Source organism: Staphylococcus sp. GDY8P94P (assembly GCF_017892255.1).
Classification (GTDB): Bacteria; Bacillota; Bacilli; order Staphylococcales; family Staphylococcaceae; genus Staphylococcus; species Staphylococcus cohnii.
On sequence record NZ_JAESKU010000007.1, the window covers coordinates 173,015 to 227,806 of the forward strand.

General features: G+C 32.6%; 50 protein-coding genes and 1 tRNA gene (1 of these 51 running past the window's edge). 2 read left to right on the plus strand and 49 right to left on the minus strand.

From position 1 onward, the window contains the following. The 12 genes from pknB to gmk all read right to left on the minus strand — a co-directional run. Window positions 1-1,634, minus strand: the 5' portion of a protein-coding gene (pknB, locus tag KA926_RS04210) for a Stk1 family PASTA domain-containing Ser/Thr kinase (protein ID WP_210143644.1). It extends 412 nt beyond the left edge of the window; only the first 1,634 of its 2,046 coding nucleotides appear in the window; it begins with the start codon at window positions 1,632-1,634; its stop codon lies beyond the left edge, outside the window. Beyond that, window positions 1,631-2,374 carry a Stp1/IreP family PP2C-type Ser/Thr phosphatase gene (locus KA926_RS04215; protein ID WP_192946749.1) on the minus strand — a complete coding sequence of 248 codons (744 nt, stop codon included), beginning with the start codon at window positions 2,372-2,374 and terminating at the stop codon, window positions 1,631-1,633. Before KA926_RS04215 ends, pknB begins: the two co-directional genes overlap by 4 nt. A gap of 4 nt (window positions 2,375-2,378) precedes the next feature. After that, a complete protein-coding gene (gene rlmN, locus KA926_RS04220; RefSeq protein WP_019467762.1) occupies window positions 2,379-3,473 on the minus strand; it encodes a dual-specificity RNA methyltransferase RlmN in 1,095 nt (364 codons plus the stop codon). Window positions 3,474-3,476: 3 nt separating this feature from the next. Beyond that, window positions 3,477-4,784: a 16S rRNA (cytosine(967)-C(5))-methyltransferase RsmB gene (rsmB, locus tag KA926_RS04225; protein WP_233422660.1), complete on the minus strand. Its 1,308-nt coding sequence runs from the start codon at window positions 4,782-4,784 to the stop codon at window positions 3,477-3,479. Window positions 4,785-4,786: 2 nt separating this feature from the next. Beyond that, on the minus strand, window positions 4,787-5,719 hold the full coding sequence (fmt, locus tag KA926_RS04230) for a methionyl-tRNA formyltransferase (RefSeq protein WP_192946750.1): 933 nt from the start codon (window positions 5,717-5,719) through the stop codon (window positions 4,787-4,789). Beyond that, entirely contained in the window at window positions 5,712-6,200 is a 489-nt protein-coding gene (locus KA926_RS04235; RefSeq protein WP_107384638.1) for a peptide deformylase, read from the minus strand. Before KA926_RS04235 ends, fmt begins: the two co-directional genes overlap by 8 nt. Before the next feature lie 203 nt (window positions 6,201-6,403). Continuing rightward, window positions 6,404-7,093 (minus strand): GNAT family N-acetyltransferase, encoded by a 690-nt coding sequence (locus KA926_RS04240; RefSeq protein WP_192946751.1) that lies wholly within the window; start codon window positions 7,091-7,093, stop codon window positions 6,404-6,406. Window positions 7,094-7,455: 362 nt separating this feature from the next. After that, window positions 7,456-7,902 (minus strand): GNAT family N-acetyltransferase, encoded by a 447-nt coding sequence (locus tag KA926_RS04245; protein WP_107384640.1) that lies wholly within the window; start codon window positions 7,900-7,902, stop codon window positions 7,456-7,458. A gap of 451 nt (window positions 7,903-8,353) precedes the next feature. Continuing rightward, a complete protein-coding gene (gene priA, locus KA926_RS04250; RefSeq protein ID WP_192946752.1) occupies window positions 8,354-10,762 on the minus strand; it encodes a primosomal protein N' in 2,409 nt (802 codons plus the stop codon). Window position 10,763: 1 nt separating this feature from the next. Further along, complete coding sequence (coaBC, locus tag KA926_RS04255) at window positions 10,764-11,966, minus strand: bifunctional phosphopantothenoylcysteine decarboxylase/phosphopantothenate--cysteine ligase CoaBC (RefSeq protein ID WP_192946753.1); 1,203 nt, start codon at window positions 11,964-11,966, stop codon at window positions 10,764-10,766. Window positions 11,967-12,335: 369 nt separating this feature from the next. Continuing rightward, window positions 12,336-12,536, minus strand: coding sequence for a DNA-directed RNA polymerase subunit omega (rpoZ, locus tag KA926_RS04260; protein WP_192946754.1), 201 nt, complete (start codon window positions 12,534-12,536; stop codon window positions 12,336-12,338). After that, window positions 12,536-13,159 (minus strand): guanylate kinase, encoded by a 624-nt coding sequence (gmk, locus tag KA926_RS04265; protein ID WP_019467771.1) that lies wholly within the window; start codon window positions 13,157-13,159, stop codon window positions 12,536-12,538. Before gmk ends, rpoZ begins: the two co-directional genes overlap by 1 nt. A gap of 159 nt (window positions 13,160-13,318) precedes the next feature. Between gmk and KA926_RS04270 the strand changes: the two genes are divergently transcribed. After that, window positions 13,319-15,019: an Rqc2 family fibronectin-binding protein gene (locus tag KA926_RS04270; RefSeq protein WP_192946755.1), complete on the plus strand. Its 1,701-nt coding sequence runs from the start codon at window positions 13,319-13,321 to the stop codon at window positions 15,017-15,019. A 119-nt stretch (window positions 15,020-15,138) separates the two neighbouring features. Here the strand turns inward: KA926_RS04270 and KA926_RS04275 are convergent, their stop codons facing one another. The 32 genes from KA926_RS04275 to bshC all read right to left on the minus strand — a co-directional run bounded on the left by KA926_RS04275 (window position 15,139) and on the right by bshC (window position 51,511). Next, complete coding sequence (locus KA926_RS04275) at window positions 15,139-15,546, minus strand: VOC family protein (protein WP_019467773.1); 408 nt, start codon at window positions 15,544-15,546, stop codon at window positions 15,139-15,141. A 118-nt stretch (window positions 15,547-15,664) separates the two neighbouring features. Further along, window positions 15,665-16,519 carry a YitT family protein gene (locus KA926_RS04280; protein ID WP_019467774.1) on the minus strand — a complete coding sequence of 285 codons (855 nt, stop codon included), beginning with the start codon at window positions 16,517-16,519 and terminating at the stop codon, window positions 15,665-15,667. A gap of 615 nt (window positions 16,520-17,134) precedes the next feature. After that, window positions 17,135-18,688: an MFS transporter gene (locus KA926_RS04285; RefSeq protein WP_192946757.1), complete on the minus strand. Its 1,554-nt coding sequence runs from the start codon at window positions 18,686-18,688 to the stop codon at window positions 17,135-17,137. A gap of 218 nt (window positions 18,689-18,906) precedes the next feature. Further along, a complete protein-coding gene (locus KA926_RS04290; RefSeq protein ID WP_192946758.1) occupies window positions 18,907-19,092 on the minus strand; it encodes a hypothetical protein in 186 nt (61 codons plus the stop codon). 22 nt (window positions 19,093-19,114) lie between these two features. Beyond that, on the minus strand, window positions 19,115-19,726 hold the full coding sequence (gene pyrE / locus KA926_RS04295; protein WP_192946759.1) for an orotate phosphoribosyltransferase: 612 nt from the start codon (window positions 19,724-19,726) through the stop codon (window positions 19,115-19,117). Then, complete coding sequence (gene pyrF / locus KA926_RS04300; RefSeq protein WP_192946760.1) at window positions 19,719-20,423, minus strand: orotidine-5'-phosphate decarboxylase; 705 nt, start codon at window positions 20,421-20,423, stop codon at window positions 19,719-19,721. Before pyrF ends, pyrE begins: the two co-directional genes overlap by 8 nt. A gap of 214 nt (window positions 20,424-20,637) precedes the next feature. Then, entirely contained in the window at window positions 20,638-23,811 is a 3,174-nt protein-coding gene (gene carB, locus KA926_RS04305; RefSeq protein WP_107383732.1) for a carbamoyl-phosphate synthase large subunit, read from the minus strand. Next, window positions 23,804-24,904, minus strand: coding sequence for a carbamoyl phosphate synthase small subunit (locus tag KA926_RS04310; protein ID WP_210143645.1), 1,101 nt, complete (start codon window positions 24,902-24,904; stop codon window positions 23,804-23,806). Before KA926_RS04310 ends, carB begins: the two co-directional genes overlap by 8 nt. Further along, window positions 24,904-26,178 carry a dihydroorotase gene (locus tag KA926_RS04315; protein WP_192946762.1) on the minus strand — a complete coding sequence of 425 codons (1,275 nt, stop codon included), beginning with the start codon at window positions 26,176-26,178 and terminating at the stop codon, window positions 24,904-24,906. Before KA926_RS04315 ends, KA926_RS04310 begins: the two co-directional genes overlap by 1 nt. Then, window positions 26,162-27,076 carry an aspartate carbamoyltransferase catalytic subunit gene (locus KA926_RS04320; protein ID WP_192946763.1) on the minus strand — a complete coding sequence of 305 codons (915 nt, stop codon included), beginning with the start codon at window positions 27,074-27,076 and terminating at the stop codon, window positions 26,162-26,164. The genes KA926_RS04315 and KA926_RS04320 overlap by 17 nt, the downstream gene beginning before the upstream one ends. Before the next feature lie 31 nt (window positions 27,077-27,107). Further along, complete coding sequence (locus KA926_RS04325; protein ID WP_192946764.1) at window positions 27,108-28,415, minus strand: uracil-xanthine permease family protein; 1,308 nt, start codon at window positions 28,413-28,415, stop codon at window positions 27,108-27,110. 303 nt (window positions 28,416-28,718) lie between these two features. Then, a complete protein-coding gene (pyrR, locus tag KA926_RS04330) occupies window positions 28,719-29,246 on the minus strand; it encodes a bifunctional pyr operon transcriptional regulator/uracil phosphoribosyltransferase PyrR (RefSeq protein WP_107383727.1) in 528 nt (175 codons plus the stop codon). Between the two features lie 426 nt (window positions 29,247-29,672). Continuing rightward, entirely contained in the window at window positions 29,673-30,590 is a 918-nt protein-coding gene (locus tag KA926_RS04335) for an RluA family pseudouridine synthase (RefSeq protein ID WP_192946765.1), read from the minus strand. A 12-nt stretch (window positions 30,591-30,602) separates the two neighbouring features. Beyond that, entirely contained in the window at window positions 30,603-31,079 is a 477-nt protein-coding gene (gene lspA, locus KA926_RS04340) for a signal peptidase II (RefSeq protein ID WP_019469324.1), read from the minus strand. A gap of 136 nt (window positions 31,080-31,215) precedes the next feature. Next, window positions 31,216-32,010, minus strand: a complete 795-nt coding sequence (locus tag KA926_RS04345) for a VOC family protein (protein WP_210143646.1) — start codon at window positions 32,008-32,010, stop codon at window positions 31,216-31,218. A 309-nt stretch (window positions 32,011-32,319) separates the two neighbouring features. Further along, entirely contained in the window at window positions 32,320-35,070 is a 2,751-nt protein-coding gene (ileS, locus tag KA926_RS04350; RefSeq protein ID WP_192946766.1) for an isoleucine--tRNA ligase, read from the minus strand. 239 nt (window positions 35,071-35,309) lie between these two features. Beyond that, window positions 35,310-35,924 carry a DivIVA domain-containing protein gene (locus tag KA926_RS04355; RefSeq protein ID WP_192946767.1) on the minus strand — a complete coding sequence of 205 codons (615 nt, stop codon included), beginning with the start codon at window positions 35,922-35,924 and terminating at the stop codon, window positions 35,310-35,312. Between the two features lie 133 nt (window positions 35,925-36,057). After that, window positions 36,058-36,828: a YlmH family RNA-binding protein gene (locus tag KA926_RS04360; RefSeq protein ID WP_210143652.1), complete on the minus strand. Its 771-nt coding sequence runs from the start codon at window positions 36,826-36,828 to the stop codon at window positions 36,058-36,060. Between the two features lie 106 nt (window positions 36,829-36,934). Continuing rightward, window positions 36,935-37,225, minus strand: coding sequence for a YggT family protein (locus KA926_RS04365; protein WP_107385915.1), 291 nt, complete (start codon window positions 37,223-37,225; stop codon window positions 36,935-36,937). 12 nt (window positions 37,226-37,237) lie between these two features. Next, window positions 37,238-37,819, minus strand: a complete 582-nt coding sequence (locus tag KA926_RS04370) for a cell division protein SepF (RefSeq protein WP_192946768.1) — start codon at window positions 37,817-37,819, stop codon at window positions 37,238-37,240. Window positions 37,820-37,824: 5 nt separating this feature from the next. Then, window positions 37,825-38,499, minus strand: a complete 675-nt coding sequence (locus tag KA926_RS04375; protein WP_107383719.1) for a YggS family pyridoxal phosphate-dependent enzyme — start codon at window positions 38,497-38,499, stop codon at window positions 37,825-37,827. A gap of 18 nt (window positions 38,500-38,517) precedes the next feature. Next, a complete protein-coding gene (gene pgeF / locus KA926_RS04380) occupies window positions 38,518-39,306 on the minus strand; it encodes a peptidoglycan editing factor PgeF (RefSeq protein ID WP_192946769.1) in 789 nt (262 codons plus the stop codon). A 237-nt stretch (window positions 39,307-39,543) separates the two neighbouring features. Next, window positions 39,544-40,710: a cell division protein FtsZ gene (gene ftsZ, locus KA926_RS04385; RefSeq protein WP_019469315.1), complete on the minus strand. Its 1,167-nt coding sequence runs from the start codon at window positions 40,708-40,710 to the stop codon at window positions 39,544-39,546. Between the two features lie 29 nt (window positions 40,711-40,739). Further along, window positions 40,740-42,155: a cell division protein FtsA gene (gene ftsA / locus KA926_RS04390; protein ID WP_210143647.1), complete on the minus strand. Its 1,416-nt coding sequence runs from the start codon at window positions 42,153-42,155 to the stop codon at window positions 40,740-40,742. Between the two features lie 105 nt (window positions 42,156-42,260). Beyond that, window positions 42,261-43,151 carry a cell division protein FtsQ/DivIB gene (locus KA926_RS04395; protein ID WP_192946771.1) on the minus strand — a complete coding sequence of 297 codons (891 nt, stop codon included), beginning with the start codon at window positions 43,149-43,151 and terminating at the stop codon, window positions 42,261-42,263. A 14-nt stretch (window positions 43,152-43,165) separates the two neighbouring features. Further along, window positions 43,166-44,515: a UDP-N-acetylmuramoyl-L-alanine--D-glutamate ligase gene (gene murD, locus KA926_RS04400; RefSeq protein ID WP_192946772.1), complete on the minus strand. Its 1,350-nt coding sequence runs from the start codon at window positions 44,513-44,515 to the stop codon at window positions 43,166-43,168. Between the two features lies 1 nt (window position 44,516). Continuing rightward, the gene (mraY, locus tag KA926_RS04405; RefSeq protein ID WP_107383714.1) at window positions 44,517-45,482 is read right to left on the minus strand and encodes a phospho-N-acetylmuramoyl-pentapeptide-transferase; all 966 of its coding nucleotides are present in this window, start codon (window positions 45,480-45,482) and stop codon (window positions 44,517-44,519) included. A 202-nt stretch (window positions 45,483-45,684) separates the two neighbouring features. Further along, a complete protein-coding gene (locus KA926_RS04410; protein WP_192946773.1) occupies window positions 45,685-47,967 on the minus strand; it encodes a penicillin-binding protein in 2,283 nt (760 codons plus the stop codon). Continuing rightward, entirely contained in the window at window positions 47,948-48,352 is a 405-nt protein-coding gene (gene ftsL / locus KA926_RS04415; protein ID WP_019469309.1) for a cell division protein FtsL, read from the minus strand. The genes KA926_RS04410 and ftsL overlap by 20 nt, the downstream gene beginning before the upstream one ends. A 14-nt stretch (window positions 48,353-48,366) precedes the next feature. Then, window positions 48,367-49,302, minus strand: coding sequence for a 16S rRNA (cytosine(1402)-N(4))-methyltransferase RsmH (rsmH, locus tag KA926_RS04420; protein ID WP_192946774.1), 936 nt, complete (start codon window positions 49,300-49,302; stop codon window positions 48,367-48,369). Window positions 49,303-49,316: 14 nt separating this feature from the next. Further along, window positions 49,317-49,748 (minus strand): division/cell wall cluster transcriptional repressor MraZ, encoded by a 432-nt coding sequence (mraZ, locus tag KA926_RS04425; protein ID WP_046208714.1) that lies wholly within the window; start codon window positions 49,746-49,748, stop codon window positions 49,317-49,319. A gap of 149 nt (window positions 49,749-49,897) precedes the next feature. Further along, window positions 49,898-51,511: a bacillithiol biosynthesis cysteine-adding enzyme BshC gene (gene bshC / locus KA926_RS04430; protein ID WP_210143648.1), complete on the minus strand. Its 1,614-nt coding sequence runs from the start codon at window positions 51,509-51,511 to the stop codon at window positions 49,898-49,900. 275 nt (window positions 51,512-51,786) lie between these two features. Between bshC and KA926_RS04435 the strand changes: the two genes are divergently transcribed. Then, window positions 51,787-52,227 (plus strand): N-acetyltransferase, encoded by a 441-nt coding sequence (locus KA926_RS04435; RefSeq protein WP_192946776.1) that lies wholly within the window; start codon window positions 51,787-51,789, stop codon window positions 52,225-52,227. 153 nt (window positions 52,228-52,380) lie between these two features. Here KA926_RS04435 and KA926_RS04440 read toward each other — a convergent pair whose 3' ends face one another. From KA926_RS04440 to KA926_RS04460, 5 genes are all read right to left on the minus strand, one after another. Continuing rightward, window positions 52,381-53,067, minus strand: coding sequence for a YjjG family noncanonical pyrimidine nucleotidase (locus KA926_RS04440; RefSeq protein ID WP_210143649.1), 687 nt, complete (start codon window positions 53,065-53,067; stop codon window positions 52,381-52,383). A gap of 166 nt (window positions 53,068-53,233) precedes the next feature. Then, a complete protein-coding gene (locus tag KA926_RS04445; protein ID WP_192946778.1) occupies window positions 53,234-53,368 on the minus strand; it encodes a beta-class phenol-soluble modulin in 135 nt (44 codons plus the stop codon). A gap of 47 nt (window positions 53,369-53,415) precedes the next feature. Then, the gene (locus KA926_RS04450; protein ID WP_019469302.1) at window positions 53,416-53,550 is read right to left on the minus strand and encodes a beta-class phenol-soluble modulin; all 135 of its coding nucleotides are present in this window, start codon (window positions 53,548-53,550) and stop codon (window positions 53,416-53,418) included. A 30-nt stretch (window positions 53,551-53,580) separates the two neighbouring features. Further along, window positions 53,581-53,715: a beta-class phenol-soluble modulin gene (locus KA926_RS04455; protein WP_019469301.1), complete on the minus strand. Its 135-nt coding sequence runs from the start codon at window positions 53,713-53,715 to the stop codon at window positions 53,581-53,583. An 846-nt stretch (window positions 53,716-54,561) separates the two neighbouring features. Continuing rightward, window positions 54,562-54,635, minus strand: a tRNA-Arg gene (locus tag KA926_RS04460). Between the last annotated feature and the right edge of the window lie 157 nt (window positions 54,636-54,792).

The following is a 54,792-nucleotide window of genomic DNA, read 5'->3' on the forward strand; positions in this document are numbered from 1 at the left end:
ACTGTTTTATCAGAGCGCTTTTCTACAGTAGCTACTTTAAACCCTTTAGATTCCAGCTCGGATTTAGCAGTCTTAAACGATTTTTTCTCATAATCATCCACATAAACTTGTTTAACACCTAACGATTCAGTCAATTTAATATCACTATCATTGATTTTCACTCTGTCTCCTGGTGAAATACTTTGTGCTTCAATTAAACCTTTAGCAACATTTTGTTTTGTATAAGATTGGTCAACTTTAGCATCATCAATGCCTAGTTTTTTTAATTTATTTAACGCTTCTGATTTTGGTAAGCCATATAAATTTGGCATTTCTGCAGTTTTAGGACCTTTTGATAATACAATGTCTACTTTACTTTGCTGTTCTAAACGCTCACCTTTTCCTGGTGTTGTTTTAATAATTTTATTCTCCGGATACTTATCACTGTAAGCTCTTGTAGTTTTGCCTAATTCTAGTTTGTTATCTTTTAAAATACCTTCTGCTTCTTTTTCAGTTTTACCTATTAAATTAGGTGTTTCTAAATATTTATTACCAAACATTCCCATAGCCATGAAACCAAAGAGGCCAAATAAAAGTAGTACGATGATTAAACCATAGAAAAACTTTTTCTTTTTCGATCTTTTTTTCGGAGGCATCGCATATAATTGTTCCTCATTTGATTGAAAATATTGTTGATTAACAATTGGAATTTGCATGGTTTGATTCATGCTTTTTGATTTATCTTCAGCACGTGTCTGATTAGCTATTTCATTTTTATCAATGGGAACCGTTTTAGTGTCAGCATCAACAGAATGATATGGTGATTCATTCTCTCGCTCTTTTGACAGCACAGTAGACAAGTCATCTTGCATTTCTTGAACTGTTTGATAACGATCATTCTTATCTTTTTCAGTAGCTTTTAGCACGACATTGCTCAGTGATTGTGGTACTTCAGAACGTTTATTAGAAACATTAGGCATCGGATCTTGAATATGCTTTATAGCAATGCTTACTGCTGTTTCACCTGAAAATGGAGGTTGCCCTACTAACATTTCATAAAGCACAACACCAATAGAATATATATCCGTACCGTTATCTGTTGCATCACCGCGAGCTTGTTCAGGAGAAAGGTATTGAACTGTACCTAAAACATGATTTGTTTGAGTCATCGTTGTTTCACTTAATGCTTTAGCAATACCAAAATCTAATATTTTTAATGTTTGATCATGATTCACCAAAATATTTTGAGGCTTTACATCACGATGAACAATTTTTGTATCATGTGCATGCTTTATTCCTTCAATAATTTGTTCAGTAAATTTAATTACAGTTTTGATGTCTAAAGGTCGATGTTGTTGAATATATTCTGATAAAGTGGGACCTTCTATGTATTCCATCACTAAAAAGAAATTTTCATCATTTTCAGTAACATCAAAAACATTAACGATATGTTTATGTGAAAGTTGTGTTAAGTTGTGAACTTCACGCTCAAAACGCTTTATTGTTTCTTCTTTTTCACCAGAAGGTATCCTAATAGCTTTGATTGCTACATTGCGATTCAAAATAGTGTCATCAGCCAAATAAACCGTGCTCATGCCACCGCCGCCAAGCTTTTTTATCACTTTATAACGTTCGCTTATTAATTTTCCAATCATACCTTATCTCCTTCAATTTCTGCTAAAACAATGCTCACATTATCATTTGTTTCTTGTGATAATGCTAATTCAATAAGATTCCGACCATGTGTTTCTAGATCATTTTCTTGCATTAATTCTTCTTGAATCATATGATTTCTTGCAAAATCTGTTAATCCATCCGAATTTAATAATAGAAAATCATAAAAATTGGTTCTTTTTACAAAAATATCTGGTGTTACTACTTTATCCGTACCCATGACTTTTGTAATGATATTCTTTTGGGGATGATTAAATGCTTCTTCGACACTAATTTGCCCAATCATTACTAAGTGATTAACGAAGGAATGATCATTTGTAATTTGTTCAATTTCTCTACTATTAATCAAATATCCCCTTGAATCACCAATATTTGCGACAACGACATAATCATCAAATACAAGTGCACAAACACAAGTTGTTCCCATACCATGATAGTCTGCATTGTCAACTGAGAGTTGATATAATTCACGGTTAATCGCTTTTAGTGTGGTTCTCAGCCAATCTTCAGCTTGGTTAGGTTCAATTAAATTTTCTTCTTCAAAACGACGTTGCAACTCATCTGTCACATATTGACTTGCTACTTCTCCTGCTAAATGTCCACCCATACCATCACAGAGTACAAGTAATTGTTGTTCTGTTTGATTAAAGAACACACCACCTGCATCTTCGTTCTTATCACGATATTGACCTGTGTCAGTAAAAAATTGTGCTTTTAGCATACTATTACCTCGTTTCTACTTTTCGTTCCTTAGCTCTTAATTGACCACATGCTGCATCGATATCAGCACCTTGTTCTCTTCTTATTGTTGCATTAATACCTAGTCTCTTTAATTCTTTTTCAAATTTAAAAATATCCTCTTTAGGTGTCTTAACGTAATTTCTTTCTGGTACATGATTTACAGGTATTAAATTCACATGACAGTTTAATTTTTGGATTAAATGTGCTAATTCTCTTGCATGTTCAACTTGGTCGTTGACTCCTCCAAACAGTCCATATTCAAATGTAATACGTCTATTTGTTGTTTCTTGATAATATTTAATGGCTTCCATTAATTTTTCAACATTATACGCTCGATTAATAGGCATTAAACGAGAACGAATTTCGTCATTAGCACCATGTAAGCTTACTGCAAAATTTATTTGAATATCTTCGTCAGCAAAATCATAAATTCTAGGTATAATACCAGAAGTAGAAACAGTAATATGACGCGCACCTATATTTAAACCATTATCATGGTTAACAATCTTTAAAAAGTCCATCATTTCATCATAGTTTTCAAATGGCTCACCAATTCCCATGATTACAATTTGTGATACACGTTCATCGGTTTCATCTAATGCTTTTTGGACAGTGAGTACCTGAGATACAATTTCTCCCGCTTCTAAATTACGCTTTAGGCCACCTAATGTGGATGCACAGAATGTACAACCTATACGGCAACCCACTTGAGTAGTAACACATACGGAGTTCCCATATTCATGTCTCATTAATACTGTTTCAATCGTGTAACCATCTTGTAATTCAAATAAAAACTTAATCGTTCCGTCTCTACTTTCTTGTTTAACTACTGTAGTCATCACTGTCATTGCAAAATGGTCTTTCAAAAGTGCTCTTAGCTCTTTAGACAAATTTGTCATTTCATCAATGCTATCTACTCGTTTTTCATATAACCATTCAAAGATTTGTTTCGCTCTGAATTTTTGTTGTCCATTTTCTTTTAACCAATTTTCCATTTCATCATATCTCAAAGAGTAAATAGATTGCTTTTCGAAATTGGGAAGAAATTTATTTTTTTTCTTCTTCTCTGCAGTTATCATTATTTATTGTTCCTTTCTTTTTATCCTAGTAATGAAAAAGCCATCAGAATTAAATTGCTGTGGTAGCACCTGTAACGTTTTTACTTTTTCTCCACTGATTGGATGTTCAAATAAATCAAATTCAAAATCTTTATTTTCTTTTAAAAATGTATATATAACATTTTCATTTTCTAACTGTTCTATCGTACAAGTTGAATAAACTAATGTGCCGCCAGGTCGTAAATGATTTTTCACGTTATTTAAAATTTCTAGTTGAATATTCACTAAAGATTGAATGCTTTGTTGACTTTGTTCATATTTGATTTCTGGCTTATGTCTAAGCACACCCAAGCCACTACAAGGTGCATCTACCAAAATCTTATCATACACTTTATCATAATTTTCCGTCGCATCGTGACTAAAAGCAGAAATGTTAGATAATCGTAATTTTCGAATATTAAAATCAATCAAGTCGATTTTATGTTCATGGATATCTGTCGCATCTACATGTCCAGTACCGTGAAGCCTTTCTGCTATATGGCATGCCTTTCCGCCAGGTGCACTACAAGCATCTAATACAAGGTCGCCATCTTGGAGATTCATTACATCAGCTACAAACATAGAGCTTTTATCTTGGATAGACACTAGACCATCTTTAAATACACGTGACTCTATAATTGGTTTACCACTAATATGTAAACAAATTGTAATGTCACTATCTTGCGTTACGGTATAACCTTCGTCTTCTAAACGTTGCATCACATTTTCAACTGAAATTCTTGTCAAATTGACCCTTACAGTTGTTGTCACTTTTGTTAAAAATGATTGTGCAATTGCTTCAGTTTCTTCTATTCCAAAGTGTGTAACCCAGTGATCAACAAGCCATTTGGGCAAACTATATTGAATAGCAATACGCTTCTTATCGTCCGTAATTTCATTAAAATTTGGTAATTCACTGCGCATAAGGTTTCTCAAAATCCCATTAACCACATTACCGTTATGTGGGCCACCTTTATATTTTGCTATATTAACAGCTTCATTAATAATTGCATGTTCAGGAACTTTATCCAAGTATATATATTGATAGATACTCATCCACAGTAATTGTCTGACCCAACCTTTAAGTTTTGTTTGTACGAAAGGTTTCAAATAATAATCAAGTGTATATTTTCTTTTTAATGTACCATATACCAATTCGGTTAATAAATTCTTATCTGCCCGGCTTAAATCATTATTGGTTAATACCTCGTTAATAATAATATTACTATATGCCTTATCATTAATAATATCTTGTAATGTTTCAAAAGCTAATAATCTTACATTAGTTTCAATTGTCATTTTAATACCTTCCCAACGAGTGTTGATTGCACACCACTTAAGTAATTAGCTGTAGGCATTCTTTTTTTACCTGCAACTTGAATCTCTGTTAAAGCAATCGCATCGTTAGAACCTGTAGCCACAATAATTGCTTTCTTAGTTGTCTCTAATATTGTACCCGGTTCACCATCTTTATCATTTTCAATGCGAGAAGCATAGACCTTTAAATTTTCTTCATCCATTATTGTGTAAGCAACTGGCCATGGAGACAAGCCTCTAATGTGGTTATAAATTACTTCAGCAGGTTCTGACCAATCAATTTTTTCATCTTCACGACGAATGTTAGATGCAAATGTTGCTTCGTCTTCATTTTGAACAATACTTTCATTCGTACCATTAATAATAGAAGGAAGTGTTTCTTTTAATAATTCAGCACCTAAAAAGCTTAATTTATCATGCATCACACCAACATCATCTTGTGGTTCAATATCGATTGCTTTTTGAGATATAATATTGCCAGCATCCAATTTCTTAGCCATATACATGATAGAAATACCAGTTTGTTTTTCTCCATCAATAATCGCTTGATGTATGGGAGCACCACCTCTATATTTAGGCAATAATGATGCATGCACATTGATAGCACCTAACTTTGGTGAATCCAATAAAGTTTGTGGTAATAATTGGCCAAATGCTGCAGTAACAATTAAATCCGCGTTCAAATCAATCAACATCTGTAATTCTTCAGATTGTGACAGTTTTTCCGGTTGATATACAGGAATTGCATGTTCTATCGCAACTTGTTTCACTGGTGGTGGTGTTAATTTTCGTTTTCTGCCAACTGGTCGATCAGGTTGTGTAACTACTGCTATGACATTATGTTCTGCAATTAACATTTCTAACACTTTTGTCGAAAAATCAGGTGTTCCCATAAAAATAATTCTACTCATTTTCAAAATACGCCTCCACTTCTGCTTCAGTCAAAATTTTATCCGCACGTTCTGTAAAAAACTTCCCTTCAAAATGATCAATCATATGTAATATCATACGTGCAATATCATCATATGCTGTCATCTCTACTTCGTTTCCATTTTTATCATTACTTTTAACAACAATCATTTTACTTCTTTCAACTTCACCATAAATGTCAGGTAATGAAATAGATCCTTCTAAGTCAGTTACTTTTTGGTCTGATTCTCGAATAATTTTTGGATTGATAAGTTGTAACAATCCATCTATTTCCATATCGATAATAGCTACTTTTTGTAAGATGCCAATTTGTGGCGCACATATGGCAGAAGCTTCAACTTCATACATAGTGTCTTCTAAATCGAGCAATAATTGAGCTAAGTTTTCATCAAATCGCGTTACATCAGGAACGTTTTTATGTAAAATTGGATTTTCTGCTGCAACAAGTTGCTTTATTGTCATACAAATTACTCCTCATAAAAATTCATCACATCATTATAACTTATTTTAGTTAAATTTGCACCAAGCTTTGATGAAATGCAAGCGTTGAAACAATACATATTGTCCTTTTTACGCTTTTGCTTCATCACAAAATATAACCGCAAGCTCTCACATACAAGCTTACGGTGTAATATATCTTTATGCTACAGTTAACTTTTGTAAAATCATAACGATAACTTATTGATTTGATTACCAAATTCATCAAAATTGTTTTCGTCCAACCAATTTTCAAACTTACTTTTATAAAGTGACCACTCATCTGCTAACATAGCAAGCCAGTATGTATCTCTACTTCGTTGTTTATAAATAGTATGATGTTTAAATAAACCTTCATATTTGAACCCAAGTCGTTTTGCCGCTTTTATAGATGGTTCGTTGAATGCATCACACTTCCATTCATACCTTCTATAACCCAACGTGTCAAAAATATATTTCGCTAATAAGTAGTGTGTCTCTGTAGCTATACGAGTTTGTTTCATTTTATTAGCATAATGAATATGCCCAACTTCAATCGTTGCATTTTGTTCATTTATTCTCAATAATGATAAAATGCCTACCGCATCATTATCGAATTGATCAATTATAGCAAAAAAGTATGGATCTTTTGTTTGTCTTTTATTATTTATATATGCTGCAAAATCCTCATAACTTTTAGGCTGCTCATCCGGTAAATAAGTCCAATTAGGTGCATCTTCTTGTTCCTTGAAATGATTAAATAAAGGGTTAATATGTTGCGTAGCTAATTTTTCTAACCTACAGTACTTCCCTTCTATCACATCAACGGTTGGTGCTTTGGGTTGAGTGAAATTGATTAATGACTTACCAATAGGTTGTTTAAACTGATTATATTCCATTTATTTCCTCCCTTTTAAAATCAATAAGTATAAACCATTATCATATAATATTTCCATTAACGATTAAGCATTGTAATGTTTAGCAATTGCATATAATATATTTATAACAATTCTTATAAATTAATAATATGCTATCACTATTATTTATATTACGAAAGCATTTTTATTAATAGGTTTACATAATTTATGATATGAATTAATAAAAAAGTAGAAGTAAAAAGAAATCAATAATAGTTTAATTGAATTCTCTTACTTCTACTTCTACTTCTTAATTTTATATTTAGATTTATTATATATTGAAAGGTTTAACTTTAATTATTATTTCAAAAAAATTTATATCTAATACTGTTCACTTCATTATTTTATAACTCAATAGTCATGGATGATGCATTTTTTATGAAACCAATTTTAGAATATAATGGTTCTGCATTAGTAGAAGCTTTTAAATTAACTATATTGACTTGTTCTGTTTTACACTTTAATAAAAGCTCATCTAAAATTTGTTTACTTAAACCTAACCCTCTGTACAATTTAGTTGTATAAACATTGGTAATATAGCCTTCAACACCAGAATAATTATCATATGCGGGTGGTATTTGTTGAAAAATAACTGCTCCTGTAGATACAACTTGTTGATTATCTATCATAAATACTTGGTAGATGTTTTCTTTGTCAAAAACATCTTCAAAATATTCTCTCATATTATCATCAATATCTTCCGTAGCAAGCATACCTTGATCAAGTAATTGTTCTTTTCTTAATTTTATAATTGTTTCAATATCATTTTTATTTGCAATTCTCATCTCCATATCTAGTACTCCTTTTAAAGAAATATGAGCAAATAAATTTACTATATCTATCAATCATATTCAACCAATAATATTTATAATTTAATAAAAAATAGGGCTATCAAATCAGCAAAAACCGATTTACAGACCCCACTTTTAAAAAAGAAAAATATTAACTATCTAACCTGTAACTTAATCGCTAAACAACAGGTTTTTATTACTTGCTATCCTACGGTCGAAATTTATTTGTAAACAAGCATATTAAAAATTTAGTATTCTAATGTTAAAACTTACGATTCGATATCACAAATCTAACAAAAGCAAAAGTTGCTTTGCTAAAATAAGACTAACGCGTATTCAGTAATTTAATAATATACCATGTTAAATTACTGCCCTTTTTCTGCCCCTATTTTATTTTTGGCAACCTAAAAAAGTTTTTAAACACTACGGTTAAACCACATTTAATAGTGTTCTACATCATCATTTGAGGATTAATGTCAATCTTCAGTGATAATTTGTCTTTTAAATATTGATCATGATAAAAATCATCTAAATATTTTAGCGCTTCGTGTAATGAAGGTTCGCTTTTATATTTAATTAATATTTGAAAGCGGTATTCATTATTAATTCGTGATAAAGCTGCTGGAGAAGGACCTAACACTAATGCCTTATCTGATAAATGTTGTAACAATATTTTGTGTATGTGTTTAGAAGCTTCCATTACTTTTTTCATATCTTTGTGTGCAATCGTAAAATTAATTAAAAAGAAGTATGGCGGGTATTTACCTAACTTTCTATAATTCATTTCTTTTTCAAAAAAGGAATGATAGTCATTTTCTTGAACATCTTTAATTGCATAATGATCAGGATTATACGTTTGAATAATCACTTGCCCCTCTTTTTCATGGCGGCCCGCACGACCTGAAACCTGTGTCAACAATTGATATGTACGCTCACTAGCTCTAAAGTCAGGCAAATTCAACATCGTATCAGCATTTAATACGCCAACTAACGTAATATTTGGAAAGTCTAAACCTTTCGCTATCATTTGTGTCCCCAGTAAAATATCCCCTTTACCTGAACCAAAGTCATCTAATAATTGTTCATGTGCACCTTTTCGAGAAGTAGTATCAACATCCATACGAATAATCTTTGCTTCCTGAAAATTTTCTTGTAATAATTCTTCAACTCTTTGCGTACCCGTTCCAACCTGTCTAATATGTTCACTTTCACAGTTAGGACACTTATTGGGTGGGATTTCTTGATGGCCACAATAATGGCATTTCAATTGATCCGTTGATTTATGATATGTTAATGAAATATCGCAATTAGGACATTGAGGTACATGACCACAATCACGACACAACATAAATGACGCATAGCCACGTCTATTTAAAAATAAAACAACTTGTTCTTTTTTATCTAATCGCTCTTGAATCGCCTGACGCAAATCTTCTGAAAACATAGAACGATTTCCAGATGCAAGTTCAGCGCGCATATCTACGATGTTCACTTCTGGCAATGCTTGTTGATTCACTCTATGAGGTAATGATAAAAGTTCATAAACATCTTTAGTTGCACGTGCATATGTTTCCAAACTTGGCGTGGCACTGCCTAATACTAAAGGACATTGATGATATTGACTGCGCCATTGTGCGATATCTCTGGCATGGTATCTTGGATAGTCCTCTTGTTTATACGAAGACTCGTGCTCTTCATCAATAATAATCATACCTAAATCTTTAAAAGGGGCAAACACACTGGAACGAGCACCAACGCTCACACTCGCTTTACCATCTCTAATTTTTTGCCATTCATCATAACGTTCACCTTTAGATAATCCTGAATGTAAAACTGCAACTTCATCCCCAAATCTTCGCTTAAATCTTAATACCATTTGAGGTGTGAGTGCAATTTCCGGTACTAACATCATCGCTTGTTTGCCCTGATTGAGTACTTTTTCTATAGTTTGTAAGTAAACTTCCGTCTTCCCAGAACCCGTTACGCCGTGTAATAAAAATGTCCGTTGCTCACTTTTATTAATTGTCTCAAGTATGGCATTATATGCTTCTTGTTGTTCGTGTGTAAGTTGTTGCTTTTGATCTTGTTCAAATACTCGTGTCGCAAAAGGATCGCGCTCTACAGTTGTATCATATTTCTCAATAAAACCTTTACGAGCTAATGTCTCAATGCTAGATTTTGAAAAGCCCATTTCTTCTAATTGCTTTAAAAAAACAACGTGATGGCTTTCATCAATTAAATAAGCATATAATTCATATTGTTTTTTTGATTTTTCTAAAGAACCTAATACCATATCATAATCAAAACCTTCGACGATGCGCACTGCACGTTGTTTCTTTTTCTTTAAACTTTGAGATAAAATGGTATCTTCAAGAATTGCTCCTTGCTTTAAAAATGGTGCAATGAGCGTTAAGTCTTCATTTTTTTGTGCTTCTTTATATGCATAATGCCCTTCTGAATCAAATCGTTTCAACAATTTTTCTGGTATAGCTTCAGCATTTTCAACTGCAAAAACTTTGGTATATTTAGCTTTGATTGCACTTGGAAGCATAACCTCTAACATAGAAATTCGCTTTGTAACAAAATAAGTATGATACCAGTCTGTAAGTTGTATTAATTCTTTCGTTAATTCAGGTTTAATATCTTGTATCTCTTTTATTTCTTTTAATTTTGATATGTCCATATCAGTGTCAGGTTGCTTAGTGATGTCCATGACATAACCTTGTATCGTTCTCGGTCCAAAAGGTACAATTACACGCATACCAACTTCAATCATCGCTTGAAATTTTTGTGGAATTAAATAATCAAATGTAAAGTCAACACTTTTAGATGGGATATCTACGATTACTTTTGCTATCATTTTATTGCCACCTTGTTTCTAAACTATCTAGTATATACTCCGCTAATATGACTTTTTTGTGTTTTCCTAACGCTATAGTTTCACCGTTTTTATAGTACATTGTATATGCATTATCATCAGAGCTAAATCCAATTGTGCGATCGCCAACATTATTCGCTATGATGACATCTGCGTTTTTACTTTTTAATTTTTTTTGAGCATATGTTTCAATGTTTTGTGTTTCTGCTGCAAAACCAACTAAAAATTGATTACCTTTATGTTCTCCCAAATATTTTAAAATATCGGGTGTGCGTTTAAAAGTAACCGTCAAATCACCTTGTTGTTTTTTTAGTTTATGCTCTAACAATTCTGTTGGAGCATAATCTGATACTGCTGCAGATTTAAAGACAATATCCATGTTCTCGAATCGTGTTTTAACCGCTTCAAACATCTGCTGTGCACTTTCTACTTGTATGACTTCCACATTTTTCGGTGGTGTTAGTTTGGTTGGACCAGATATAAGTGTCACGGTCGCCCCTCTTTGAGCTAAAGATTCTGCTAGCGCATATCCCATTTTGCCTGATGAGCGATTGGATAAATAACGAACTGGATCTAGTTCTTCTATGGTTGGTCCAGCAGTCACCAAAGCTTTCATACCGTTAAATTTACTATTTTTTGGTGTTGATATGTCGTGTTGAAAATATTGATTTAACCTTTCTACGATTTGCAGAGGCTCTTCCATTCTACCTTTTGCAACGTAGCCACATGCTAAGAAACCTTCACCAGGTTCTAAGAAATAATACCCATCTGAACTTAACGTTGCTAAATTATGTTGCGTTCTTTTATTCTCATACATATGTACATTCATTGCTGGAGCGATAAATTTAGGTGTTTCTGTAGCTAATAGTGTTGATGTGACCATGTCATCAGCAATACCGTTTGCTAGTTTAGCGATTATATTTGCAGTTGCCGGTGCAACTACAATTGCATCTGCCCAATCTCCTAAAGCTACATGTTGAATTTCTTCTGGATTGTGTTCTTTAAAAGTGCTCGTATAAACAGGATTTCTACCGATGGCTTGAAAAGCTAAAGGAGTTACAAACTCTTGTGCATGGTCTGTTAACATCACTCTGACATTATAATCAGCCTGTGTGAGTTTACTCGTTAAATCTATTGCTTTATACGCAGCGATACCACCAGATACAGCAAGTAATATATTTTTCATCGTAGTTCTCCTCCAAATAATTTATATCTTTCTATTAATGGTTTAACATAGTAGTTTATATATTTAATCTTCAATATAACCAAAAATGGACAAATGTTTTTATTCTGCATTAGGTTAATGTATAGGATTACATAGCATGTTTTCATTTTCATTAGTGAAATTAACTTTTAATATTTTAGCTATATTGCTTTAAGTATAAATATGGTTACTGCTTATTATACACAAATCAATGTCCAAATTAAAAAAGCACACCTTGGCTATGAAACCTCAAAGTCATCGCATGCATCCGACTTTTGAAGTGCACATTATTAACCCGGTGTACTTTTCAAAATTATAAAATTATATTATTCAACATTCGCTTAGAAAGTGTTATTTAGTAGTTTCAGGATAAACTTCGCCACCAGCAATTTCTTCCAATGCTTTTCCCACTGATTTTTCAGAGTTATATTTGCTTAATAGCGTACTATTTGGATGCTCGTCCAACTCACGTGCACGTTTAGCAGCAGTCGTAGCGATTAAATACTTTGATGTGATTTTTGATGTTAAATCATTTAATGGTGGATATAACATTATTTTTTTGCCTCCAATATCATTTTTCTATATTTTGCTTCAATTCTTTCCCTTTTCAAATGCTCAGCTTCAACAATAGATTGAATACGTTGCTTAGCTAATTCAACTTCATCATTAACCACAACATAATCATATAAATTCATCATTTCAACTTCTTTACGAGCTTCGAGTACTCTACTTTGAATTTTTTCATCAGACTCAGTACCACGTCCTACTAAGCGTTCACGTAAATGATCTAAACTTGGTGGTGCTAGAAAAATAAATAATGCATCAGGGAACTTTTTACGAACTTGTTTGGCACCTTCTACTTCAATTTCTAAAAATACGTCATGTCCTTGGTCCATAGTATCTTTTACGTATTGCACCGGTGTACCATAATAATTACCCACATACTCTGCATATTCTATAAATTGATCTTGTTTAATTAATGCTTCAAACTCTGATTTTGTTTTGAAGAAATAATCTACACCATCGACTTCACCTTCACGCATATTACGTGTCGTCATCGAGATAGAATATTTATAAGATGTGGTTGGGTCATCAAATATTTTTTTTCTAACTGTACCTTTTCCTACACCAGAAGGTCCAGAAAGTACAATTAACAAACCTTTCTCATTATCCATGCCTTACTACCTCTCTAAGCTATTCTTCTATTATTAAACTATGATACCATAATGAGCGTTTGGTTGTATAGCATACGTTCAAACAATCTTTGCTCATGACCAAATCTTTTCATCATGTTACAATATGATGAATGACTAAAAATAAGGTGGCTGATAGTAATGGCATACGATGGTTTATTTACACGAAAAATGGTAGAGTCTTTACAATTTCTCGTTGATGGTAGAATTCATAAAATCAATCAACCTGAAAACGATGCAATCATCATGGTAATACGTCAAAATCGTAAAAACCATCAACTTCTACTCTCGATCCATCCTAGTTTTGCTAGAATGCATTTAACAGATAAAAAATACGATAATCCATTTGAACCACCAATGTTTGCAAGAGTATTTCGTAAACATTTAGAGGGTGGTTTTATTAAAGCAATAAGACAAATAGGAAATGATAGACGTGTAGAAATAGATATACACAGTAAAGATGAAATTGGTGATACCACTTACCGTACAATTATTTTAGAAATAATGGGTAAACACAGTAATTTAATATTAGTAGATAATCAACGCAAGATTATTGAAGGTTTTAAACATTTAACGCCTAATACAAATCAATATCGTACAGTAATGCCCGGGTTTCAATACGAAGCACCCCCTACGCAAAATAAAACAAATCCATATGATATTACAGGTACAGAAGCTTTAAAATTCATTGATTTCAATAGTGGGAAAATCGCTAGACAGCTATTAAATCAATTTGAAGGCTTTAGTCCTTTAATTACGAACGAAATCGTCAATCGCAAACAATTTATGACAACTGAAACGTTACCAGAGGCATTTGATTCTGTAATGAATGAGACAAAGGAATTACCTACCCCTGTTTTTCATAAAAATCATGAAACAGGAAAAGAAGATTTCTACTTCATGTATTTAAATCAGTTTTACGATGATATGGTTGAATATGATTCTTTACATGATTTATTAGATAGATATTATGATGCCAGAGGCGAAAGAGAACGCGTTAAACAACGTGCAAATGATTTAGTTAAATTTGTCCAGCAACAGTTGCATAAATATCAAAATAAATTAAGTAAATTAATCGATGAACAAGAGGGTACTAAAGATAAAGAAGTACAGCAATTATTTGGCGAATTAATCACTGCCAATATTTATAGAATTAAACAAGGCGATGAGTATCTAACGACTACTAATTATTATGATGGTAATGAAGTAACTATTCCTTTAGATACCACAAAATCACCAGCAACGAATGCCCAAATGTATTATAAAAAATATAATAAATTGAAAACACGTGCACACGAATTAACACGTCAAATTGATTTAACTAAAGAAAACATCACATATTTTGAAAATATAGAACAACAACTTACACATATATCCGTCGAGGATATTGATGACATTAGAGAAGAACTTGCCGAACAAGGTTATATGAAGCAACGCAAACAAAAAAATAAGAAAAAGAAACCTACCATTCAATTACAGGAATATGTCTCAACTGACGGAGATACTATGCTTGTAGGAAAGAATAATAAGCAAAATGATTATTTAACAAATAAAAAGGCAAGCAAACAGCATCTCTGGTTTCATACAAAAGACATTCCTGGTTCTCATGTGGTGATTTTAAATGATGCTCCTAGTGAAAATACTATAAAAGAAGCGGCTATGCTGGCTGGTTATTTTTCAAAAGCTGGTAATTCTGGTCAAATACCAGTAGATTATACTGAAATTAAACACGTTCATAAACCTTCTGGCGCAAAACCAGGGTTTGTAACATATGATCATCAAAAAACACTCTATGCTACACCTGATTACGACCATATTCAAAAAATGAAAGTGACATCATAAACGTAAAATACTTTAAAGTTGTAGTAGCCATATCTCTATAAATTAAAAACAAGGCTAAGATCATGAGCAATTAGTACACACAACATGTGCACGATGCTTAATCTTAGCCTTGTTAATATTTATTTTTTTTCTGGTAACGCGAGTTGAAAATTAACGCCAAATCTATCTACAATCCATGTAAATTCTCTAAATGGTGGCATTTCAGTTTTAGGCATTAAAATTGCCCCACCACTTTTTAATTTACTAAATAATCTTTCCATTTCTAACGGACTGTCTACCGTAACATATAATGACATTGCTGGATTCATGTCCACATCGACACCATTCATATTATCAATCGCCATAAAAACTTGATCTTTCAAGCGAAAGATAGCATGTTGCACTGCACCAGTAGGTTCTTCATCATTTTCTTCATATTTAACCATCGTTAATATTTCTGCATCCTCAAATGCTTCTACATACAGATTGATTGCTTCCTCTGCTTGTCCATTAAACATAAGAAATGTCGTTATTTTTGGAATTGCCATTGAATTGCCTCCTTAAAACATCTTAAATATAGAATAAAACAAATTCTTAAAAAAATCGAACGAATAAAATTAGCAATTAACAAATAATTTGAAGCATAGCACCTATAAAAATCTATAATTAAGATAAATTCATAAATCCGTTTCCTAATACATCTCTCACATCATGAATAACTAAAAAGGCATTTTCATCTACCTCATTTACAAGCTTTTTAACTCTGGTCACTTGTGATTGTGGCACTACAACATACAACATACTTGTTTCATGTTTACCGTAACCACCTTTCCCTTTTAAAAGTGTCGAGCCTCTACCTGTAAAACTATTTATTTCATCACTAATTATCTCATTTTTACTTGATATCACAGTTACTGCTTTTTTAGGATGGAATCCTTCAATAATAAATGCAGTTGCACGTTCAGTGATAAATATCATAATTACAGTAAATAAGACATTTTCTAATGGTAAGACAAATAAAAAGGATAAGACAACCAGAGCATCTAAAACAAAAATACCTTGTGATGTCTTGATGTCAAAATATTTATTTAACATCTTGGCAATAACTGATGTGCCCCCTATCACACCCCCAGAAGCAATTACTAATCCTATACCTACACCTACTAACACCCCTCCAAAAGAAGCATTTATTACAAAATTATCAATACCTGTTTTGAAGTTTTCAGTTAAATCTAAAAAGATAGATATCGCTGTATTAGCAATAAAAGTATATACTGCTGTTCTGGTACTTAAAAAACGCCATCCTACAATAATGACCAATGTATTTATAATTAAAGAGGATATAGCAGGTGAAAAGCCAAATGCATATTTTAATGCCAATGCCATACCAACTGTACCCCCATCACCTAAATTAGATTCTAATATAAATGAATTAACTGCAATCGCACTCACAAACGCACCAATTAAACAGACAATAACATTTTTAGTATGGTTTTTTAGTAGTTGTTTCACAAATTTCATATCATTTCCCCTTACATTTGATAATATAAACTTAATTAAGGTAAGTTTGAAAAGCGTATTCAAATCATGTTCCATTTTGATTTTACAAATGCGTTTTTTACTCACAATTTGAAGTTAAAACCAAATTAATTGAAAATATAACATTATTTGTTGTTACATAGTATAATTGCAAATGTAACACAACCTATTTCAATATACCACTTAGTGTAGTTTGCAACATTAATTTCTAAAGCGTGTATTATTGAAAACTTTGATGACTTAAAACAATAAAATCATTTTACTTTTGAATATTTATAGTTAAAATAAATACAATTGGAGGTATTTCATGCTTTATTATGTTATTCCATTACTTATTGCAGCTTTAGTGATACTCATTGGCTTTATCATCATTAAAATTATGATTCGTTAATAATTTTTATATAACAACTTTATCATATTTCTTTTTAATCATTTCAAAATCGCGGATGATTTCATTCGTTTTCACATAACAATACTCAAAAAACGCAGAAACGTAGACAATATAATCTTGTCTACGTTTCTGCGTTTTTGTTTTTGAAGTTAACCTAAACTTCTATAAAAAATCTATACCATTTACTTACTTATTAAATTTTCACTTTATTTAAATTCTTTTCTAAAAAGCGTAATAAGTAACAAAATGATAAAAGCTGCAATAACTGCAGTTAAAAATATTGGCATATACGCAAGGTGGGTTGCATCTTCAATACCATTTGTGATTGCATGTCTTAATGTATCGTTAGAAATTTGATTTACCTGCCCTAATATTTTAGTAAGATTACCTGAACGATGCTCCATTGTGTTCATTAAAGAAACTGGTATGTCTTTGAGTCCAAAGTGGGCTGAATTTATACTTTCTTTAATTTTATTTCCCATTTGGCTATATCCGAATTGAATAAATGTCGTAAACATTGTCGGTGCAATAGTAATTCCGACTTGTCTGGAAACTGATAATGTTCCAATAACTGTACTATTATTTTTAGCAGAATGTGCTGACTTAGTTGCTAATACAGTCATTGGTGCGCCAATTGTAAAACCAAAGCCTAAGCCTGCAATTATTGAAAATACTAAAAATGGCATAGTTGAATAAGTTAAAAAGGCTAAACCACCATAGCCAATCATACTAATTATACTTGCAATCACTAATGCAAATATAGGACCTTTTTTATCTACAATCTTTCCACCCATTGATGCGCCTACACCTGAAGCTAATGCTAAGGGCGTCATCCAATATCCACTGTTAGCAGCTTTAACATGCAACACGTTTTCAACAAATGAAGGAATGAAAATAATTGACCCAATTAACATCCCAGATAAAACGCCCATAATCAATACCACTGAAAAAGCTGGCTTTTTCAGTAAATAAAAAGGTAAGAAAGCATCTATATCAGTCGCTTCATTTTTATATTCCACTAAAATTAAAATACCATAGCCTACCATAGCCAATACAAATAAACCAATCACCGAAAAACTAAGTATACTATTAGCAATATTACCAGTTTGTATATTATTAATCGCAAACATCATTAATAATGTTGAAAATGAAAATACAATGATGGCATATTTATCAATTTTAGTTTTAACTTTTTCTTGTGTTTCTGGCATTTTAATCATCATAAAAATAACAATCATTATTGCCACTGGGACATTAATCAAGAATAACCAATGCCATGTACCACTTACATTAATTAATAAACTTCCAATATTTGGTCCTAATACCGAAGCAATACCATTCATTGCTCCTAATCCACCAAGCATACTACCTTGTTTTTCTTTGGTATATGTAGAAATGATATGTGAACTAGCGATTACAAATAAACCGCCACCACCAAATGATTGAATTAAACGTGCAATGATAAAGAACGTATAATTAGGACTTAATGCAACTAACAATGATCCAAAACCAAATAAAATCACTTCAATAATAAATATTTTTTTACGACCATACATATCAGCAAGTTTACCTGCTATAGGTGTGGTTACAGCCATACCTAATGTATAAATCGTTATTCCCCATGATCCCATTTGTGCTGAAATTTCAAAGGATTGATTTATTGTAGTTAACGCTGCACTAATAATACCATTGTCTAAAGCTGCCATAAACACGCCAATGAGTAAAAATAGTGCAACAATATCAAATTTTTTATGTTTCAAATTCATTCATTCCTTTCTTTCTGTCTTGGAACTTCATATGATATTTATTATTTAAAACCTACTTTGTGAACTAATTATGAACACAAATGTATTTACATATTAAAAAATGCCTAAAAGACCTTTATCAATATATAAAAGTCTTTTAAGCATTTTCTAATCAATTAAATTACATAATTTTTGCGTTATTTCAAATTTCCACAATTTATTTACAAATATAGTTATTTAATATGTCCTTTTTGCTTTAGATTTGATTTGGATTTTTTATAAATATTTGATTCTGTAGCGTTAAATCCCCATTTATTTTCGTCTTCTAAAGTTGATTGTACTCTATAGTCTTCTGATTTTTTGAGGAATTTATTTAAATGAGCAAAATGATTATAGGCTACATTCGAGTCTTTTGTCATAACATCCCCTCCACTTAATATTTTATGACAAGTTATCTCTCCAATCAACTAATGTAGTAATATCATTTTCAGAAATTTCTCCATTTTCCCTTGCAACTTCAATTAATTCATTATAATTACTTAATGTATAGAAAGGAACTCCAGCTTGTGCAAATTGTTCGTCTGCTTTTTTCAAACCATAAGTAAAGATTGCTACTACACCAATGACATTTGCACCAGCAGCTTTCAATGCTTCTACTGCAGTTATTGAAGAGCCACCTGTAGATATTAAATCTTCTATAACTACTACATTTTTACCTTCACTTGATGCACCTTCAATTTGATTCTGTTTACCATGGCTTTTACTTTTTGATCGAGCATAGTTCATCGGTAAGTTCATCACTTCTGAGACATAAGCTGCATGGGGAATACCGGCTGTTGCAGTACCTGATATAACTTCAATATCTTTAAAATGTGATTCAATCAATGCTTGTAGTCCATCTCTAATATGATTACGTACGTCTGGAAAACCTAGTGTAACGCGATTATCACAATATATTGGTGATTTAATGCCTGAACTCCAAGTAAACGGATCATTGGGAGATAATGATACAGCTTTTATGTCTAACAATGCTTGTGCAATTGATTTAGTCATTTGATTTCAACCAACTTTCTTTAATTTTTTGGTAACTCTTAACTGGAGTTTCACTCTGCGTGATTGGTCGCCCTACAACAATATGTGTAGCACCAAAAATGCTTGCTTTTTCTGGCGTTGTAACACGTTGCTGATCATCAGATGAAATATTTTCCGGACGAATGCCTGGCGTCACTTTCAAGAAGTTTTCACCTAATTCTTGTGTTAATAATTTTGCCTCCAGTGGTGAACATACAACACCATCTAAACCTGATAATTTGGCTAAACGCGCATAATTCAAAACTGCTTCATCCATTGTACTTTGGATATTTTGTTCATCATGTAACATTATTTCTGTAGTTGACGTTAATTGTGTCACTGCAATAATTTTAATATCACTATTATATTTTTTTATGCCTTCTAGGGCGCGTTTCATCATTTCTGAACCACCAGCCGCATGTACATTTACTAAATCGACATCTAATTTACTTAAGCCTTCCATTGCTTTGCCAACAGTGTTAGGAATATCATGTAATTTTAAATCTAAGAATATACGATGACCACGTTTTTTAATATTAGTGATTAATGACGGGCCAGTTTGATAAAAAAGTTCCATACCGACTTTGACAAATAATGGTTCATCAAATTGATCTAAAAATTGTTCAACTACTTCTGCTGAATCAAAATCTAAAGCAATGATTGGTAGATTATTTTGCATATATATCGCCTCTCATAGTATCTTTTCATTATATTTTCCAAGTGCGTAAAGGCATATGACACAATGATATTTTAAAATTTTTTCAATCTGACAAGGACAACTAGGAGAAAAATTTATAAAACTATTTTTCGTCCTAGCCATCTACTGCCAATTTCATAATTTTCACTTAAACATAAACAATTGTTTTAGTTTTCTTAACATTGGAAACTAAATTTTACATATTTTTCATCGTAAAAGTCATACTTTCTATAACCGATGTTAATGCTTCCGCTGTATCTAATGAAGTTAGACAAGGTACACCATTTTCTACAGAGGCACGTCTAATTTGGAAACCATCACGTTCAACTTCTTTTCCTTTTGTCATTGTATTAATCACAATTTGCACATCATTCGTTTGTATACGTGATAATAAATCGTCTTCTCCGCCAATTTTCCCTACAGTTTCTGCAGTTATATGGTTATTTTCTAATTTTTTAGCAGTACCTTCAGTAGCTAATATTTTATAACCGACTTCATTTAAACGAGCTGCGATATTCACAATTTCATCTTTGTCTTTATCACTTACAGTCATCAATACTGTGCCATAATCTTTAACTTCCATACCACTTGCTGTCAAACCTTTATATAAAGCCTTTTCCATAGTTGAATCTTTCCCCATGACTTCTCCAGTTGACTTCATTTCAGGTCCTAATGTGATATCTACATTTTTCAATTTATTAAAGCTAAATACCGGTGCTTTGACAAAGACACCTTCACTATATGGTTGAACACCTTCGCGATATCCTAAATCTGTAAGTTGCTCACCTATAATTGCACGCATGGCCAACTGTGCCATTTGTATATGCGTAATTTTACTTAAAAAAGGAACTGTACGACTCGCACGAGGGTTCACTTCTAAAACATATACACCATCATGTGCAATAACAAATTGTATATTGATTAAACCTATGATATTTAGGCCTTTCGCTAAGCGAATTGTATAATCTTCTAGTGTTTTAAGCTCTTCTTGTGTCAAGGTTTGTGGAGGATATACTGCAATTGAATCACCTGAATGAACACCAGCGCGTTCAATATGTTCCATAATCCCAGGTATAATTACCGTTTCACCATCTGAGATAGCATCGACTTCTATTTCTTTACCTGTGAGATATCTATCAACTAATACAGGATGATCCGGACTCGCTTTCACTGCTTGGTTCATATAATTGGTTAACTCTTCATCGTTATATACGATTTCCATAGCACGTCCACCTAATACATATGATGGTCTAACTACTACAGGATAACCGATTGCACGTGCATTTTTGAGCGCTTCTTCAGCTGAAGTTGCTGTTTTACCGTTAGGTTGAGGCACATCAATCTTATGTAACAGCGCCTCAAATTCTTTACGATCTTCAGCACGATTCAGATCTTCAAGTGATGTACCTAAAATTTTCACGCCATACTTTTCAATTTTATCTGCTAAATTAATCGCAGTTTGACCACCAAACTGAACTACTACACCTTTTGGTTGTTCAATATTTATAATATTCATTACATCTTCTTCTGTTAGTGGTTCAAAATATAATTTGTCTGAAATTGAGAAGTCTGTAGATACTGTTTCAGGATTATTATTGACGATAATGGCTTCATAACCAGCTTGCTGAATTGCCCAAACAGCATGCACAGTTGCGTAATCAAATTCTACACCTTGGCCGATTCTAATTGGTCCTGAACCCAAAACTAATATTTTCTCTTTTTCAGTGACGATTGACTCATTTTCTTGTTCATATGTGCCATAGTAATATGGTGTAGCTGATTCAAATTCTGCAGCACAAGTATCTACCATTTTATATACTGGTGAAATATTATGTTGTTTTCTTAAGTTATAAATTTCAGATTCTGACATATCAAAACGATGTGCGATAATTCGATCACTAAAACCATAACTCTTAGCAAATTTTAAATAGTCTATATCCCCTTTGTGTTCTTTTAAATCATGCTCTATATCAATGATGTGTAGGAATTTATTTAAGAAGAAATAATCAATCTTAGTCATTTCGTGTATTTCTTCTAAAGATGTACCTCGTCTAATAGCTTCTCCTATAAAGAATAAACGCTCATCATCTTGATCTTGTATACGCGCTTTTATATAATCTAAATCATATGTTTCACCATTTGGTAAGCCTAAATGATGTACACCATATTCAAGTGAACGAATCGCTTTCAATAATGACTCTTCATATGTTCGACCAATCGCCATTACCTCACCAGTTGCTTTCATTTGTGTACCTAGCACACGTTCACCCTTTTCAAACTTATCAAACGGAAAACGTGGAATTTTTGTTATAACATAATCCAACGTAGGTTCAAATGCAGCATAAGACGTTTTAGTTATTGGATTCAGCATTTCATCTAAAGATAAACCTATCGCTATTTTGGCAGCTAATTTTGCAATCGGATAGCCTGTAGCCTTTGAAGCTAAAGCTGATGAACGTGAAACACGCGGATTCACTTCAATAATATAATATTTCATTGAGTGTGGGTCTAATGCCAGTTGTACATTACAGCCACCTTCAATGCCTAAAGCACGAATCACTTTTAACGACACATCACGTAACATTTGATATTCAACATCTGATAAAGTTTGACTAGGTGCTACTACAATAGAATCCCCAGTATGTATACCGACTGGATCTATATTCTCCATGTTACAAACAACAATGGCATTATCATTTTTATCTCGCATCACTTCATATTCAATCTCTTTAAAACCTGCGATTGATTTTTCTATTAAACATTGTGTTGCAGGACTGTAATGCAAGCCATTCGTTACCACTTGTCTGAATTCTTCATCATTATGGCAAATACCACCGCCAGTACCTCCCATAGTGAAAGCAGGTCTCACAATTAATGGATATCCTACCACTTCTTTAAATTCAAACGCCTGTTCTAAAGTATTTACGATATCACTTTCTGGAACTGGAACATCTAACTCATTCATTAAGTCTCTGAATAATTCTCTGTCTTCCGCTTGTTGAATAGACGCTAATTTTGTGCCAAGCAATTGTACATTGTTCGCTTCTAATACGCCGCTATCATGTAATTGAATCGCCATATTAAGCCCTGTTTGGCCACCTAAGGTTGGTAGTAAAGCATCAGGTTGTTCTTTACGAATAATGCGTGCAATAAAGTCATGCGTTAAAGGTTCAATATAGACTTTGTCAGCAATTTCATTATCCGTCATAATCGTCGCTGGATTTGAATTTACTAATATAACACGATAACCTTCTTCTCGTAATGCTAAGCAAGCTTGCGTTCCTGCATAATCAAACTCTGCAGCTTGACCTATAATAATCGGTCCAGATCCGATAACTAAAATCGTTTTAATATCGTTACGTTTAGGCATTTGTCAAAAGCTCCTTTTCTTTATAGTCATGCATCATTTTAATAAATTCATCAAACAAATAATTTGAATCTGTCGGTCCAGGATTTGCTTCAGGATGATATTGTACTGAAAATGCAGGTAATGATTGGTGTCTTAATCCTTCAACTGTACCGTCATTAATCGCTACATGTGTTATTTCTAATGGTGTATTAACTAATGAATCTTTATCAATTGCATAACCATGATTTTGGCTTGTTAATGTTATTTTTCCAGTTTTTAAATCTTTCACAGGATGATTTGCACCTCTATGTCCAAATTTCATTTTAAATGATGTAGCTCCTTGTGAAAGTGCAAATAATTGATGACCTAAGCAAATACCAAAGAAAGGAATTTTTCCTAAAATGCCATTAATCATATTAATTGCAACTTTGACTTCTTCTGGATCACCAGGCCCATTTGATAACATCACACCATCTGGTGACATTCTAATAATTTCTTCTGCCGTGGAATCATAAGGCACAACTGTAACATTACAACCACGTAAATTAAGTTCTCTCACAATATTTTGTTTTTTACCAAAATCTACTAATACAACACTTAAGTCATAGCCCGTAGACACATATGGTGTCTTAGTAGACACTGTTTTCACTTCATCTCTAGGTAATTCAATGACCTTCAACTCTTCTATCAATTGCGGAATTTCTTTCTTATTATCTGTAAAAGCTGCTTTTAAAACGCCATAGTTTCTAATTTTTCGAGTAATACTACGTGTATCCACACCAGAAATACCTGGTATATCATAGTCTTTTAACACTTCGTGGAATGTTTTTTGCATGCGAAAATGACTCGGATAAGTGCTCGCTTCTTTAACAACAACACCACTCAATGTTGGTATCAATGATTCAAAATCATCTCGATTAATTCCGTAGTTTCCTATCAATGGATAGGTAAATGTAATAATTTGTCCTGTGTATGATGGATCAGATATCGTTTCTTGATACCCAGTCATAGCAGTATTGAATACTATTTCACCTTTCGTCAAATGATCTGAACCTAATGGATAACCTTCATAATATGTTCCATCTTCTAAAACTAAATAGCGTTTTTGCAACATTACTTTTCCTCCTTAAATTTAACTTCACCTTCTACCAATGTTAATACTGGAGTACCGTATACTTTTTCACCTATAAAAGGTGTATTGGTTCCTTTAGATGCAAAATCTTCTGCCCTAATCTCTTTCTCTTCTTCTAGATTAATGACAGTAAGGTCAGCCAAACCACCTTCTTCTAATCTTCCATAAGGTAAATCAAATATTTGAGATGGTTTGATTGTTAAATAGTCAACCAATTGTTGCAATGACCAATCACCATTTTTTACAAAATGGGTATACAATAATGGAAATGCTGTTTCACTGCCAACGATGCCAAAAGGTGCTTTTGTCATCGGTTGTGCTTTTTCTTCTTTCGCATGTGGTGCATGGTCTGTGGCAATGCAATCTATTGTCCCATCTAACAATCCTTCGATTAGCGCCGTTCGATCTTCTTTACTTCTTAAAGGAGGATTCATTTTATAAATTGCATCATCGCCAGGCACATCCTCTTCAGTTAATAATAAATGATGTGGTGTCACTTCAGCTGTTACATGAATACCTGCTTTTTTAGCATCTCTTATAGCCCGTACACTTTCTTTTGTAGATACATGACACACATGGTAATGTGCCCCTGCTGCTTCAGCTAACAGAACATCTCTCGCAATTTGTACCGCTTCACAAATATTAGGTATGCCCGGTATGCCTAAAGCTTTACTACGTTCCCCATCATGCATAGCACCACCATATATCAGACTATTATCTTCACAATGCGCAACTACTGCTTTATTTACTTTTGTTGCTTGTTGCATGGCTTCATACATCATATTTGCTTGTTGTACACCTACGCCATCATCAGTAAAGGCAAATGTGCCTAACTTTGCTAAAGCTTCGAAATCAACGTGTTCATTACCTGCTTGTCTAACTGTAATTGCACTATATGGTAAAACTCTAACTTGTGCATTTTCTTCGATTAATTTGTTTAAACGCTCTAAATTTTCAACAGAGTCAGGTACAGGGCGTGTGTTTGGCATTGGACAAACTGTCGTAAATCCTCCTCTTGCAGCTGCTTGAGTCCCTGTTGCAATTGTTTCTTTATGTTCACCGCCTGGTTCTCTTAAATGTACATGTACATCAACTAAACCTGGCGCAACAAAGTCCCCCTTTAAATCAACGATTTCAACATCGGTATCTACCTCTATATCTGGCGCAATTTTTTTTATATTTTTACCTTCTATTAAGATAGAGGTTGTTTTAAGTTCACCATTTTCTAAGATTTTCGCATTAGTTAGCAATTTCATTTATTTCTGCCTCCTTTGTTTGTAATATATACTCAATGACAGCCATTCGTGTATACATGCCATTTTCCATCTGTTTAAAGATACGCGATTTTTCTGCTTCTACTAAACAATCATCAATTTCAACACCGCGATTGACAGGTGCTGGATGCATAACGATTGCTGATGATTTCAATCGATTATAGCGATCTTTCGTCAAACCAAAGTTTTCATGATAATTTTGATTTTCAAAATTTGCTGTTTCTTCATCTCCATGTCTTTCGTGCTGTACTCTAAGTAACATGACAATATCTATATCATCTATCACTTTATCTATATCAACATAGGGTGCTGCTAAAGTGTCATCTCTCCACGCTTCAGGACTCGAGAACATAACATTTGCACCGAGTGCTGTTAAACTTTGAAAGTTACTTCTCGCTACACGGGAGTTTTTTATATCTCCACATATTAAAATATTTAAATCTTTAAATGTGTCATACTCTTCATATATTGTCATAAGGTCTAATAAACTTTGTGTTGGATGCTGTCCACTTCCATCACCTGCATTGATAATCGGTAACTTCAGTGAATTTAAATCATTATAGTATGTTGTATCTGAATGTCTAATTACTAAAACATCTGCGCCTACTTGTTCTAATGTTTTACACGTATCGTATAAGCTCTCACCTTTTTGAACTGAAGAGGTGCTCGTCTCAAAATCAATCAATTTTAATCCTAATTTTTGCTCTGCCACTAAAAAGCTACTTTTCGTACGTGTAGAATTTTCAAAAAATAAATTTGCTACAAACTTGTCTTCATAATTATGTGGTTTAAACGATCCGTTTTTAATACCACTCGCAATTTCGATTAGTTCATAAATCTCATTTGTAGTTAGATGTTCCATTGATAGTAAATTATCCATTTTTTCAGCCTCCTAATAATGAAATACACATTTATTTATTTGTTTCAATCTCTTGCGGTAAAATTAAGTTTAGTAGAATACCTGCTAGTGCTGCTAATGCCATACCTTCAATTTCTAAATTAATACCTATCCCATTTAAGTTGAAGACGAGGTTGCCAATACCTATTACTAGTATGACTGATGCAATGACAAGATTTCGGTTACTTGCAAAATCAACCTCACTTTCTACAAGCATTCTCAGACCACTTGCTGCAATAATTCCAAAAAGTAATATCGATACACCTCCCATAACAGGTGTTGGTATAGATGAAACCAATGCTGTGAATTTGCCTACAAATCCTAATATTATAGCTATGACTGCAGCACCTCCAATCACATATATACTATAAATTTTCGTGATAGCTAATACGCCGATGTTTTCTCCGTAAGTTGTACTTGGAGGACCACCTATAATACTTGCAAACATTGTTGACACACCGTCACCAATAATGGATTTATCTAATCCTGGATCTTTAAAGAAATTTCGTCCCACGATTTTGTTAATCACCATTTGATGTCCAATATGCTCACTTACCGTAACAAAAACGATTGGTATTAAAACGAGCACCAAACCTAGATGAAATGATGGCGTGTAGTCTTTAAACGGTAGGTACACCTCTGGAAACTGCAGCCATTTTGCTTCTGCTACAGGTTTAAAGTTAACAAGTCCCATAAAAATTGAAACAATGTAACCCGTTATAATGCCTATTAATACAGGTATAAGCGACAAGAAACCTTTAAAGTATCCTTGAACCATAATCGTTACAAGCAATGTAATCATTGCTACTATTAAATAACTTAAGTTATAACCCTTCATATCGCCTGAATTTTCAAACATTGCCATGTTAACCGCAGTAGGTGCTAGACTCAAACCAATCACCATAATGACAGGTCCGACAACTACAGGAGGCAGTAAGTGCATAAGCCACCCTGTTCCACTTAATCTAATAGCTAATCCGATGAGCACATACATTACACCGCTCATAAACAATGCCACTAACATGTCACCTAAGCCATGTGAATTCAATCCAGTTATGATTGGTGTGATAAATGCGAAACTTGAACCTAAATATGCTGGTATTTTCGCTTTTGTAATTAGTATATACAATAATGTCCCTATGCCTGATGCTAGTAAGGCAGATGATATGGGTAATCCAGTTAAAAAAGGTACGAGAACAGTCGATCCAAACATTGCAAATAAATGCTGGGTGCTTAAAAATGCCCATTGTCCTAATTTAGGTTTATCTCGTACATCTAATACTGGTTTAGCTGTCCGTTCAAACATTGTTTCATTTTCCATGACTTTCCGCTTCCTCTCATAAAAAAAGTCTCTTTACATTGTTTTCATGTAAAGAGACTTAAAAAGTATCAATCCTCAAATCAAAATTTAGCTCATTCAAACAAAATTACTGCTTAAAGCGTAAGGTTTGTTATTTGAATACTAGCCTTAAATTAAGATTAGATGATATGGAGAGAATCTATAGTATGTGGTTTATATAATATAACTATATTTTGAAATGTGGTTGCTTTGAAACTTAATTTTGACTTCCACATGATTCTCTTCCCTTTTTCAGTCTCTCGTACTGAATTAAAAGGTGTTGATTTATTCAATTACAACTGCATTTCTATTATCTATTTCACTAAGAAAAACTGAGACAGCTTCTTCTCTAGCAGTAGGTATGTTTTTACCAACAAAGTCTGCGCGTATCGGCAGTTCTCTATGTCCGCGATCGATAAGTGTTGCTAGCCCTATTTTTCTAGGTCTTGCATATTGAAGTACTGCATCAAGTGATGCTCTAACTGTGCGTCCAGTATATAAAACATCATCCACTATAATTACGACTTGATTTGTTATATTGACATCAATTTCATACGTTTGTTCTGCAGCTTGATCTATTGTCTGTTCCAAATCATCTCTAAATTGTGTAATATCAATCGTACCTGTTGGAACAGTGATTTCTTCAATTTGTTCGATTTTTTGTTGTATTCGTCGCGCTAAAAATGCCCCTCTTGTTTTAATGCCTAACAAAATTAAATCATCAGTACCTTTATTATATTCTAAGATTTCATGTGCAATACGTGTCACTGTTCTTTGTATTGCTGCTTCATCCATAATCACTCGTTCTGACATTTTGGGCACCTACCTTAATCTTAATGATATAAAAAAACCTCACATCTTCAGAAGACATGAGGTTGCGTAATAAAATATTACAAACAAATCGCAGAGACATTTCTGAATTTCAGATGATTTCTCCATCATAACCCATTTTGTGTTTGTGATTACGATTTTTATCGCGTTTACTAAAAAACTACGATGGCTTTTAGCTATTTTTGTGACTAAAATGCTTTGTTTGTATATTCTATTTTCATTACATGTCTTCGAAGCCTCTCTGGACTTTCAATTAAAGACGTTCGTTCTTTATTAAACTGTCATTATATTATCATGAATAACATATTGTTGCAAGTCTATATTAGAATATGATTCGATTTGTAAAAGCAATCGCTTCAATTCAAACATCATGGTATGACTTTCAATTTGTCATATAACTTAGCCTTATTAATTATCAGATTTACGAATATCATTTAAAAGTTGTTCAAAATCATCTGGTAAAGGTGAAGTCTTTTCAATGTAGTCTTGTGTAACTGGATGTTCAAAACCAATTACTGCCGCATGCAATGCTTGACCACCAATATCTAATGTTTTCTTCTGACCATATTTTGGATCTCCTACTAATGGATAGCCAATATATTTCATATGCACACGAATTTGGTGGGTACGACCTGTTTCTAACTGACATTCTATTAAAGTATACTTATTAAAATGTTCTAATACATTAAAGTGAGTGATTGCGTCTTTACCATCATCGACCACAGCCATAGATTGACGGTCATTTTTATTTCGACCAATAGGTGCATCAACAGTACCATAATCATGTGGAATGTTACCATGTACTAATGCAATGTATTTACGCGTGACTGATTTATCTATCAATTGTTCAACTAAACTACGATGTGCAATATCGTTTTTCGCAATCATTAATAAACCTGAAGTATCTTTATCAATACGATGTACAATTCCCGGACGTATTTCACCATTTATACCAGATAAGTCTTTCATTTGATACATTAAACCATTTACTAATGTACCTGTATAATGACCTGCAGAAGGATGTACTACCATACCCTTAGGTTTATAAACAATTGCGACATCATCATCTTCATAATAAAAATTCAGATTAAGATTTTCCGGCTTAATATCTGCCTCAACAATTTCTTTTTCAGTTACTACAATTTTATCATTTAGCTTAGTTTTATAATTGGATTTTATCACTTTATCATTGACTTTAACTAAACCTTCTTTAATCCAATCTTGTATTTGAGTACGTGACCATTCAGCATTAAACTCAGGCAAAAGTTTATCTATTCGTTGTCCTGCGTTAGCTGGGTCTTCTATGTTAAACTCATGAAACTCCATACACTATCTCTCCTATTCTTCTGTCCTCATATCCCTTAACAAAGCGATTATTACTAAAACGACGCCTATAGTTAAACTCGAATCAGCTACGTTAAATATTGGAAAATTATAACTAAATATATAAGTATCAACAAAGTCTACAACTTCACCGTTTAATACACGGTCAATAAAGTTACCTAAAGCACCAGCAAACAATAAACTTATAGCAATTTGCATCAATAAATTATGCTTCGCTTCTTTTATAAAAAAGACAATGAGTATAATCAGAATAATGACAGTTATGATATAGAAAAAAGCCATTTTTCCACTTAAAATCCCCCATGCTGCACCATTATTTCTATGTGAAGTGATACTCAAAAAATTAGGGATTACTTCAAATGAGTCACCAATTTGCATTGTTTTAGTTATTATAAATTTTGTGATTTGATCTAATATAAGTATAACGATTGTTATAAATATAGAAGTACCAATATAGTACTGACGTTTCATGTCTGTACCTCCTATTTATTCTACGTGCGGTCGATTTTTACAACAACTCTCATTATATCCTAATCAAACTTATAAAAAAAGTTACAGTTCAAATATTAAGTTATTTTTTTGAAACATTATTCAAATAGACATTATTTTAAAGTACAGAATAATAATTAAATCTAAACTGAATACCGTCGGGACCAGTCAATAATTTATGTGTTGTTTCTGGAAAGTGAAAATCTACGCATGCTAGACCATAAGTTTTATGATTTTCTATGCGTTTAACACTTGATAACCAATTATTCACTACAAGATGTTGATGATAACCATTTGAAGCCAAATATACTGCACTCTCTGTTTCTACAGAAGATGGTACCAAACCAAAGTAATTTTTATAATATTGTTTAACTCTATTTAACCGAATTGTTTTTAAATTAATATATCCGATAATACTGTCATCAGGAATGCCTTGCCATTTCTCATCTGAGACATATATTAATAATTTAGGTACATTTAATGGTTTTGTTTCTAAAACTGCTTTTTCATTTTCAATAGACCATTCATCAATTGGATTGTCTACATAAAACTCTAAACCATTTCCTTCAGTATCTTCTAAATATAATGAAGTTGAAATATCATGTTCTCCACCGTTGATTGGTATTTTATATTCACTTAATTGTACAAGCAGGTCTGCTAAATCTGTTTTTGTTGGTAATTTAATAGCTAAGTGAAATAAACCTGCTTCTGAAACAAGTGGTTCTCTTCCTATATTTATTTGATTAAGTGTCATGAAGTGATTTAGATTTCCAATCTCATATTGAATCGTAGAATATGATTCATTCACTACATTTAATCCAATTATGTCTCCATAAAATTTTTTCATTTCATCTTTGTCTCTCACATTTAATATAATGCCATTTACAAAATGCGCACTTTCGTTATGGAACATATTTAACACCTTTCTAATTACTTATTGCATTCATTATATATGAATTGTTCAATTTTAAATTTCAATATGCTCATTTTAATTTAAAAATTGGATTTGCTAAATAACTCGCTTAAGTTATTTATATTAGAGAAAAGAAAACCTGGGACATCGCAACGATGTCTCAGGTTATTCAAAAATATTAGTCAAAAGTTGTTGTAATGTTTAAAATACATATCGAATTTAATTCAATTCAAATATGCTGGAACAAAACTGTGGAATATTTTGTTAATACAGTTATCGCCATGCTCCTGCATTTTCATTTATAAATATTTAAACAAGTGTTTTAACAACTGCTTGACAACGTGGGCATAGGTTGTCTAGTTCGCCTACAGAACCTAATGTTTCACTATAATTCCAACAACGTTCACATTTTTCTCCGTGAGCATGTTCAATGTGGATATCACCGTATTGATATGCTTCTCCATTTTCAACTTTATCAACTACCTCTGCTTGTGAAGTAATGAATAGTTGTTGTAAATCAGAAAATTGTTGTAAAAACGTAGTTGCATCAAAGTTATCATTACTACCAATTACTACTTTGGCTTCTAATGATTTTCCAATTACTTTTTCATTACGTGCAACTTCTAAAGCTCGGTTCACATCGTCACGTAATTTCATAAATGTATTCCATTTTTCCATGAATTCAGCATCAACAGCGACACGTTCAGGCATGCGTGATAAATGTACACTTTCTTCCTCTACATGTGGAATATGTGACCATACTTCTTCAGACGTATGTGCAAGAATAGGTGCTAATAATTTCGTCATGTCTACTACAATTTGGTATAACACAGTTTGCATACTACGACGTTTATGTGCATTTTGCTCTTCTATATATAAGATGTCTTTACCATAATCTAAATAGAAATTACTTAGTTCAACGTTAATGAAATTTTGTAATTCTTGATATATATCTAAATAATCATAGTTATCATAATTGTCTAATGTGTTCGCAGTAAATTCACGTAATCTATTTAATAAATATTTATCTACTTCTAATAAATCAGATTCTGGGACTGCATCTGTTGACGGATTATAATCATTTAAATTACCCAACATAAATCTTAGTGTATTTCTAATTTTACGATATACATCAGAAGTTTGTTTTAAAATTTCATCTGAAATACGCACATCTGATAAATAATCAACACTACTTACCCAAAGACGTGCAATATCTGCACCTTTCTGTTTTACTATTTGATCAGGTACGATGACATTGCCTAATGATTTACTCATTTTTTTACCTTCGCCGTCCATTACGAATCCATGTGAAAGTAACATTTTGTATGGTGAAATACCTCTCGTAGCAACAGATGTTGTAATTGAGGAGTTAAACCAACCACGGTACTGGTCACTACCTTCTAAATATAAATCAGCAGGATAAGATAATTCCGGGCGCTCTTCTAATACACCACGATGTGATGACCCTGAATCGAACCAAACATCCATGATATCTGTTTCTTTTGTAAATACACCATTCGGACTGCTTGGATGTGTGAATCCGTCAGGTAATAAATCTTTAGCTTCTCGCTCAAACCACACATTTGAACCATGTTCTTGGAATAAATCTGCAACATGATTAACAGTTTCTTTAGTCATAATAATGTCGCCGTTTTCCGCATAAAATACTGGTAATGGCACGCCCCAGACACGTTGACGTGAAATAACCCATTCTCCACGGTCTCTTACCATGTTGTAAATACGAGTTCTACCCCAATCAACCTTAAAGTGTGTATTTTCGATTGCATCTAAAATATCTTGACGTACTTTATCAATAGAAGCAAACCATTGTGGTGTTGCACGGAAAATAACAGGTTTCTTAGTACGCCAGTCATGTGGGTAACTATGTGTCATGAATTCTAATTTCAATAATGAACCATTCTCTTTTAATAAATCTGTAATTTCTTTATTGGCTTTATCGTAGAACATACCTTCAAATTGACCAGCTTCTTCTGTAAATACACCTTTATCATCAACAGGGCTGATAACAGACAAGTTATATTTTTGGCCTACAATAAAGTCATCTTCCCCGTGTCCAGGAGCCGTGTGAACACACCCTGTACCAGCATCTGTTGTAACATGTAATCCATTAATCACTAGTGACACACGATCAGCAAATGGATGTTGTGTTTCGATGTATTCTAAGTCACTACCTTTGAATTCTTTTTCTAGTTCAATGGCATCTTCGTCCCATTCTAATGCTTCAGCAACATTAGCTACTAAGTCTTTACCGATGATGTATTTGTCACCGTTCACATTATATTGACCATAAACTAAATCTGGGTGTACTGTGATTGCAACATTAGATGGTAATGTCCAAGGTGTAGTAGTCCAAATAACGAATTTTGCATCTTCAGCAACAACACCTTTACTATCTTTAACATCAAATGCGACATAAATAGATGGCGAACGCTTATCTTGATATTCAATTTCTGCTTCAGCTAATGAAGATTCACTAGATGGTGACCAATAAACTGGTTTTTTACCTTTATAAATAAGTCCTTTATCAGCCATTTCACCAAACAAACGAATTTGAGCTGCTTCATATTCTGGTTTTAATGTTATATATGGATTAGCAAAATCTCCTTTAACACCAAGGCGTTTAAAATCTTTTTTTTGATTTTCAATTTGTTCTAACGCAAATGCTTCACATTTTCTTCTAAATTCAGCAATTGATAATTCTTTACGCTTAACACCTTTTTTAGTAAGTGCTTGTTCGATTGGTAATCCATGTGTATCCCAACCTGGAACATATGGTGTATAGAAACCTTGCATTGTTTTATAACGCGTAATAAAGTCCTTCAAAATTTTATTTAACGCATGTCCCATATGTAAATTACCATTTGCATATGGTGGGCCATCATGTAAAATGTAATGTTCATTATCTTTGTTTTTTTCTAATGCTTTTTGATAAATATCATTTGCATCCCATTCTTCTTGAATCTTTGGTTCTTTATTTGGTAATCCTCCACGCATTGGAAAATTCGTTTTTGGCATTAATAACGTATCTTTGTAATCCATTTCCTACACTCCTTATTACAATATTCTGACTTGTCTAGTATCTAACAATAAAAAGAACTCTAAGTTCAATTAACAGGGACGATATTTACCGCGTTACCACCCTGATTAACTCAACTTAGAGTTCTCTCATTGCATATTATTCAATTAAAACGACAGTGATATAAGAAACAAATATATATTAGGCTCGCACTATCCCTAACTCGCTTGAATATATCGACTGTTTCTTACGCGTCTGTTGTTTATTGTTTATTCTCATTATTTGTTGCTTCTGCATCCGCTTCTGCTGCACTATCTGCTTCAGCTTTTGCTTTCATCGCTTTTTCTTCTTCAGTTAATTCATTTTCATTTAAATGATTAATGTTCTCTTGCGTTACTTGTTCAGAATCAAGGTCATAATTCAATAAATAATCCCAATCATCATTTTTAAGTAAATCTAACTGTGCTTCTACTAACATACGGAAACGAGATCTAAATATTTTAGACTGACGTTTCATATCTTCTGTTTGGAAAGAAAGTCGACGAGCTTTTTCAACTGCATCATTGACAATACGATCTGCTTCACTTTTCGCTTTTGCAATTGTTGCCTCTGCATCTTTATTTGCTGCTGCTTTCGTTTCTTCTCCAGCTTGTTTTGCTTGAACTAATGCATCACTCACTGATTGATGCACATCTTTATAAGATTGAATATTCGTTTCTTTATCTTCAACAACTTTTTCTAATTGTGCTTTATCTTCTTTTAAACGTTCAATTTCATTACTGAGTTGTTCTAGATAACTTTCAACTTCAGTTGGTTCAAAACCCGTTTTAACACGAGTAAATGATTTGTTTTTTATTTCACTTGGTGTAAAAGCCATGCGTCATTATCCTCCTTTTATCATACACTATTTTGTTATTTCATTAAATATCAGAAATAAAATTTATTTTATATAGTATCATTGCTAATTTTAGTCGTTAAAATTCGGTTGTTTTACACTTTATAAGTATAACTTATTTAAATAAAGTTTTGTAGGAAATTCGTGTTTTATCTTTTTTTGTTTTTCCACCGATATCAACAACCATTGCTCTTCCGTATCCTTGAATAGACAGTAAGTCACCTTTGTCCAGTTGGAAATCAGCAGAATCAATGATCGTATGATTAACTTTAACACGTTTCTTTACAATTAACTGTTTGCTAATAGAACGAGATTTACGAATCATTTCTTTTAGAACGACATCTAAACGTAAACCAGATACGGTTGTCTCAAATGAGTGCCAGTTCTCTTTTGATTGTATCATATCTTTAATTGGTATCGCATTTAGTTTAACTGTAGCGCCTTTAATTTTATTTAATTCCAATATAATATATGATTCTAATTGCTTTGTCAAAGTAAATTGTATACTTTCATCTACCACAATGTCACCTAATTGGTCTCTTTCGATACCTAATGACATGATTGTACCCAGTACATGTTGATGTTGAAGTGTGACAAATTTTTGAGGATAATCAATTTCAAAAAGAATAATTTCAAAATCTTCCACTTCAGGTTGAAAGTAATCTGGTGCTATGATAGCTCTTTGTCTCTCAGCAAATGGCCCTCCATAAAATGTAACTTCTAAATCTTGAAAACTACCAACTATGACATTTAATATATATTGGCCTCTGGGATCTAAAAAAGAAGTTAACACAGGCGCAAATTGTTCATTGGCACGATAACACTTATCGATAAGTTGATCGATTAATTCATGCTCTTCTTTTCTAAAATGTTGATAAATATCGATGTGATTTCACTCCAAATATAAGTTAAAGCACCTCTCGTTTTTAACGTTAGGTGCTTAACATTTATTTTAAACTTTATTCAATTACTATTTATTCTCAATACAAAACTTACACTAAATTTCTTAAAATCAAACTAAAAATATTTGCCAAGCCAGTTTGGAATAATACAAGTACAATTATTGCAACAATTGAAGAAATATCAATCATGCCAATAGGCGGAATAATTTTACGGAATGGTTCTAAAAACGGCTCATACAATTTTGATAAAAATCGACCGAATTTATTTTCCCGCGCACCTGGAAGCCATGACATAAAGAAATACACAATCATTCCAAAGTAATAAATTTTGACCAAGAATAAAATAAATTGAAATATATTTGCTAATAAACCTATATCCATGAATGTTTACCTCTATTCACCTTGGTATTCCATATTTTCAATTTGGTCCGTTATGCTTCCTGCGACTTCAACATTATCTGGCGTACATAAGAATATATCAGAACCTACACGTTGAATGTCTCCACCAATTGCATAAACAGTACCGCTTAGAAAATCGATAATTCTTTTTGCAGACACTTTATCAATACGTTGTAAGTTTACTAAAGTTGCTCTGCGATTTTTTAATTCATCCGCAATATCTTGAGTATCTGAAAAGACGCGTGGCTCAAATAAACACATTTTAGAACTTTCTTGCGTAAATCCATAATTATTTTGTTCTTGATTATTCATGTTCACAACGTTCCTAGTATTATTTTTAGGTGCACTGTTACTCATTTGATACTTCCTTTCCCCTGTTGATTGTTGTAATCTTGTTGGTTGTTTTTTGGGTACGGACTGTATACGTTGTCTTTCTGTATTTTCAGTTTGTTGATTATTATAATTTGTTTGAGACTGTGCTTGTTGTCTATCTTGTTCTTCTTCGGGTGGCGCTTTTAAATCATCATCTTCCTCTTCAACTACGAAAAAACCACTAAATAAATCTTTTAAAGCCACGGGGCTCACTCCTCTTTTCCTACAAGTTTAGTCCCAATTCTCACAAATGATGCACCTTCTTCAGCTGCTAAATGGTAATCATTACTCATTCCCATTGATAACTCTGTGCATGGTGCATAATTTAAATTGAGCGCTTTAATTTCATCTCTTTTTGCTCTTAATGATTTGAATAAATCTTTGATGTACGGTTCATCGTCCGTATATGGTGCCATTGTCATAAGACCAGTAATTTCTATGTTTTCATATTGCTCTAAATCTTTAATAAACGTATCTACTTCATCTAATGCGATGCCTTGTTTTGACGTTTCTCCAGAAACATTTACTTGAACAAAACATTTCACTTTATGTTCAGCTCTTTTATTAATCTCTTTCGCTAATTTCAGACGATCTAAAGCGTGAAAATAGTCGATATCATTGATTACCTCTTTAACTTTTCTTGTTTGTAAAGAACCGATAAAATGCATGACTACATCGTCTGGTAAGGCTGCTTTTTTTTGTTGAAAACCTTCTAAACGATTTTCACCAAAGTGTCTAATACCTGCTTGGTAAGCATCATTAGCTCGCTCTATTGTAACATATTTTGTCACTGCTATCACGTGTGGGACTGTTGTAATATTTCCTTTTTTACAATGTATGTCCAATTGATTATTTATTTGCGTTAAACTTTGCTGTACATCCAATTTTTATACACCTCTTAGTTATTGACCAATATAAGCTAACATACGACCAGTATTACCTTTCTCTACTCTATATGAAAAGAATAAAGTTAAATCTTCTGAAGTAGCATAATCTGTTATATAAATATTATTTTGGGGAACGCCACCATACGCTAGCAACATAGCATTTGCTTTTTTTAAGTCTATACCGTGACGGTTTTCTGCTCTCGTCTCAATATATTGATGTGAATCTATAGGTAAGCGCTCAAATTTACTTTTAATATCATCATTAATTTCATATGAAGTTGCTGTTGCTGGTCCTATAACAACTTTTAAATCATTAAAATCAAATGGTATATGTTTTAACATTTGGTTGCCTATTTGTCCTACTGTACCACGCCAACCCGCATGAGCCAAACCAATAAAATCATGCTTTTCGCTGTAAAAATAAATTGGTACACAATCTGCATAACACATGGTTAATAATATATCTTTTTCAAATGTATACATACCATCTATACCATGTAACGCATTAGAAAGTCTATCAATATTTGTACCCTTATCTTTGTTAGTAATTTCAACCACTTTATTTTCATGTGTTTGAATCGGAAAAACCCATTGATTTGTGGGAAACTGAATTACAGAAGCAAGTAACATTTGATGCTTTGTAACATTATCTTGATCATCATTAATATATCTTGCCATGTTAAATGCATTTTTCGGGTAATTACTAAATCCATCTTCTCTTGTTGTTATACCCAATTTCACATTGTTTAATTGATTGTCATCATATTTTAAAATATGTCGATCTTTGATAAATTTCTCTTGCATGTCATAAACCTCCAGCTATTCAACATTTACAAACTATCTAAAGTCATTGGGAGATTCTAAATAATTGGAAACTATATTTTGCTCCAAAACGAAGTATTTCATATCTAATTATATGCCAATTTCTAAATTCAAAAAAGTCATCAGATCTTTGGACCTGATGACATCTATATGTTTTATGTTGTCTTAATTAATATTAATTATTATGAAAAACTAACAGAAGAAGAAGTTCATTCGAGATTAACGTCTAGTTCTTCTAGAACGTCTTTCTTCACGATTTCTAATAAAGCTAGGAATATCATCTTCATTTGTAGTATGTGTTCTACCTTCATTTGCACTATCTGTAGATTGTGATGCACTAGAAGAGAATGAATCTTCTTTTGCAGTTGTACTTCCAGATGATGCACTATTGCCGAATCCAGTATTTGAAGCTTTGCGACCTTGAGATGAAGGTTTATCTTCAAACCCAGTAGCAATTACTGTTACCACGATTTCATCTTGTAATTCTGGATTAATTACAGTACCGAAAATCATATTAACATCTTCGTCTGCTGCATCTTGTACAATATCTGCTGCTTCCTGTGCTTCGAATAATGATAATGATTCTCCACCAGTAATGTTCATTAACACACCTTGTGCGCCCACAATAGAAGTTTCTAATAATGGTGAAGAAATAGCTTTTTTAGCAGCTTCTACTGCACGGTTTTCGCCAGAAGACACACCGATACCCATTAACGCAGAACCTTGGTTCGACATAATTGTTTTAACGTCTGCAAAGTCAAGGTTAACTTCACCTGAAACAGCGATTAAATCTGAAATACCTTGAACACCTTGACGTAATACATTGTCAGCTTCTTTAAATGCTTCCATCATTGGTGTAGACTTATCAACAATATCTAATAAGCGGTCATTAGGAATTACGATTAATGTGTCAACAGCAGCTTTCATTGATTCTACACCAGCAGCTGCTTGTGTTTGACGTTTACGGCCTTCAAATCCGAATGGACGCGTAACAACACCAACTGTTAACGCTCCCATTTCTTTTGCGATTTTCGCTACAACTGGCGCAGCACCTGTACCAGTACCGCCACCCATACCTGCTGTTACGAAAACCATATCAGCACCTTGGATTGCATCTTCAATTTGTTCACGCGATTCTTCGGCAGCTTTTTTACCTATTTCAGGGTTTGCACCAGCGCCTAAACCACGTGTTAATTTTTCACCAATTTGGATTTTAGACTCAGCTTTAGATAAGTTTAAAGCTTGTCCATCCGTATTGATAGAAATAAATTCAACATTATTCATACCATGATCAATCATTCGGTTAACAGCGTTATTTCCGCCGCCCCCTACACCGATGACTTTTAACGTCGCTAAATGATTAAATCCTTGTTCAAATTCTAACATTTAAATTTCCTCCTAGTTTTAGTGGCCAATCAATCGAATAGAGATTTCATAAGTTTCTTGAACTTACTTTCTTCTTTGTCTTGAGGTTTACTTTCTTGTTCTTTTTGTTCTTGTTCTATGTTGTCTTCAGGTTCGTATGCCTCAGACGCTTCTGGTTCTTCTATATCAGAAGTTGATGTATGTGGCTCTTCTTGTTTGTTTGATTTCTTTTTGAACCAATCAAATCCGCTTGACTTCGTACTATTTTCTCGATCATTTGATTCTATGACTTCTTCTTCAAATTCTTCACTGTCATGATTATTAATTGTAACATAATCTAGTAATTCGTCGAAAGTAATGCTACTAGAAATCGTTGAAATCGCTGAAGAAAACTCTGGTTTTCTTATGCCCATTTGTGATGGTGTATGAATTCTTACTTTTTCACTTACCATATCTTGAAGCAATTCTTTAACGCCTAGTAAATTAGCTGAACCACCAGTTACAACGAAACCTCCATTTACCTTTGTAAGACCTAACTCTTGTAATACATCAAACACATTGAAGAATATATCTTCCACACGTGCTTCTATTACATCTGCTAAATCTTTTTGAGTAAATTGCGCTTCTTCTTCACTATTTACTTGGTCAATAGTGAATACATCATGATCAGAAGCTGAATCAAAGAAAGCGTGACCATATTGATGTTTAATTTTTTCAGCCGTTTCATATGATGTATTTAAACCTTTTGCAATATCTTCTGTTATATCTCTACCAGCCATCTCTATAGCATCAGCATCTACGAGCTCTCCTCTTTCGTAAAATGCTAATTGTGTTATATCTTCACCTATATCAATGATGCATGCACCAAGTTCTTTCTCTGTTGCTGAAAGTACTGATCCATAGTTATATGCATCAGAATAAACATCTAATACATCTACACCACAAGATTCTACACATTTAATCATGTTTATTAAGATTGATTTTTGAATGGCAATGACACCAGCTTCTACTTTCAAACTGTGTCTAGCAATGAGTTCTTTAGGATCTGATACTTCATTTTCGCCATCTACAACAAATTTAATTGGGAAAGCGTTTATTATTTCTGTTTCGGGTACATCATTTTTTTCACGTATACCTTCCAGTACACTTTCAATGTGTGTACCATCTAGTTCAGTATCTTCATAAAATTCAATTTCATTTGATTCATCAAATACCTCAGTACCGATAATTGGAAGTTTTAAAAACACTTCTTTAACATCGACGCCTGATGCAATAGAGGCTTTTTTGATTGTATCTTTAACCGCTTGTTTTGCGATGTCGAAATCATCAATAAGACCATTTTTTATACCACTTGTGTAGGTCTGTCCTGTACCTATCACATTTATTCCATTGTGAAATTTTTCGCCCACTATCGCTTTAACACTTGACGAACCGATATCTATACTTACATAATAATGCTCTTCCATAGATAGGCACCTCCTGACAATTACTTATTCATGTTCACACTATTAACAGTTTACAATACGTTTTGACGCTTGTGAACTATAAACACATGTATTTGTCTAAATTTTTTAATTATTTTTGTCTGATTCTTTATTTATCTTATTTAATGCACTTTGCAACTCGTCTTTAGCCTTATCTTCCTGTGTATTTCCTTTATCAACGTTTTGATCACTCGTTGATTTAGTCGTACTTCCACCACTATAAGGAATGAAAGAAGCACCAACTGACAAATCAATATAACCTGATTTTTTTAAACTTCCTGATTCATCACGTTCTAATGATTGTGACATTTGAGGATAATACTTCATTTTATTACCAATAGTATTTAAGTTACCTACAATTTGAATCTCATCTGTCGTAAATAATTTGATTTGATTTTGTAAATTTTCCTGTGGATCATATTGCACTTCTGCAATCATACCTCGAACTTTTGCAGGCATTTTTGATAATTCTTGTATCATTTTTTCTTTTTTCTCTTTTTTGAATCCTTCAAGTACGGGGCCATCATCTGTTACATTACTATCTTCATAATTTTCTAACTCTGTGCCATCTTCAAGAATGGGTACATAATCATCCTTCTTTTTAACTAAACCAACGATTTGACTTTCTGTCACTTTAACCTTCAACTTATTCGGTAATACTTTAGTCACTTCTGCATGTTTTATTAATTTATTCTTTTTTAAATTCTTAACAGCTGTTGAAGTACTATAGGTATACATTCTTGAATCATCTTTCACATCAATAGCTTTTTTAATAGAAGTTTTAGATACATTATCATTGCCTTCAATGGTCACTGAGTTGATTTTACTTAATGGTGTGAACATATAAATAAGAATCAGCAAAATGATAAATAACAAAATACCGAAAATCGCGTATTGGATTTGTTTTTGTTTTTTACGCCGCTTTGCACGTTTCTCTTTTAAATATTCAGAATCAAATTCACTAACTTTATCTGACATTTATTTCACAACCTTTAAAGTGAAGGTAAATGCGCTTGGAAACTCTTTATAAACTTATTCCCGCGCTCTTCGAATGTATTGTATTGATCCCAACTTGCACAAGCTGGCGATAATAATACAACGTCATTAGGCTCAATAATTGATTGTACTTTATCGACTGCATCTGCTACATCAGTAGCCTTTATTACATATTTGCCTTGATTCTCGCCTAATTTCACAAATTTATCTTGTGTTTCACCAAAAGTTACCATCACTCTGACGTTATTCATATATGGAATTAATTCATCAAATCCATTTCCTCTGTCTAAACCGCCACACAACCAAATAATAGGTTGTTTAAATGAATTAAGCGCAAATTGCGTTGCTAAAGTATTAGTAGCCTTAGAGTCATTGTAGTATTTATTAGTTTTGTTTGATCCTACATATTGAAGCCTATGTTCTATACCTGAAAATGTTGTCAAACTATCTATAATTGCTCTTACAGAAATACCTGCTAATAATGCAGCTAATACGGCAGCTAGTATGTTTTCTAAATTATGTTCACCAGGTAGTACTAAGTCATCTTTATGAATAAGTCGGAAACCTTTAAACGTAATATAATCATCTTTTACATAGATACCATCAACCTCTTGCTGTGTTGAAAAATAATATACTTTTGCTGTTAAAGATTCAGATTCAATCAAATGGCGTTGATGATAATTACATATTAAATAATCATCTTCTGTTTGATTTTTATATATTTGTTTTTTGGCATTTTGATAATTCTCTAAATTTTCATGATAATCCAAATGTGCCGAATAAATATTTGTAATAATTGAGATATGTGGTTTATATTGATCAATCCCTAGTAATTGAAATGAAGATAATTCAGTTATAAGGTAATCCTCTTCATCTACTTCTTGTGCCACTTTTGAAGCAACATAACCTATATTGCCAGATAATTTACCAGTAATTCTACTTTTTTTAAACATATCTCCAATTAATGAAGTTACCGTTGTTTTTCCATTTGTACCTGTAACACCAATAATAGGTGCTTTTGAAACTAAATAACTTAATTCCACTTCAGTAAGTATTTGTAATCCTCGGCGTTCTGCTTCTTGAATCAACGGAACAGTATAAGGTATGCCAGGGTTTTTAAAAATCAGTGGCTCATTATCAAGTAAAGAAAATGGGTGCTCCCCACCAACAACTTTGACCCCCATATTTTCTAAATCAATTGCATGTGCATCTCGACTTAAATCCTTGCCGTCGTTGACAACGACATTTGCGCCAAGTTTTTGTAATAATTTCGCTGCTTCATATCCGCTTTTTGCCAATCCTATTACTAATACATCTTTATTTTCTAAACCTGTATATTTTAGCAATTTAATTCACTCCAATCCATAAGCCAATAAGACCTGAAATAATACCAACTGTCCAAAATACAGTAACAACTTTTCGTTCATTCCAGCCGACTAACTCAAAATGGTGATGTAGTGGTGACATTTTGAAAACTCTTTTCCCTGTAAGCTTATATGATGTAACTTGAATCATAACTGATAATGTTTCAGCTACAAATACAAAACCAATAAAAATGAGTGACAATTCTTGGTTTAGCATAATTGAAATCGTGGCAAAGATACCACCTAAAGCTAAGCTGCCTGTATCTCCCATAAATACCTTTGCAGGATTTAAATTAAACGGTAAGAATCCAAGTAACGCAAAAATCATGATAATACAAAACAAACCAATGGAATTAGCCCCTTGGATATAAGCCATTAATGCATACATAATAAATCCAATAATGGAAAGCCCTGTAGAAAGTCCATCTAATCCATCCGTTAAATTCACTGCATTAGAAAAACCAACTTGCCAAAATACAATGAAAATTACATATGCAATAGATAAAGGTACTTCTAAACCTGTAAATGGAATATGAATGCCAGTTGAAAAGTCTGTTAAATTAAACACTTGGCTTAATATGAAGAAAATAACCGCAATAGCGATTTGAGCAAGAAATTTTTGTTTACTCGTTAAACCTTGATTATTTTTTTTAACAACAATGATGTAATCATCTATGAAACCAATTAACCCAAAACCAATCGTCACAAACAATAATAATATAATCGGATTCGCATTATCCATAAAAATAATCGCTAATATTGAAGTGATAATAATACTAAGTAGGAAAGTTAACCCACCCATAGTCGGTGTACCTGTTTTTTTCATATGACTTTGAGGGCCTTCTTCTCTAATACTTTGTCCAAATTTCATTCTTTTTAGTGTTGGTATCAATACAGGGACTAATATAAATGTTATTAGTAATGCAATGATCGCTAGTAAATAAACCATATTATGCTCCTTTAATATTAAATTGGATTAATGTCGTTAATGCTAGGTGCAACTTATAAATCATATGTAACGAGGCAGTATTTATGTTTTAAATCTACAAAATTATATTTTGTACTAAACATTTAAATTACTACCTCGCATCAATTTCAAATTATACATTTTAACATGTTTTACCATTGACGTCAGAAATAAAATAATTTATTTATTCACTTTGTTTGTCACTGCTTGAATCTGAGTTGTTATCATCATTTTTGTCAGTATTGTCTTTGGATGTTTCTTTTTCTTTAGATGACGTGGTTGATGATTCACCATTAATCGCTTCAGCAGATAACGTCACTTCTACTTTATCTTTTTTGTCAATTTTTTGTCCTTTATTAACAGATTGATTTGAAACAAAACCACTACCTTTTGTAGTCACTTTTGTTTGCGTCAATGTTTCAAAGGCAATCACTTCTTCTTTTGTCCAACCAGTCATGTCAGGCATTGTTATATCCCCATCTGTCAATAGGAGTACCTTACTATTTGGAAGCACTTCCTTATCAGGTGATACTGATTGTTTTACAACTTTATCTCCACTTCCTATGACTATTGGATCAAGAGATTTACTATTCACCTTATCTTGTGCTTTTTGTGTCTCCTGACCTTGAACATCTGGTACTTTACTATACTTCACATCAGATTTATCTTTAGAATTTTTATCTCCAACATTTAAGTATTTTAACGTATTTTCCATAATAGGTTTAAACGCTTTACTTACACCCATTTCGTAGGCTTCTTGATCATTTTTTTGTGCTAAACTCATACCAGCATAAACAATTACTTCTGGATCATCTTTAGGTGCGTCACCAATAAAGCTTACAAAATATGGATTTTCACCTTGAACATAACCACCATTATCAGAGTCAGCAACTTGTGCTGTACCTGTTTTACCGGCTACGTCATAACCATCAATTTGATAGTTTTTAGCGTGACTGTCTTCACTGTTTACAACTTTATCTAATTCGGTACGAACTTTCTTAGCAGTGTCTTTAGTAATTGGTTTTCCTGCAAACTCTTTTTTACCTTTATAAAAAGTATCATCAGTAACAGGATTACTCACACTATCCACAAACCATGGTTGCAACATTTTACCTTCATTATTAAAAGCTGATTGCGCTCTTAGCATTTGAACTGGTGTTACGGTTGTAGATTGACCAAATGAAGATGTTTTTTGCTGTGCTTCATTATCCCAGGCAATACCACCTGTAGATTCACCATCAAACATGCTATCGGTAGATTTACCAAAACCAAATTTTTCATACCATTCTTTCATCTTATCTGAACCAACTAAATCTTGTAAGTGCATCATTAAAGTATTTGAAGAATATGTGAAACCAGTAGACATTGAGATTTCTCCCCAACCTACTTTGTTCCAGTCAGATATTTTAGATCCCATTACTTCTCTAGGTTCAGCAGTGTATTTTTTATCTGGCTTAAATTCACCTTCTTGAATTGCAGCCGCTAATCCGTAAGATTTAAAAGTTGATCCAGGTTCATATGTGTTTTGGTATAAATCATTTGCCCATTTTTTACCGAAATTTTTACCAGTTTCTGGGTTGAAAGTTGGCCTTTGACTAAATGCCAAGATTTCTCCAGTTTTTGCATCCATAACTACGGCAAATAAATCTTTCGGTTTATAATGTTCAACCATGCCATCTAACGCTTCTTCAACGAAAACTTGTATGTTTGAATCAAGGGTTAAATGGACGTCATCTCCACGTTTAGGTACTTTTTCTTTTTTGGTATTTGGTGCAATATAGCCCCAAATATCATGTATATATGATAATGCACCTTTTTGACCTGAAAGATAGCTATCAAATATTTTTTCAACGCCTAAAGCACCTTTTAATTCTCCGCTATCAGGATCTTTTTGAGCAATTCCTATCAAATGAGATGCAAAGTTTCCATTAGGATAAAATCTTTCGGTTTCTGGATATAACGTCACACCAGGAAGGTTCATTTTTTCAATTTTTTCTTTCTCTTGATACGTTAAATCTGTGCCTTTTTGACCAAATTCAACTTGAAAGGCTTTTTTATTATCCAGTTTTTTTTCAATTTCTTTTGCTGACATATCAATCACAGTTGCAAGTTTTTTGGCAGTTTCTTTTTTGTCTGTCACATGCTTAGGTTTATCGCTGCCTTCACTTGCTTTTTTGTCTACAACTGCCACAACTTTATAACGTTCCACATCTTCAGCTAAGACTTTGCCATTTCTGTCATATATCTTACCTCTTTCTGGTTGTTGTTGTGTATTTACTAAGTACTTTTCATTCGCTTTCATAATTAGATCTTCACCAGAAGAGTGTCCTGTCAACATAATATACGAGTATCTTAAAACCAACGTAAAAAAGAGCAGTCCAAATCCAAGGATGAGTAGGACTGCCCCTATTTTACTTTTTTTAATTAAAAACTTCGGTTTTTTTAATTTAATTCTTCGCTTCGCCATTATTACGCACTACCTTTACATTATCGTTCTTAAGGCTCATTCCATCTTTTTTGGCCTTATCGTAAATGCGTTCATATGAGGAGTTCTTTTTAATTTCAGATTTTATTGCGCTGTTTTCACTAGATTGTTTTTCAATTTTTGTATCTAAATCTGCAATTTTTTCTCGAGTTTCATACGCATCCATTTTTAAAGATAGCATATAAATACTTATTAAAGCAATTACTGTTATAAGTCCTATGTATAACATCTTTTCAAACTTAGTTAGCTTGACAATTACTTTACGCTTAACTGTCTGGGGTTGACTCTGGGGATGAGGCGACGGTTGCGTTTGTGGTATATGCTGCTCTGCTCCACTATACGGTTGGTATATTTTCTCTACTGCCACTCAAAAATCACTCCTTATTTTAGTATTTCAGCTATACGTAACTTGGCACTACGCGCTCGATTGTTTTCTTCTAAATCTTCATCTGTAGCAAGGATTGGTTTTCGGTTAACTCGCTTCAATTTAGGTGTATAAGCTTCTGGTATGACAGGTAAACCTCTAGGAACTTCGGGACCTTTTTCATACTCTTGAAACATTTGTTTACATAGTCGATCTTCTAACGAATGGAATGTAATCACAGATATTCTTCCGTCCACTTTCACCAAATCAATCGCTTGTTCTAACGAATTTTCAAATGCAGATAATTCATCATTAACAGCAATCCTAATTGCTTGAAAAATTCTTTTAGCAGGATGCCCACCTTTTCTTCTTGCCTTAGCTGGGATACCTTCTTTAATAACATCTACAAGTTCTAAAGTTGTTTCAATTGGCTTTTGTGCTCTGTTTTGTTCTATGCGTCTTGCAATTTGTTTTGAAAATTTTTCTTCACCATAGCGATGAAAAATTCTAACTAATTTTTCAAACGACCATTCATTCACTACTTCATATGCTGATAATGATTGTGTTTGATCCATACGCATATCTAATTTCGCATCATTATGATAACTAAAACCTCTTTCAGGCACGTCTAATTGTGGGCTAGACACACCTAAGTCATAATAAATGCCATCTACTTTTTCAATATTTAAATCATCTAAAATTTCAGTCAATTTTCTAAAGTTGCTGTGCACGAAGGTAACTTTATGTATATGGTCTTTCAATACTTCTTTTGCATTTTCAAGTGCTGTTGTGTCTTGATCAATTGCAATAAGTCTACCTTCGTCTCCAATTTGATTTAATAAATAGAGGGCATGACCTGCTCCACCTAATGTACAGTCGACATATATGCCATCTTCTTTAATATTTAAGTAATCTATAGTTTCTTCTAGCATAACGCTGACATGATGAAACAATTTAACGCCTCCATTTAAAAATCAAAATCAATTAAGTCTTCGGCAATATCTTCAAAACTATCTTCTGATTCATCATAAAAATCATTCCAAGTTTCTCTATCCCAAATTTCTATGCGATTTGAGACACCTATTACCGTACATTCCTTACTTAAATTGGCATATTTCCTCAAATTCTGAGGAATATTAATACGCCCTTGCTTATCTAATTCTACTTCGACAGCTCCTGAAAAGAACATACGCATAAATTTACGCGCATCTTTTTTTGTCATTGGTAAGGTTTTCATTTTCTCTTCAATTACTTGCCATTCTTCTAAAGTGTAACCAAATAAGCATTTATCAAGGCCTCGGGTAATTATAAAACGCTCATTTAGGTCATAGCGAAATTTGGAAGGAACAATCATACGTCCCTTAGTATCCAATTGATGCTCGTATTCACCCATGAACATTTATAATCACCTCACCTTCTTATATATATAATTTACCACATCTCACCACTATCCTCCACTAATTATACAAATTCCACCAAAATTTCTTGAAATATAGAAAAAAACACCCGATTCATCTTAATGATGAATCGGGTGTTCCCATTGTCGCTCTAAGGTTTTATAAATATATGATCAAATGTGTATGAAAGTGGTGGATAGGTGGAGGGACTAAACACATCTATCCCAAAATCATTCATAATTTGAAGTGGATTCCATATTCTTTCTTGTAATCCACCCATTGGATGGAGTGTTTTACTTAATATATCAAAATGTTTCATGCTAATGTCATTTTGTCTTTCGATATTTAATAAGTACCGTTTTAGCAAGTAATCAAATTGTTTTTGATGAATTTCATTATTTTTGTTTAACAATACTTTATTATCATGATTGTCTGTAACTTCTGCTTGAAGAGATTGAAATAGATCCTTTTGTTGTTCTTTAAGTGCTTCAATTTGTTCTATAAAAGATTGTGACGCTTTGGATCTAATAAACTGTGCTTTGTCTGCCCCGATTCCCTTTTCAATGATGTCATTACAGTTCAATTGATAACGTGCTAATAACTTTTCAATTCTATCATTTATATAAGTAATTCTTAATCGTGGTAAAACGATAGGCATAGATACTTCTAACGTTCGAAAAACTTCACTTAATTCTGTCCAATATTTAATTTCACTAGGACCGCCTATAAAGGCTACTGTATTAAATAGCCACTCTTCCATTACTGGCCTTGTAACGACATTATTAGAAAATCTTTCTGGTTCTGTTTCTACTATATTAAGAAGCTCTTGTTTCGAAAACGACTTCTCTGATTTATTTAAATAAAATCTCCCATTTTCAAAAGTTAATAGTTGTCTTACACTCTTATCATGCATGAACAAATGCACATTCGTCTCTGTCTGTATCATTTGCTCCAAGCCATCAGCCATCGTTTGAGCTTGCGTTTGTCTAAAGGCATCGTCAACAGAATGATGCTTTTCAATCATGTTTCTAAACATCGGTTTTTCTAATTGACGCAACGCTTTATCATTTGCATCTATCAGTAATAATCCATAATGTTTGAAAACTTCGTGTAATAACGCTTTAAACATGTCAGTCCAACTATCATAATGATCAATAATATTTCTACACATGTTTAATAATTTTGAAGAAGCCTCAGTTTCTTTTAGTTCTTTAAAAAATTGATTTAACGCTTTATGTAACGCATCTTTATCTGGCAAATACTTTGAAACACTAGACTCTGGTGGTGTCATTGTACTATATCTAATTTTTTGTAAAGTTGCCTTGTGCTCGTTAAAAACATAAGTATGATTTACTTCATCAAAATCATGATCTTCACCCGCAATCCAAAAAACAGGGACAACGTGCGTATCGTAATCTTTTGATAGTTTTTCACTTAATGTAATAATTGAAAATATTTTATGGAACGTGTATAAGGGCCCACCAAACAAACCGGCTTGCTGGCCTCCGATCACAACTTTCGCACCGTTACTAAGTGCTTTTAAGTTATTATTTTGTTGATGATCTAATGTTAAATCACCCATGTATGCTTCAATGATTTTAGCTAGCGATGCTTCTCTTCCGTTATTTTCTATAAGCAGTCTTTTTTTATAATCATGTTTATTCATCGCATCAAAATGATAATATTTAGCTAAAGTTGAATCACTATTTTTAACATTAGATATAAATTGATCTTTTTCATTAAGTTTCGTTGTCATACAATCCATTCGTAATTCTCCTTACGTTACTCTATTCCTATATAGTATAAAGTTTATATTCAACATTGACAATTTTACGGCTTATAAATTGATTGGAAATTATTATAAATATGTATAAACTTCGTTGTCCAATATTTATACAAGTTATCAGCACTTTACATTATATAAAAACAATGAGCAAATTAATATCGTTATTTTACAAAATGTTTTAAGCATTCATTTTTGTGAAATATTCAATAAAATAAGGTATAATAGTTAGTAATAAAGCAAAGGGGGAAGCTAAAGTGAGTAATGTTAAACGACTAGATATTAATTACAAAACCGACGAATTATTTGAAGATTTTAGAAACTTCGGAAATGAAGATTTATATTTAGTAGATGAATTACGTGGTGAAATGATAGACGCTAGTTCAGACTCACCATTTTATGGCATATATGTTGGTGATAGGTTGGGCGCTCGTATGGCTTTATACCGTAAAGGAGAAGTTGAAGATGTATACTTCTCAGATTTTGATGATTATAACATTTTATGGAAACTAGAAGTTTTACGTGATTTCCAAGGTCGTGGTTACGGTAAAGCGTTGTTAGATTTCGCTAAGGAACAAAGCCAACCTATTAAAGTTATTGCACGTAATCAATCAAAAAATTTCTTCATTAAACATGGATTTAAAGATATTGAACAACAAAATAAAGATGGTCACGATATACTTATTTGGACACCTTAAATTTACATCCAATACATTTAAAATAATACACTCATTTTTATAATATAGTAGATACTTATTAATAAAGTAAACTTTTTTCATTTCTTGAATGATTATTAACATAATATGAAGCGTGAATTAAAATCAATTTTCTGATTAGAATTCACGCTTCTTTTATTTTGCTATATCTAACAATTGATCAAGCGATTCGATAGTATAATCGGGATTAATTTCTGTGTTGTTTATTTTATTTCTTGGATTAAACCAACATGTTTTTATCGCAGCATTTTTCCCACCTAAAATATCTGATGTTATTGAATCACCAACAATCATTGCATGGTCCCTTTTATCATGACCAATTTCATTAAACACAAAATCAAAAAATTCTGGCATCGGCTTTTGATATCCTGTTTGCTCAGATACATAAACACCTTTAAACCAATTTCCCATTTTTGTTTTTGCTATGCGTCTTTCTTGCGTTTCTAAAACACCATTTGTAACAATATATAGATCATGTGTATCTTTGAGCATTCTCAACGTTTCCACCGTATTCATAAAATACTTTATTGGAGCATTTGCGAGTTCATCTCGAAAGATTACGTCTGCTTCTTCCCCATTAACATTGATTTGATGTAAATCAAAATACACTTCAAACCTTTTACTTAAAACTTCAGTTTTTGATAATTGGTTTTGTTGAAATGCTTCCCAATGCGCTTGATTTACAGTCATAAATTGATTTAAATCATCTTGGTTTGTCTCTAAATTATATTTTTTTGTAAGTTGATGAAATGCATAAGCTTCTGCGTCATGAAAATCAACAATTGTATCGTCAAAATCAATAAGCAAACATCTTTTATTCATAGTATTTTCTAACCCCTTAATGATATCTTTTAATAAACTATGTCAGTTATGTCCTCGTCTATGTATAAACATAGCCGAATTTTATTTCATCATACCATATTTCATATCTCAGCAAACAAAAAAGGCCAAGGTTATTACCTTGGCCAGTCCGTCATAGAAATTTATATTAGAATCCGAATAATTTACTTACTAAACCTACACCGTTTTCTACGATGTCTACAATACTAGTACCTAATTTAGCACCATCGCCTGCAATGCCAGCTTGTACTGTATCTTTAATCGCATTAAATAAACCTTCCATTATAAACACCCCTCACTATATTTTTAAAATAAGCTAAGTACTCAATTTTAAAATCCGAAAAGTTTACCTAGTAAACCTACACCGCTTGAAACGATATCTACAATACTTGTACCTAATTCTGAACCGTTACCTGATTTTGCCGCTTCAACTGTGTTTGCAATTGCTTCTGCTAATTTAGTCATAATTCATTTCTCCTTTATTATTTATTTATATTAGAATCCAAATAATTTACTTGCTAAACCTACACCGTTTTCTACGATGCTTACGATACTTGTACCTAATTTAGCACCGTCCCCTGCTATGCCAGCTTGTACTGTATCTTTGATTGCGTTAAATAAACCTTCCATTATAAACACTCCTCATTATATGATAGATGCTTATGACTGTATTTTATGCTTTAAACGATACTGTTATTTTTTTATTTAATTAAGTATCGTTTGTTATCTATAACTATAAGACATTCACATATAAAATTGTGTTTTATTTCATACTTCATTAAATAATAGTAAAAACTGTAGTGAAAAACACATCATCTTACAGTTTTGAATGCTCAACTGTATTTTGCGCAATTTCATGTTATGCAACTTAGATGAAAGTCTTTAATTATAATATATATATATACAATTAAACTTACCGAATAATTTAATGCTAATTAAGCTTGTTATGTAATATATCAATTTTTTAATACGAAAGGTTTTTATTAATTTTATAAGTAACATTAAAAATGCGCCACTTCAAATTGAAGTAGCGCAAACGCAAAATAATCATTAAGTTATATATTAAATACCACTTATTGGTAGACTGAAACATATGTTAATGTCTCAATTATCTATAAACAATTTCAGAACCTTACAAATTTAGTTGATTAAATATTAAGTGACAATGTATTTTAATTGTTATAGCCTAATGATCAAGGGAAAGTTTAAATTCACTATATAAAATAATACTTTTTGACATAATTTTCATATATTATAATGATCATTCACTTTATTCAATATCCAATTTCATCTGTAAACTTACTTTTGCAATGTGCTGATTAACTACATTATGATTTTATTAAACAGTATGTTTGTATCCACTATGTGTGTCAACAATATGTAAATAAAATTCAAAGCAAAATAAAAAGACTGCTGATATATCAGCAGTCTAGTCAGTTAATGCATAAATTTATTTATGTATTTTAACGCTTTTAGTGTCCTGGGAGGGATTCGAACCCCCGACCGATGGCTTAGAAGGCCATTGCTCTATCCAGCTGAGCTACCAGGACATTATCTTTTGAACACAAGAATAATTATATCTAACTTGCACTGATAAAGCAATACTCTATCCCTTAAAAATAAATATGATTTTTCACTATTGTAAACTTTTTATCATAATATTGCTAATTTATTTAAATTCTTTAAATGATAAAGTCCGTATAATTG

What these genes read in the sequence shown, in the direction of transcription:
- priA (WP_192946752.1), bottom strand. Translation starts at nt 10,762, where the DNA reads ATGATAGCAAAAGTAATCGTAGATATCCCATCTAAAAGTGTTGACTTT.
- KA926_RS04240 (WP_192946751.1), bottom strand. Translation starts at nt 7,093, where the DNA reads ATGGAATATAATCAGTTTAAACAACCTATTGGTAAGTCATTAATCAAT.
- KA926_RS04310 (WP_210143645.1), bottom strand. Translation starts at nt 24,904, where the DNA reads ATGTTGCAAAAACGCTATTTAGTTTTAGAAGATGGAACATATTATGAA.
- pyrR (WP_107383727.1), bottom strand. Translation starts at nt 29,246, where the DNA reads ATGTCAGAACGAGTGATTATGGATGAAGCAGCAATACAAAGAACAGTG.
- KA926_RS04455 (WP_019469301.1), bottom strand. Translation starts at nt 53,715, where the DNA reads ATGGAAGGTTTATTTAACGCAATCAAAGATACAGTACAAGCTGGCATA.
- KA926_RS04270 (WP_192946755.1), top strand. Translation starts at nt 13,319, where the DNA reads ATGGCATACGATGGTTTATTTACACGAAAAATGGTAGAGTCTTTACAA.
- KA926_RS04280 (WP_019467774.1), bottom strand. Translation starts at nt 16,519, where the DNA reads ATGAAATTTGTGAAACAACTACTAAAAAACCATACTAAAAATGTTATT.
- KA926_RS04235 (WP_107384638.1), bottom strand. Translation starts at nt 6,200, where the DNA reads ATGACAATAAAGCAACTTGTTGCAGCAGAAAATCCAATTTTACATAAA.
- KA926_RS04445 (WP_192946778.1), bottom strand. Translation starts at nt 53,368, where the DNA reads ATGGAAGGTTTATTTAATGCGATTAAAGATACAGTACAAGCTGGCATT.
- KA926_RS04275 (WP_019467773.1), bottom strand. Translation starts at nt 15,546, where the DNA reads ATGGCAATTCCAAAAATAACGACATTTCTTATGTTTAATGGACAAGCA.
- KA926_RS04290 (WP_192946758.1), bottom strand. Translation starts at nt 19,092, where the DNA reads ATGACAAAAGACTCGAATGTAGCCTATAATCATTTTGCTCATTTAAAT.
- ftsA (WP_210143647.1), bottom strand. Translation starts at nt 42,155, where the DNA reads ATGGAAGAGCATTATTATGTAAGTATAGATATCGGTTCGTCAAGTGTT.
- KA926_RS04215 (WP_192946749.1), bottom strand. Translation starts at nt 2,374, where the DNA reads ATGCTAAAAGCACAATTTTTTACTGACACAGGTCAATATCGTGATAAG.
- carB (WP_107383732.1), bottom strand. Translation starts at nt 23,811, where the DNA reads ATGCCTAAACGTAACGATATTAAAACGATTTTAGTTATCGGATCTGGA.
- pyrF (WP_192946760.1), bottom strand. Translation starts at nt 20,423, where the DNA reads ATGCAAAATAATCTACCAATCATTGCTTTAGATTTTGATTCAGCAGAA.
- KA926_RS04320 (WP_192946763.1), bottom strand. Translation starts at nt 27,076, where the DNA reads ATGGATAATTTACTATCAATGGAACATCTAACTACAAATGAGATTTAT.
- KA926_RS04315 (WP_192946762.1), bottom strand. Translation starts at nt 26,178, where the DNA reads ATGAAATTGCTAACTAATGCGAAAATCTTAGAAAATGGTGAACTTAAA.
- mraY (WP_107383714.1), bottom strand. Translation starts at nt 45,482, where the DNA reads ATGGTTTATTTACTAGCGATCATTGCATTACTAATAACATTTATATTA.
- KA926_RS04345 (WP_210143646.1), bottom strand. Translation starts at nt 32,010, where the DNA reads ATGTTCCATAACGAAAGTGCGCATTTTGTAAATGGCATTATATTAAAT.
- KA926_RS04325 (WP_192946764.1), bottom strand. Translation starts at nt 28,415, where the DNA reads ATGGAAAATGAAACAATGTTTGAACGGACAGCTAAACCAGTATTAGAT.
- mraZ (WP_046208714.1), bottom strand. Translation starts at nt 49,748, where the DNA reads ATGTTCATGGGTGAATACGAGCATCAATTGGATACTAAGGGACGTATG.
- KA926_RS04335 (WP_192946765.1), bottom strand. Translation starts at nt 30,590, where the DNA reads ATGGAGTTTCATGAGTTTAACATAGAAGACCCAGCTAACGCAGGACAA.
- rlmN (WP_019467762.1), bottom strand. Translation starts at nt 3,473, where the DNA reads ATGATAACTGCAGAGAAGAAGAAAAAAAATAAATTTCTTCCCAATTTC.
- KA926_RS04395 (WP_192946771.1), bottom strand. Translation starts at nt 43,151, where the DNA reads ATGTCAGATAAAGTTAGTGAATTTGATTCTGAATATTTAAAAGAGAAA.
- coaBC (WP_192946753.1), bottom strand. Translation starts at nt 11,966, where the DNA reads ATGAAAAATATATTACTTGCTGTATCTGGTGGTATCGCTGCGTATAAA.
- ftsZ (WP_019469315.1), bottom strand. Translation starts at nt 40,710, where the DNA reads ATGTTAGAATTTGAACAAGGATTTAATCATTTAGCGACGTTAAAAGTC.
- KA926_RS04245 (WP_107384640.1), bottom strand. Translation starts at nt 7,902, where the DNA reads ATGGAGATGAGAATTGCAAATAAAAATGATATTGAAACAATTATAAAA.
- lspA (WP_019469324.1), bottom strand. Translation starts at nt 31,079, where the DNA reads ATGAAACGTCAGTACTATATTGGTACTTCTATATTTATAACAATCGTT.
- pyrE (WP_192946759.1), bottom strand. Translation starts at nt 19,726, where the DNA reads ATGACTAAATCAATTGCACAAGCATTGTTAGACATAAAAGCTGTATCA.
- fmt (WP_192946750.1), bottom strand. Translation starts at nt 5,719, where the DNA reads ATGAGTAGAATTATTTTTATGGGAACACCTGATTTTTCGACAAAAGTG.
- rpoZ (WP_192946754.1), bottom strand. Translation starts at nt 12,536, where the DNA reads ATGTTATATCCACCATTAAATGATTTAACATCAAAAATCACATCAAAG.
- bshC (WP_210143648.1), bottom strand. Translation starts at nt 51,511, where the DNA reads ATGGATTGTATGACAACGAAACTTAATGAAAAAGATCAATTTATATCT.
- KA926_RS04440 (WP_210143649.1), bottom strand. Translation starts at nt 53,067, where the DNA reads ATGAATAAAAGATGTTTGCTTATTGATTTTGACGATACAATTGTTGAT.
- KA926_RS04355 (WP_192946767.1), bottom strand. Translation starts at nt 35,924, where the DNA reads ATGGCTTTTACACCAAGTGAAATAAAAAACAAATCATTTACTCGTGTT.
- KA926_RS04410 (WP_192946773.1), bottom strand. Translation starts at nt 47,967, where the DNA reads ATGGCGAAGCGAAGAATTAAATTAAAAAAACCGAAGTTTTTAATTAAA.
- ileS (WP_192946766.1), bottom strand. Translation starts at nt 35,070, where the DNA reads ATGGATTACAAAGATACGTTATTAATGCCAAAAACGAATTTTCCAATG.
- KA926_RS04365 (WP_107385915.1), bottom strand. Translation starts at nt 37,225, where the DNA reads ATGGATATAGGTTTATTAGCAAATATATTTCAATTTATTTTATTCTTG.
- KA926_RS04450 (WP_019469302.1), bottom strand. Translation starts at nt 53,550, where the DNA reads ATGACTAAATTAGCAGAAGCAATTGCAAACACAGTTGAAGCGGCAAAA.
- pgeF (WP_192946769.1), bottom strand. Translation starts at nt 39,306, where the DNA reads ATGCAAGAGAAATTTATCAAAGATCGACATATTTTAAAATATGATGAC.
- gmk (WP_019467771.1), bottom strand. Translation starts at nt 13,159, where the DNA reads ATGGATAATGAGAAAGGTTTGTTAATTGTACTTTCTGGACCTTCTGGT.